Here is a 56,784-nt window from a genome sequence, read left to right on the forward strand (position 1 = left end):
CCGGCGGGTATCCGGTCATCGGAGTGGTGGCCGACGTGACCCCGCTCGCGCAGGCCCGCCCAGGCACTACCGTCAGATTCCATGGACCTCAACGCTGACCTCGGCGAGGGATTCGGCATCTGGCAGCTCGGCGACGACGACGCACTGCTGAGCCTGGTCACCTCGGCGAACGTCGCCTGCGGATTCCACGGCGGCGACCCGCCCACCATGCGCCGGGTCTGCGAACAGGCGGCGCGACGCGGAGTCGCGGTGGGCGCGCAGGTCGGCTACCGGGACCTGGCCGGGTTCGGTCGGCGGCACATCGCGTACGACTTCGCGGAGCTGCGCGACGAGGTCATCTACCAGCTCGGCGCGCTGGACGCGTTCTGCCGGCTGTTCAGGGTCCGGGTGCGCTACCTGAAACCGCACGGGGCGCTCTACCACGCGGCGACGTCCGACGAGAAGGAGGCGGCGGCCCTGGTCGCGGCGGTCAACGAATACGACCACCGGCTGCCGCTGCTCTGCCAGCCCGGGTCGGTGCTCGCCCAACTGGCCGTCGGCGCCGGACTGCGAGTCGTCGCCGAGGGCTTCGCCGACCGCGGTTACCTGCCCAACGGCACGCTGGTACCCCGCAACGCGCCGGGCGCGCTGGTCACCGACCCCGAGCAGGTCGCCGAGCGGGCCGTCCGGATGGCCACCGAACGGACCGTGGTGGCAGTGGACGGCAGCGTCGTGCCGTGCCCGGTCGAATCGATCTGCCTGCACGGCGACAGCCCCGGCGCGGTCGCCTCGGCGGAGATGGTGCGGGCCGCGCTGATCGACGCGGGAGTGCAGCTCAACCCGTTCGCTTGAGCGGAGGGGCCCTCGCCCCGGGGCCCCTCCTCGCGACTCAGGCGTCCATGCCGCGCAGCACCAGCGGCAACCGGGCGGCGCCCCCGTCCACCACCCGGACCGGTACGCCCCAGTCCTGCCGGGTCAGATGGCAGGCCGCGTGCTCGACGTCGACGTCGCAGGTCGCGGCCTGGGCGGTCACCTGGAGCACGCCGCCGGCCACCGCGCTGTTGACCACCAGCCGCCGGGACAGCTCGGTGCTCGTCCCCGCCCCCTCGACGAGAAGCTCGGGCGGGGACGCGGAGACCACCAGCCGGGTGGACGGGCCGAACGTCTCGTCCAGCTTCTGGCCGGGTGCCGGAGTGAAGACGATGTCCAGCGTCAACTCGCCGGCCGTCACGTCCGTCGGCTTGCGCTCGGCGCGGTGCCGGGGACCATCCACCGTGTTCGCACCGGCAGCGGAGAGCGCGCCGGGTGCCAGCCGGGTGAGCCGATGTGCCGCGGACTCCACTACCAGCACCTCGCCCTCCCCGGTGACCACCAGGTCACTCGGCTCGGCCAGGCCGTCGGCGACCGTCGAGACCTGGTCGGTCGCCGGGTCGAACCGGCGGACCGCTCCGTTGTACGTGTCCGCGATCAGCACCGAACCGTCCGGCAGCGCGCACACGCCCAGCGGGTGCTGGAGCAGCGCCGACGCGGCCGGCCCATCGACGTGACCGAAATCGAAGAGCCCCTGCCCGACCGCGGTGCCCATGACACCGTTCTCCACGTACCGGATCGCGCTGGTCTCGCTGTCGGCCACCCAGAGCCGGTTGCCGTCGGTGGAGACGGAGAGGCCGGACGGCTGGGCCATCCACGCCTCGGCCAGCGGGCCGTCGCGCAGCGCCTCGACGGTGGTGCCGGCGTACATGCCGGCGGTCCGCTTGATCGGGTCGAACCACCACAGCTGGTGGATGCCGGCCATCGCGATGATGATCTTGTTGTCGTACCAGGCGAGATCCCAGGGGGAGGAGAGGTCGACCGAGAGCGCGTCGTGGGCGTGGTCGTCGGCCGTCGAGCGCCATTGCCGCCCCGTGCCGGCGATCGTGACGACCTCGCCGGTCGCCAGGCGTACGCCGCGGAGCAGGTGGTTGACGGTGTCCGCGACCACCAGGTCGTAGCCCGCCACCTCGGCCACCTGCTCGGGCAGCACGCAGAGCCCCTGCGGCTCGGAGAACGTGGCTACGTCGGCCGGGCCGTCGGTCCGTCCCCGGCTGCCCGAGCCGATCCGGCGTACCAGCGTCTCGCCGTCCGGCTCCAGCTCCGCCAGCGAGTGCCGGGCCGAGTCGGAGACGAGCAGGTTGCCGCTCTGCAGCAGCACGGCCTTGCCGGGGAAACGCAGCGTGGTCTCCGGCTCGGCGGGCGGGACGTACGGGCCGTCGCCCCGGTGCAGGGTGCCCTTCGCCTCGTGGGTGGCGATCAGTTCGTCGATGAGCCGGGCCAGCCCCTCGGCGTGGCCCTCGCCGGCCATGGTGGCCACCACGTACCCCTCGGGGTCGATCACTGAGAGGGTCGGCCAGGCGCGGGCGGCGTACTGCTGCCACATGTCCATCTCGGGGTCGTCGAGCACCGGGTGGTGCACCCCGTACCGCTCGACCGCCGCCGCGAGGGCGTCGGCGTCCTTCTCGTGTTCGAACTTCGGCGAGTGGACGCCGATCACCACGAGCACGTCGCCGTACTTCTCCTCGAGCGGTCGCAGCTCGTCGAGCACGTGCAGACAGTTGATGCAGCAGAAGGTCCAGAAGTCGGCGATGACGATCTTGCCGCGGAGGTCGGCGAGGGTGAGGTCACGGCCGCCGGTGTTCAGCCAGCCTCGGCCGCGCAGCTCGGGAGCCCGTACTCGTGCGCTCATGCGTCCAGTCTGCCGGACCCGGCCGGTGGTGCCCGGCGGTACCCCGAGCGGGCTCGATCACACCTGCCCGGCCCCGGACACGACGACGGGGGCCACGGACGACCGTGGCCCCCGTCGAGGCGGCTACTTGCCGGCGGCGGCCGGCTTCAGGCAGAGCACCCGGTTGGGACCGTCCCCTTGGAGTACGACGTGCGGCAGAGTCGGGTCGCCGCACTTGTCCTTGTTGTCCACCTTCGAGACCACGGTGAACGCGTTCGCCTCGCCGCAGTCGGCCGGGACGGCGCCCTCGCCGGCCTGCTTCACGCAGGTACCCACCGCCGGGTCGAAGGCCGGCGACTGGTCACCACCGACCTTGCCGAGCAGGAAGAGCAGGCCGAGCGGCACCGCCAGGATCAGCACCGCGGCGGTCAGCACCGCGGCCAGCACCCGACCGTTGCGGACCTTCGGCGGCGGCGCCTCGGTCTTCGGCTCCTCGTCCGGCTTGAACGCGTCGAACCGGTTCTGGTCGGTCTCCGGCGCGCCCTGCCCCCAGCTCGGAGCGGAATGCTGGTCCGGCCCGTTCTGCGCCCAGGTGGGAGCGGACTGCTGCTGGTCGGGTCCGTTCTGCGCCCACGACGGTACGGGCTGCTGTTGTGCGGCCGGCGGGAAGGCGGGCGGGAACGTGCTGGTGGGCGCCGGCTCGCTGTCGGGCAGCGAGGGCGGCCCGTAGCCCGCAGCAGCGGGCATCCCGGGATCGTTGGGCACGGGCGACCCGAACGGGTCGGCCGACCGTTCGCCGGGGTGCGGCCGGTTTCCGTTGACGGGCCGAGTGTTGTTCGGCGCGTCGACGAAGGTCGGTACACCCGGCGGGAACGCCGGCGGGGGCGGCGGCCCGGAACTCGCCGGGGCGGACTCGGCGTAGCCGACCGGCGGCGGGGCAAGGTCGCGGTCGTCGAAGCGGGGACCGGCCTCAGGCCGGGCATCCATGCCGTACCCGTTCGGCTGGACCTGCTCCGGCTCGTCCGCCGGCTCGGGCTGGGCCGGGCGACCGTACACCCGGGGCTGCGGTGCGGACGCGGCGTCGGGCCGCAGGGACTGATCGGCCGGCGGCATCACCCGGCTGGCCAGCGGCACGGCGGCGCTCGCCGTGGTGCGACCGGCCGTACCGGATTCGGGGGAGGTACGTGGCGCGGGGACCACCGGACCGGCCGGTGAGGACGGCTCGTCGTGGTGGGCCTCGCCGCCCCAGGCCGGCTGCTCCGGCTCGTACGCCGGCCCGGTCGCCTCGACGGGCGGCCAGTCGGCGCGTTCGTGCGACGCCGGCTGCCCGAACTGGGCCGGCTGCCCGGCGGCTGCGCCGAACTGAGCCGGCGGGAGCTCGGCGGGGGGTACGTAGTCCGCCGGCGGCGTGGCAGCCAGGCTGGCACCGGGCACCCGTTGCTCCTGCGGAGGCAGCGGTACGACGTTCGCCGGCGAGATCCCCGGCGCGGGGCCGGGCTGGTAGACGGGGGGCTCCTCGGGACGCTCGGCGGAGCGGCTCGCCGAGTCGGCGTCGGTGTTGCCCCACGCCTCCCCGGGTGCCCACGGCTCCACCTCCGACGCCCCTTGCCGCTCGCCGGGCGTGCGCTGCGGCAGGCCGCCGGCGCCGGGCACGCTGGCGCTGGCGCGTGCAGGCGTGCCGTTCGGCTCGGCCGACCAGCCGCCGGAGCGGGCCGGATCGGCGGGGGCCTCGCCCCAGCCACCCGTGGGTGCGCCGTCGGACGAGCGCTCCGAGGTCTGCGGGAGCATCCAGTCGGGCTGCTGCGGCTGGCCCTCCGGGGTCGCTCGCCAAGGCTGCCCGGCCTGGTCCGGCTGGCTGGTGGCACCGGTGCCCCATCCGCCGGAGGTGTCCGGCTGCGCGGGCTGGTCGGCCTGGCCCGGGGTGACCGGAGGCCAGCCGGCGTCCTGCTGCGGGGTCCATCCGGCGGAGCCGGAGTCACCCGCCGTCGGCACCTGTGCGGCGCCGCGCGCGGCCGGTTCGGCCGGCGCCCACGCCGGTGCGTTCTGTTCGGCCTGCGCCCAGGCCGGCTGTTCGGCCTGCCCGCCGTCGTTCCAGCCGTTCCCGGGCGTCTCCGGCTGGGAGCCGCCAGCGGGCCAGCCGCCGTTGGCCGGGCCGGACTGAACTGGAGCGCCCCAGCCGGGCTGGTCGGCCTGCGACGCGTCGCCCGGTTGCTGCGGGGTCCAACCGCCCGAGCGCGTCGGGTCGTCCTGGGGCCACGCCTGCGGAGGCGCTGCGGGCGCGGGAACCTGAGCCGCGCCGCGGGCGGCCGGCTGGGCCTGCGCCCAGGCCGGCTGCTCGGCCGAGCCGGCCCAGCCCTGGCCGGACTGTTCTGGTTGGCCACCCCAGGTCGGCTGAGGGGTGCCGGTCGCGGGCCACGGCGCGGGCTGACCCGCGTCGGCCGGTGGCGGGGTCTGCGCGCCCCACTGGGTGGGCGGCTGGTCGTTCTGAGCCGGCCAGTTGGGCGCGGCCGGATTGTGTCCTGCCGGTGGCGGGGGCGCCCAGCCCAGGTCCGGGCCGGCGCCGTAGCCGTTGGCCGGCTGCGCCGGGCGGTCGCCGTACGGCGCCGGTCCGCCGGCGCCCGGTGGCACCTCGTCCGGCTCCTGGCCGGGGTGGTGCGGGCCCTCGGACGTCATCGGTGCGCCTCCTCATCACATGTCGGCTGCCGGTGCCGATCGGTCTCCTCGGCTTGGCTGCCGGCGTTGCCGGCGTACCGGCCGTGCCGGGCTCCCCGCACCGTATCCGGTGACCGTCCAGGGCATCCGGGGAGCATCGGCCGTCACTCCACGTGGTCGGGTGGTGTCGAGCTGCGCTCAGTCGGCTCGACCTGTCCCGAATCGGTGGCGACGACCGAAGCCCACCGTACCGGGCGCTGCGCCTAGGTGGAATCCCGGTGTCAACGGGTGTGAAACGCCGATGACCCGCCCGGTGCTCCCGGGCGGGTCATCGATCTGGAGGAGGTGAGGAAAGGTCTGGTGCGTCAGCTCATGTGACGCTGGGCGATCACGAGGAGCTCCTCGCGGACGGCCGGCGAGTTGGCGGAGCGCAGCGCGTGCTCGATGGCGCGGGCGCGGCGGTTGGCGTCGCGGCGGGTCTTGATTCGCTCGATCATGCTCATGGTCGGTCTCTCCTCCGGCTATTCGGTTGTCAGCCCCTTGATGTCTCTATTGAACACCAACCAGGCCCAGACTTCCATCGATTATTAGGTGAGCTGCGCCACGAGCCGAACAATCAAAGGTTTCCGGGCTTCCTCGCCTATGTTTCTGTCTCCCAATGGACACGGCCGGTGTGCCGGGCGTTAACCCGTGGCACACCGGCCGTGGCTGGTGGAGGGACCGGTCAGGTCCAGGCGAGCAGCGCCGCCTCCGGATCGGAGAGGAAGTCCCCGACGTCCCGGAGGAACTTCGACCCGAGCTCACCGTCGATGATCCGGTGATCGAACGAGAGACCGAGCGTGGTGACCTGGCGCGGACGCACCTTGCCCTTGTGCACCCAGGGCATCTCCCGGATCGCCCCGAAGGCCAGGATCGCCGACTCGCCCGGGGGCAGGATCGGCGTCCCGGTGTCCACGCCGAACACGCCGACGTTGGTGATGGTCAGGGTGCCGCCGGACATGTCCGCCGGCGTGGTGCGACCGGCCTTGGCCGTCTGCACGAGGTCGGTCAACGCATCGGCCAGCTCGCGGAGCGTGAGCCGTCCGGCGTCCTTGACGTTCGGCACGATCAGCCCGCGGTCGGTGGCTGCGGCGATCCCCAGGTTGACGTACTCCTTGACGACGATCTCGTCGCCGCCCCAGGTGGAGTTGATCATCGGGTGTCGCTTGACCGCGAGCAGCACGGCCTTGGCCACCAGCAGCAGCGGCGAGACCCGGACGTCGCGCCACTCCCGGCGGTTGCGGAGCCGGTCCAGCGCCTTCGTCGCCCGGGTCACGTCGACGGTCAGGAACTCCGTCACGTGCGGCGCGGTGAAGGCCGACCGGGCCATGTTCTCGGCGGTGAGCTTGCGTACCCCCTTGACCGGGATGCGCTGCTCGCGGTCCGCGCCGAAGCTCGCCGCCGTGGTGGCGGTCGTGGCGACCGCCGCCGGCTCGGCCGGGGCGCTCGCCGCCCGCTGAACGTCCTCCCGGGTGATCGAGCCCAGCGGACCGGAGCCGGCCAGCGCACTGAGATCGACGCCGAGATCCTTGGCGAGCTTGCGCACCGGCGGCTTGGCCAGCACGCCGGTCGCCGTGCCGCCGTGTCCGTTTGGGACGGAATCGGCCGGTGCCGGCGCGACCTGCTTCGGCACGACCGGCGCCGCGGTGGCCTGCGCCGGGACCGTCTGCGTCGGCACCGCACCCTTACGCGGCCGGCGCTTCGCGGTGCTGGTACGCGGGCCGTAGCCGACCAGCACCGGCGTCCGGCCACCCGGGGCCGGGCTGCCGATCAGGCCCGGCTCGACCGCGCCCTCGGCCGGTGCCACCTCGACCGCGGCCAGCGAGGCCGCCGACGGGGTGGGCAGGTCGCCGCCGGGCTGGGCGGCGGCCGACGGCGCCTGCGGGGTGTCCAGCGGGCCGGCGTCCGGGTCGGTGTCGATCGAGATGATCGGGGAGCCGACGTCGACGGTGGCGCCCTCCGGGTGGAAGATCGCCTGGACCCGGCCGCCCCACTTCGCGGGGATCTCCACAGCCGCCTTGGCCGTCTCGACCTCGACGATCGGCTGGTTCAGCTCGATGATGTCGCCGACCTTGACCAGCCAGTTGAGGATCTCGCCCTCGGTGAGGCCCTCGCCCAGGTCGGGCAGGTTGAACTCCTTGATCCGGGACATGTCGCTCACCAGCCGAAGGTGCGGTCGACGGCGTCGAGCACCCGGTCGATGTCGGGCAGGTACTCCTCCTCCACCCGGGCGGCCGGGTAGGGGGTGTCGAAACCGGTCACCCGCAGCACCGGAGCCTCCAGCGAGTAGAAGCACTCCTCGGTGATCCGTGCCGCGATCTCCGCGCCGAGGCCGACGTTGGACGGCGCCTCGTGCACCACCACGGCCCGGCCGGTGCGCCGGACCGACTCGTACGCTGCGGTCAGGTCCAGTGGGGAGATCGAGCGCAGGTCGATGACCTCCAGCTCACGACCCTCCTCGGCAGCGGCGGTCGCCGCGTCCAGGCAGGTCCGCACCATCGGGCCGTACGCGAGCAGGGTCCCGTCGGTGCCGGGGCGGGCGACCCGGGCGGCGTGCAGCGGGTACGCGTCGGCCAGCGGCGCGTCCAGGTCGACCGGACCCTTCTCCCAGTACCGCCGCTTCGGCTCCAGGAAGACGATCGGATCGTCCGAGGCGATCGCCTGCTGGATCATCACGTACGCGTCCTGGGGGTTCGCGCAGGAGACCACCTTCAGGCCGGGGGTGTGCGAGAAGTACGCCTCCGGCGACTCGGAGTGGTGCTCGACGGCGCCGATGCCGCCGCCGAACGGAATCCGGATCACCATCGGGATCCGCAGCTTGCCGCCCGAGCGGTAGTGCATCTTCGCCACCTGCGACACGATCTGGTCGTAGGCCGGGTAGACGAAGCCGTCGAACTGGATCTCGCAGACCGGCCGGTAGCCGCGAATGGCGAGGCCGACGGCGGTGCCGATGATTCCCGACTCGGCGAGCGGGGTGTCGATCACCCGTTGGTCGCCGAAGTCCTTCTGGAGCCCGTCGGTGATCCGGAAGACGCCGCCGAGCTTGCCGACGTCCTCACCCATGATCACGACCTTGGGGTCGTTCTCCAGGGCCCGCCGTAGCCCGGTGTTCAGGGCCTTGCCGATGGTGAGCGTCTCCGTGGCCATCAGTGGGCGCTCCCCTCGAACGACTCCATGTAGCGGCTGAACTTCGCGCGCTGCTCGTCCAGCAGCGGGGAACCGTTCGGGTAGACGTGGTCGAACATGGTGACCGGTTCCGGGTTCGGCATGGCCAGCACCCGCTCGCGCAGGTGCAGGGACTCGCGGCGGGCCTGCTCGTCGACCTCGGCGAAGAAGTCCGCGTCGACGATCTGCTGCTTGGTCAGGAAGGCCTTCATCCGGGCGATCGGGTCCTTGGCCTGCCACGCCTCGACCTCGCTGGCGATCCGGTAACGGGTCGGGTCGTCGGAGGTGGTGTGCGCGCCCATCCGGTAGGTGTACGCCTCGATCAGGCTCGGCCCCTGCCCGTGCCGGGCGTTGTCCAGGGCGGTACGGGTCACCGCGTACGAGGCGAGCACGTCGTTGCCGTCGACCCGGACTCCGGGGAAGCCGAAGCCGGCCGCCCGCCGGTAGAGCGGGACGCGGGTCTGCCGCTCCAGCGGCTCCGAGATCGCGTACTGGTTGTTCTGGCAGAAGAAGACGAGGGGAGAGTTGAAGACGCTCGCCCAGACGAAGGCCTCGTTCACGTCGCCCTGGCTGGTGGCGCCGTCGCCGAAGTAGGCGATCACCGCCTCGCCGTCGTCGGTGCCGGTCTTGCCGTCCATGGCGACGCCCATGGCGTATCCGGTGGCGTGCAGGGTCTGCGCCCCGATCACGATCGTGTACATGTTGAACTTGAACTCGTTCGGGTCCCAACCGCCCTGGTCGACACCGCGGAACAGGCCGAGCGGCATGATCGGGTCGATGCCCCGGCAGTAGAGAACGCCGTGCTCCCGGTAGGTCGGGAAGGCCATGTCCTGCGTGCGCAGCGCGCGGCCCGAGCCGACCTGCGCCGCCTCCTGGCCCAGGAGGCTGGCCCAGAGGCCCAGTTCGCCCTGGCGCTGCAGGGCGGTGGCCTCGGCGTCCAGCTTCCGTACGAGCACCAGGTCGCGGTAGAGCCCGCGGTACTCCTCGTCGGTGAAGTCGACGCTGTACACGGTGCCGTCCGGCCCGACGACGCTGTCGATGCGCTCGCCTTCGGGGGTGAGCAACTGCACCAGTTCCGGGTCGCCGCCCGTGCCCTTCCTGGAACGGGGTGCCGCCCGCCTGCTGCGGGTGGTGACCCCGGGGTCGCCCTTTGCCATCCGTCTCTCCCTGTCATGTCTGCGTCGGCACCGGCTGGTCGCCCGGCCGCGCAAATCCTGCGCCGGCCCGGCGGTGCCGGACCGGTCCTGGCGGCCGCGCCTAGCCCAGGTGAGGGTTGCCGCGCGGCGTGAGCCGGATTCAGCTGGCCGAACCCGGATCGGGGAGCGCCGGCGTCCGCCGAGCCTGCCGCGAGGGTGCGCGGAGGCCGCGGCTGCGTTGCCGTCGTGCTCCATATTCGCAGAGGAGGTGAGTGGCCCCACAGTACGCCCGGCCTGCTCGACGAGGCCCGATCGCTTCGCGGCCTTTGTCAACATCGGCACGTGGCACACCCGACGACGATCCGGTGATGGTTCGTCACCGTTCGGGTAGTTGCCCATGTCGACACGCTGTAGGGATCTGGCGAACGGAGCGTCACTGGGTCAGGCTGATTCCCGCAGGATCGCCGTGATCGGACCGGTTTGCCGCACCCGGGCCCGCCCCACCGTGTCGGTCCGTCCACTACCGACACGAGGAGGCGCTTGGTGTCCGAGCCAGCCGATGGACCCGGTACGCCGCTGCTCGGGCGACACCGCGCCATCAACGGTGGTTACCGGCGGGTCGTGGGTGCGCACCGAGCGCCCGGCTCCGCCGGGCCGTCCCGGGGCTACCTCTTCACCGTCGCGCTGCTGGCCGGCACCGCCTCGATGCCGATCCTCGCGGCGATAAGCACAGGTTCCGCCACGGTCGGCAGCACAGCGTTGCCGGACAGCAGCACTCCGTTCATCCCGACGCCCTCCGTGGGGCCGGTGGTCGTCCCGCTACCGACCTCCAGTCAGCCGCCCGCCCGGCCCACGACCAGCCCGTCGGCGGTGAGCGGGTGGTCGCCCGGCCCGGCGCCACGCGGACCCGGCCGGTCGGACCCGGCCCGGAACGGACCGGCCGAGGCCTGGACCGGCTCGGCGCCGACCCGGCGGCCCACGCCACCGACGCCGCGGCCCACGCCACCGGCGCCGCGTCCCACTCCGACCAGCCCGCCGGGGCCTTCGCGCCCACCGTCGCCGAGCCCGTCGCCGAGCCCGAGCACGTCACCGACCGACGGGCCGGACGGGCCGGCCGCCAGTCCGTCGCTCTCACCACCCACCTCGCCGCCCACCGAGCGCCCGGACGACTCGCCGCGCCCGGAGGATTCGCCCGACCCCGCGGACTCACCGACCCTGACCGCCCGCCCCCGGCCGTCCGCCGACACCCACCCGACCGTCGCCCGTCCCAGCCCGGGCAACGGTCCGCCCACCGCCGCTGGCAGCTCGGTGTCGTCGGCCGCCCCCGTCATCCCGTAGTGCCGGGAACCGGCGAACGAATGCCCGCGCCGCTCGCCCTCTATACGGTGATGATCAGGCGCGGCCGGACCGCCCGGATGACGCACTTCGAGGAGACAGCGTGGACGGCGGTGCGGCCCCCGGTCCGGTCCCCACGCCCCGGTCCGGTCCGGCGCTGCGGCTGGCCCGACTGATCACGGAACTGACCGCACCCGCGGTGCTCGTCCCCGTCTTGATGATCACTATCGGCTGGCACAGCACCAAGGGTGGCGTGGCCGGGTTGGGGTGGGCACTGCTCGCCGTCATCTTCGTCAGCGGCATTCCGTTCGCGTACATCGTCGGCGGGGTACGTCGAGGGCGGCTCACCGACCACCACGTCGGGCGGCGCGAACAGCGCCGCGTTCCGCTGCTCGTCGGTCTTTGCTCGGTGGTCGTCGGCCTAGTTCTGCTGGTCGGGCTCGGCGCGCCGCGCCCCGTGGTGGCGCTCGCCGTGGCCGGAGCGGTCGGCCTGGTGGTGGCGGTGACCGTCAGCCACTGGTGGAAGATGTCGATCCACTCGGCCGTCGCCGCCGGCGCCGTGGCGATCCTGGTCCTCACCTTCGGGCCCCTCCTGCTCGTCGCCGCGCCGCTGCTGGCCCTGGTCGGCTGGTCCCGGGTGCGGCTGCGCGACCACACCGTGCCGCAGGTGCTCGCCGGTGCGCTGGTGGGCGGCCTGGTCGCCGGGGTGGTCTTCGCCGCGCTGCGCTGAGCGTCGGCGACCGGACACCCGCCGCGTCGCCGGTGCCCGGCACGTCGGAACTCCCCGGCCCGGCTCGTCGGAGCCCCGGGGCCCGGCTCGCCGGAACATCCCCGCCTGGCACGTCGGATTCCCGGGGCCGGGCACGTCGGAACTTCCCGGCCCGGCTCGTCGGAGCCCCGGGGCCCGGCTCGCCGGAACATCCCCGCCTGGCACGTCGGATTCCCGGGGCCGGGCACGTCGGAACTTTCCGGCCCGGCTCGTCCGGGCCGGCTCAGTCGGGCTCGATCAGGCGGTGGCGGTTCGCCTCGATCCAGGCGTTCAGCGCCTCCGGGTCGTCCGGGTCCACGCCGTCGGCCATCAGCTCGGCCACCGCCGCGGTGGCCGGGCTGCGCCGCTCGCCGGTGCTGTAGAGACGGGCGAACTCGGGCACCATCTCCTCGATCGCCACGTCGGTCTGCGTCGCCGCGAGCGCCGGCAACTCGCGCTGCCGGGCGGCGTACGCGGCCCAGGCGCGCAGCACCCGGGGCAGCATCGCGGCGTCGTCCATGTCCAGCACGGCGCGCCGGTGCACCCAGTCGAGCAGGAACAGCCCTGCGACCGCCGGGCTCCAGCGCAGCGGGTCGGCGTCCGGGAAGCTCGCCGCGTGGTCCAGCAGCAGGCCGAGGCAGAAGTGCAGCGAGGCCAGCTCGGGGCCGTCGATGGCGTCCAGCCCGGCTCGGGTGGCCTCCGGGGAGGCGAGGAAGCGCCGGAGCAGGTCGGCCCGGTCGGCGGCGGAGAGCGGCTCAGGCGCCCAGCGCGCGGGCGTGGGGGCGGTGGGCAGCACCGCGAGCCGCGCGCCGGCCAGCGCCCGGTCGGTGGCGAGAGCGCCCGCGCTCGGCAGTTCGACGAGGTCGTCGGTGATCGCGAGGTGACGGATCACCTCGTCACGCATCCGGGCCGGATCCTCCTCCCGGAACCAGGTCAGCTCGTCGGCCGCGCACATCTGCCGCACCTGCTCGAGGATCCGTCCGGCCGGCCCGCCGACGTAGATGTCCTTGGTGATGCCGATGTTGTGGTCCACCAGCGCCACCAGCGCGTGCTCCTGACCGCCGGCCGTGTCGTCGTACGCGAAGGTGGCCAGGTAGGAGGTCTGGTCCCCGTACACGTCCCCGTACGCCCAGGTGCCGGTGAGGTGTACCCGGCCGAGCTGCCCGGACCAGGCCGGTGCCTGGCTGCCCGGTCGGACCCGCTCGGCACCCTCGGCGTCGGGCACCAGAGCGGCGAAGACGGCCCGGATGGTGGTCGCCGCGGCGGTGCGCCGGCGGGCGGTGGCGGCGAGGAAACCGGTGACGAACTCCCGGACAGCGGTGTTGCGGTCGCTTTCCGCGATGGCGTAGACGCTGCCGAGCAGCGCCGCGCCGAGCATCTCGGCGTCCAAGGCGTTGTCCAGCCGGGTCACGTCACGAGCGGCGTGCAGGACGGTGTCGTACGGGGTCCGGGGAGGGGCCATGCGTCGACCCTACGCCCGTGCGGGGGTAGCGGGCAGCGGGTGGCGATAGGCGCGGATCAGCGCCGGGCGGCGTCCCGGAGGGCGTCCCGCGCCACGGCGTAGTTGCCGAGGACATCCCGGACCGGGGCCAGCACGTACTCGTCGCCCACCGCGGCCACCGCTGCGGTGAGCCGCTGGTCCGCCCGTCGTCGGGCCCGCACGGCCCCCCAACGGACGACAGGTCGGGTCAGCGCCGCGAGCAGCAGACCGGCGAGCAGGCCGCCGAGCAGCAGCAACGTCGGCACCGGCACCACGCCCACCATCGGGTGCTCCGGGTCGGGCAGGCCCAGTGCGCGCAGCACGTAGCCGAGCACCAGCCAACCCAGCCCGCCGAGCGCCGCCAGCGTCACCAGCCACTGCCCGGCCCCGACCAGCCGCCACCAAAGAGGTCGGCGGGCCATGCCGAGATCGGTGGCGGCCACCACCCGGTCCAGCGCGTCCGGCAGGTCGGTGAGGCGGGACCGGGCCGCGTCGGCCACCGCGTCCGGCCAACCGGCGGGCAGCTCGGCCGCCGCACGATCGGCCACCGCCCTGATCGCGAGCCCGAGCGCGGAACGCTGTGCGGCGGTCGGGTCCGGCACCGAGGTCGCGGCCACCAGGCTCTCCGCCGGGTCGGTGGCCTCGCCGGGCGCGCCCGGCAGGTGCAGCCGACGCAGCGGATCGGGTCGCAGCCGCCGCCACCCACGGACCAGCGGCCACCCGGTGCTGGCGGCGGCGCGATGCCGGTACGCCTGCTGCACCGCCTCGGTCACCGCCGGCACCCCGGCGGTGCCCGCCAGCGCCCGGGTCAGCTCGCTGGCTGCGGCCTCGTCCGGGCCGGTCGGCGGGCGGTCGGAGCCGACCAACTCGTCCAGCCCGGCGACCACGGTGTCCACGTCACCGGCGAGGCGGCGCAGCGCCGCCTGGCGGTCGGTGACGGTCCGCTCCAGCGCCGTACGCAGCTCGACGATGCCGCCGGGGTCGGTCGCGGTCGTGGCGAGCACGGGTACGCCCTCCAGCCCGTCCGCGTCCAGCAACCGACGCAGGTCGGCCAGCACCCGGGGAAGCTCGGCCGGGGAGAGCCGATCGGCCTGGTTGAGCACGACCAGCGTGACGTCGCGGTGTCGGTGGAACTCGCCCAGGTAGTTCGTGTGGATCACCCGGTCGGCGTACTTCTGCGGGTCGACCACCCAGACCACGAGGTCGACCAGGCCGAGCAGACGGTCCACCTCCAGCCGGTGGGACCACTGCACCGAGTCGAAGTCGGGCAGGTCCAGCAGAACCAGGCCGTGCAGCGCCGCCTCGTCGTCGGCGTCGAGGGCGCTCTCCCGTACGAACCGGTGCCGGGGCAGTACGCCGATCCAGTCGAGCAGCCGGGCCGCGCCCTCCTGAGCGCCCCAGACGCAGGCGTGGGCGACGCCGGTCGTCGGGCGGCGCACCCCGACCGGAGAGAGATCCAGCCGGGCCAGCCCGTTGAAGAGACTTGACTTGCCGCTGCCCGTCGCGCCGGCCAGAGCGACCACGGTGTGGTCGCGGGAGAGCGCCAGGCGGGTACCGGCCCGCTCGACCAGCGTGTGCGCGGAGACGAGTCGGCTGTCCGGCAGGTGCCCGTCCGCTGCGGCGAGGAAGCGGCGTACCGCGTCCAGGCGGGCGAGCAGCACGTCCGGGTCGACCCGCTGGTCGCCGCGGAACGCGCCGCGCATCCGGCCGACCACGTTGCTCACCGTGCGGACCTCCCGCTCGTGACCGCCGGGTTCGCGGATCTCCTCATCGCGTCGGCAACTCCGTTCGCGGCCGCGGCGCCAGTCCTCGTGCTCACCCGGTCGGCCCTCCGGTGGTCAGTCCGCTGCGGCGTCGTGCGGTCTCCACCCGGTCGGCGGCTGCCCGCAGCGCGCCGACGGTCTCCGCGTCGAGCCGGGCCGTCGCGCTCCGGGTCAGGTAGCGCCCGGCCTCGTCGTCCAGCAGCGTCCGCACCCGCTCCAGCAGGTCGGACCGGGCCTTGGCGGCCAGCGTACGCACCGCCTGGTCGCCGAAGATCGCTTGGAGCACGGCCTGCGCGGCCACCGTGGTGCCGGCGCCGGTGGCGACCTCCAGGCCGGTCGGGATGAACGCGGTCGAGGCGAAGACGGCGATCATCACCGTCAGGCCGGTGGCGTTCACCGCGTAGGCGGCGGTGCGGGCCACGAAGCGCTTGTCGCCGCCCTGCGTCCGGACGAGCTCCAGCACCCCGCGCTGCCAGTCCCGGACCAGCCGTTCGGCCCGGGCGGGCAGATCCTCGCCCGGACGGGCCAGTGCCGGGTCGAGCAGCGCGGCGCCGGCCGGATGCGCCTTCCACCCGGCGTACGCCTGCTCGGCCGCCTCGGCGGCCACCCCGCGCAGCAGCGTGACCAGTTGCGACTCGATCGCGCTACGCAGCCCGGCGGCCGGTGCCGGACGGCCGGTGAGCGCGGCGACCATCCGGTCGCGCAGCTGTCCGATCCGGGCCTCCAGGGTGCGGAAGAACTCGCCGGTGCCGACGAACTCCTGCCATCGGGCGAGCACCTCGCCGCGGAGCAGGCGGCCGTCGCTCAACCCCTGCTCCACGGTGCGGTGCGCTCCTCGGTAAGCGGCCCGTACCCGCTCGTCGAGGGCGTCGGCGGTGGTGAGTTGTTCGTCGGCGGCGTCGGCGAGCCCCTCGACCGACGGGTGCAGAGCGGCCAGCGCTCCGTCCAGGGTCTGTCGGACCACGGCGGCCCGGGCGTTCGTGTCGGCCGCCAGTCGGGTGAACCAGTCGGCCAGTGGGGTGGTGACCCGCTCCGGGAGCAGCCCCTGGCCGTCGACCCGGGTCTCCGGCAGCACGAAGAGCGGCGCCTGGTCGAGCCCCTGCTCGGCGAGCATTTCGGACAGGTGGGCGGAAACCTCGTCGGCCGCCTCCGGGGGTACCCGGTCCAGCACCATGGCGATCACCGTGCCGCGGGCCCGGGCGCTACGCAGCAGCTCCCAGGGCACGGCGTCGGCGTAGCGGGCCGCGGTGGTGACGAAGAGCCAGAGGTCGGCGGCGGCGAGCAGCTGACCGGCGAGTGCCCGGTTGGCGTCGACCACCGAGTCGATGTCCGGCGCGTCGAGGAAGGCGAGCCCGGCCGGGAGCGCCGGAGCGGTGACGATCTGGAGGGTGCGCGGGTCCTCGCTCGGCTCGTTGGTACGGGTGAGGCCGGGCAGCAACTCGCCCTGCCGGAACCAGGAAGTGTCGGGTGGGCTGCACACCAGCACGGGTGACCGGGTGGTCGGGCGGAGCACGCCGGCGGCGCTCACCCGCGCCTTGACCAGGCTGTTGACCAAGGTCGACTTGCCGGCTCCGGTGGAGCCGCCGACGACCACGAGCAGGGGCGCGTCGAGCCGGGAGAGGCGGGGAAGCAGGTAGTCGTCGAGCTGCTGGGTGAGCGCGGCGACCTCCTGCCTGGCCGGTTCGGCCGACGGCAGGGCCAACGGGAACCGGGCCGCCCCGATCGCGACCCGCAGGGCCTCCAGCGCGGCGGGGAGGCTCTCGCCCCCCGGGGTGGCGGGCCGGTCCGCCGGGGCGTCCTGTGGGCCGGTGCGGGCTGCGACGGCGGGCGTGCCGGAGTGGCTGGCGGGGTCGCCGTGCGTCGTCACCGCTAAAGCGTGCCCGACCGACGCAACTCAAGACAACCGATCAGTAGCATCAGGGGTTGCGTCGGGTCGACTCAACGTCGACTTGACGTTCCGCGTGAGCGTGGCACTATTGAGTCAAGTTCACTCAACTTGTGGTGGGTGCGCTGCGGGCGGTGCCCGTCACCTGCTCAAACCTTACGAAGCGAGGAAGCGAAGATGGCACGTGCGGTCGGTATCGACCTCGGCACGACGAACTCCTGCGTCAGCGTTCTCGAGGGCGGTGAGCCCACCGTCATCGCCAACGCTGAGGGCTCGCGGACGACTCCGTCGATCGTCGCGTTCGCCCGCAACGGCGAGGTGCTCGTCGGTGAGGTCGCCAAGCGGCAGGCGGTGACGAACCCGGACCGGACAATCCGGTCGGTCAAGCGGGAGATCGGCACCAACTGGACCGTGGACATCGACGGCAAGAAGTACACCCCCCAGGAGATCTCCGCCCGTACGCTCATGAAGCTCAAGCGGGACGCCGAGGCGTACCTGGGTGAGCAGATCACCGACGCGGTGATCACCGTTCCGGCCTACTTCAACGACGGCCAGCGGCAGGCCACCAAGGAGGCCGGTGAGATCGCCGGCTTCAACGTGCTGCGGATCGTCAACGAGCCGACGGCGGCCGCCCTCGCGTACGGGCTGGACAAGGGCTCCAAGGAGCAGACCGTCCTGGTCTTCGACCTCGGCGGTGGCACCTTCGACGTCTCCCTGCTGGAGCTGGCCGAGGGCGTCATCGAGGTCAAGTCGACCAGCGGTGACAACAACCTCGGTGGCGACGACTGGGACCAGCGGGTCATCGACCACCTGGTGAAGACCTTCCGTGGCGAGCACGGCATCGACCTCTCCCAGGACAAGATGGCCATGCAGCGGCTCAAGGAGGCCGCCGAGAAGGCCAAGATCGAGCTGTCCGCCGCCACCACCACCAACATCAACCTGCCGTACATCACGGCCGGCGCTGCCGGCCCGCTGCACCTCGACGTGACGCTGAGCCGCGCCGAGTTCCAGCGGATGACGCAGGACCTGCTGGACCGCTGCAAGGGCCCGTTCGAGCAGGCCGTGAAGGACGCCGGGATCAAGGTCTCCGACGTCGACCACGTGATCCTGGTCGGCGGTTCGACCCGTATGCCGGCCGTCACCGACCTGGTCAAGCAGCTGACCGGCCGTGACCCGAACAAGGGCGTCAACCCGGACGAGGTCGTCGCCGTCGGCGCCGCGCTGCAGGCCGGTGTGCTCAAGGGCGAGGTCAAGGACGTCCTGCTGCTCGACGTGACCCCGCTGAGCCTGGGCATCGAGACCAAGGGCGGCATCTTCACCAAGCTGATCGAGCGCAACACCACCATCCCGACGAAGCGCTCCGAGGTCTTCACCACGGCGGACGACAACCAGCCGTCGGTGCTGATCCAGGTCTTCCAGGGTGAGCGTGAGATCGCGGCCTACAACAAGAAGCTCGGCACCTTCGAGCTGACCGGCCTCCCGCCGGCGCCGCGTGGCGTGCCGCAGATCGAGGTCACCTTCGACATCGACGCGAACGGCATCGTGAACGTCCACGCGAAGGACCTCGGCACCGGCAAGGAGCAGAAGATGACGATCACCGGCGGCTCCTCGCTGCCGAAGGACGACATCGAGCGGATGCGCCGGGACGCCGAGGAGCACGCGGACGAGGACAAGCGTCGCCGCGACGAGGCCGAGACCCGCAACGTGGCCGAGGCGCTCCAGTGGCAGACCGAGAAGTTCCTCGCCGAGAGCGGCGACAAGCTGCCCGCGGAGAACCGCGACCAGCTCAACGAGGCGCTCGGTGAGCTGCGTAGCGCCCTCGGCGGCCAGGACATCGAGAAGATCAAGTCGGCGCACGAGCGGCTGGCGCAGATCTCCCAGCAGGCCGGTTCGCTGCTCTACTCGCAGCAGCAGGCCGAGCAGGGGCAGGCGGGCGGCCAGGCCGGACCGGGCACCGGCGCGACCGGCGCGACCGGCGCGACCGGCGGCGCGCAGGCCGGTGGGGCCGACGACGTCGTCGACGCCGAGATCGTGGACGAGGACAAGAAGTGACGTTCCGCTCGCGACACGGACGCACGGCGAAGGTGAGGTAGCCGCATGACGGAGAAGTCACGAGCCGCCGACCAGGGTGACACCGGGTCGACGACGGGTGGCTCCGCGCCCGCCGAGCCGGCAACCGGCGACGCGCCGCGGGTCGTCATCCGCAACAACCGGAAGATCAGCCAGCCGGCCGAGCCGGAGGGAACCGCTGCCGACGCCGGGACGGACGTCCCGGCCGAGGGGCTGATCGAGGACACCGAGATCGTCGTCGACGAGATCGAGGTCGACGCCGGCACGGTCGACGGGGCCACACCCGACGGCCCGCCGGTGGTCGACGCGCCGGCCGAGCCGGTGGATGCCGCGACCAGTTCGACTCTCGGCGCCGAACTGGAGGCGCTCCGGGCCGACCTCGACGAGCGGACCCGGGACCTGCAGCGGGTGACGGCGGAGTACGCCAACTACCGCAAGCGGGTGGAGCGGGACCGGGCCACCGTCGCCGAGCAGGCGACCGGCTCCGTGCTCGCCGCCCTGCTGCCGATCCTCGACGACCTGGACCGGGCCCGGGAACACGGCGACCTGGTCGGGCCGTTCGGATCAGTGGCGGACCAGCTCACCACGGTGGTGGGGAAGCTCGGGTTGACCCCGTTCGGCGAACAGGGTGACCCGTTCGACCCGACTCGGCACGAAGCGGTGGCCCATCAGACCTCCGACGAGGTGACCGAGCCGACCTGCGTGCAGATCATGCGGCGCGGCTACCAGCTCGGTGAGCGGCTGCTGCGGCCGGCATTGGTAGCGGTCGCGGACCCGGAATAGTGCGAAGAAGTGACCCGAGCGTCCCGCCCGCCGCCGCACGGCGGCGGGCGGGACGGACCGGTGGGGAGGGGGTGGACCGGTGAGTTCCAAGGACTGGATCGAGAAGGACTTCTACGCCGTGCTCGGCGTGGACAAGGCCGCCTCCGAGGACGAGATCAAGAAGGCGTACCGCAAGCTGGCCCGGGAGTCGCACCCGGACCACAACCCGGGTGATCCGTCGGCCGAGGAGCGGTTCAAGGCCGTGTCCGAGGCGTACAACGTGCTGTCGGATTCCGGCCGCCGCCGGGAGTACGACGAGATGCGCTCGCTCTTCGGTTCGGGCGCGTTCCGGCGTAACGCCCAGGGCGCCGGCCAGCCCGGCGGTATGCCGTTCGACGTCTCCGACCTCTTCGGGGGCGCCGGCGGAGAGCGCCGCTTCGGTGGTGGCGGCGCCGGCTTCTCCGATCTGTTCAGCTCGATCTTCTCGGGCGGGCCCGCCGGCCCGACCGCTCCGCGCGGCCCGGCCCCGGGGCGGGACGTGGAGACCGAGGTGGCGCTGGATTTCGGTGACGCGGTGCGAGGCGTGACCCTACCGCTCACCCTGCGCGCCCCCGGTGTCTGCGACACCTGCCACGGCAACGGGGCGAAGCCCGGCACCCAGCCGCGCACCTGCCCGGTCTGCCACGGCGCCGGGGTGACGACCCGCAACCAGGGGTCGTTCAGCTTCTCCGAGCCGTGCCGCAACTGCCAGGGCGTCGGCACCGTCGTCGAGGAGAAGTGCCCGGAGTGCCACGGGACCGGCGGCGTGACCAAGACCCGGACGATGAACGTCCGCTTCCCGGCCGGCGTGGCCGACGGTCAGCGGATCCGGTTGGCCGGGCGAGGCGAGCCGGGTGAGCGCGGTGGCCAGCCCGGCGACCTGTACGTGCACGTGAAGGTGCGGCCTGACGAGATCTTCGGCCGCAGCGGCGACGACCTCACGCTCACCGTGCCGATCACGTTCGCGGAGGCAGTGCTCGGCACCGACCTGCGGGTGCCCACGCTCGACGGTGCGGTGACCCTGAGAGTCCCGCCAGGTACGCCCAGCGGGCGGATCCTGCGTGCTCGCGGCAAGGGCGTGGTCCGCCGCGACGGGCAAGCGGGTGACCTATTGGTGACACTGGATGTGGTGGTGCCCGCGCGGCTGTCGGACGAGGCGCGGGCGGCGCTGGAGACGTTCGCCGAGCAGACCCCGCCGGCGAGCCGGGAACATCTCGACGCGCGGGTGCGTCGAGTCAGTTGACGCGGACGCGGAGGTGAGCAGGATGTCGGGCGAGTACGCCGCTTCGTCGAGTGACCCTGCCTACGAGGCCAAGGTGCTGATGATTTCGGTCGCGGCGCGGATGGCGGGTATGCACCCGCAGACCCTGCGCCAGTACGACCGGCTCGGCCTGGTGCAGGCCGGTCGGGCGGCGGGGGGCGGCCGGCGGTACAGCGTCCGGGACGTGGTGCTGCTGCGCGAGGTGCAGCGGCTCAGCCAGGACGATGGCATCAACCTGGCCGGGGTCAAGCGCATCATCGGACTCGAGCGGCTGCTCGAAGAGGCCCAGCAGCGGGTGGCCCGGCTCGAGGCGGAGCTGGACGCCGCGTACCACCGCATCGCCGAACTGGAGGCGTTGGCCCGCTTCCCGGGCCGCGACCTGGTGCCGACCAACCGCACCTCCACGGCGTTGGTGGTCTGGCGTCCCCGGCGGGGGCCCGACCGCTGATCCGCCCGTTCTCCGGAGCCCTGACGGCCCGGTCCGCTCACCGGTTTTCCGGCGCGGGCCGGGCCGTTCCCGTTAGCCTGCAAATGAGGTCCTTTCCGCGCAAATCTGGACCTACCGGCATGGCAGGGGGGGCGATGACGGAGGCGGCGAAGCAGGTTGCGCAGCGAACGGAGGACCGGCTCGACAAGGTCGTCGAGACGGTCCGGGAGCAGTTCGAGGGAATCACCAAGAGGCGTTTCGCCGACCTGGCGAACCAGGGGCTCTTCGACGACCGGATCGACCAGGGGGCGGATCGGGAAAGAGCGGAGAGCCGACAGGGAAAGCCGGACGGGCCGGGCTGAGAACCGGACGCCGACGTGCGGGCCGGGAACCACGGGGGGTCCCGGCCCGTTCGCCGACCGCAGGCGGGCCGGGAAGCTGGTGACCTCGCCGGGGGTGCTGGCTCGTTCGTCGACTGCAGGCGGGCCGGGAAGCTGGTGACCTCGCCGGGGGACCGTGGTCAGCCCGTGCTGGGCGGCTCAGGCGAGGCGGCGGTTCTCCCGGACCAGGCCGCCCTCGCACCAGTCGCGGTACACGAAGAGTTCCGGCCGAGCCAGGAGTACGCGGCTGTTGTGCGCCCAGACCCGCATCAGTTCGTCGCCGTTCTTCTCGGCCTGCTCCACCAGCTTCCGGAAACGGCGCTTGGGGTGCGCCCGGAATTTCGTCCGGATGCCGTCGGCCGCGTAGATGTAGAGGCAGTGCAGGGCGAACCGGCGGGCCGGGCACGACGGGTCCATGGCCAGGTCGAACAGCGTCGCCACCAGCCTGTCGCCGGAGACCAGCAGGTCCCAGTCGGGCGGCATGGAGGCCAACGGCACGGAGTCGGGGCGGTAGGCCCACGCGCGCAACTCCGCTGGTGATGGGTCGACAGGGTTGGCGAAACCGTGGAACGTCGACTCCTGCACGCTCACCGGCCAACCTCCGATCTTGCCCACAGTTGGCACGGCCGCCCGCGGACCTGGCTGCTGGGGCGACACGGTAACGCGGTACCGGTCAGTAGCGGTAGGCCCTCCAGGGAGCATTTGGTCAACCGTTGGCCGAGCCGGGCCGACCGTACGGCCGACCCGGCTCGGAGAGGCGTTGACCAGCGTCAGTCCGCGACCCGTGCCAGCTCCCGTCGCTGCGCGGTCGCCGCGCGGTGGCGCAGCCAGCGCTTGAACCACGGGAAGTCCGGCAGCCGGGCCAGCAGCGGGCCGGTCACCACGGTGACCAGCACATATGCCGTGGCGAGCGCGGCCAACCGCGGCTCGACGCTGCCGGCCGAGACCGCGAGCCCGGCGATGACGATGGAGAACTCACCACGGGGTACCAGCGCGAGACCGGCCCGCCAACGGCCGGGCTCGGCGATGCCGACCCGGCGCGCGGCCAGGTAACCGGTGAGTGTCTTCGTCGCCATCGTGACGATCGCCAGACCGAGTGCCGGCAGCAGTACGGGTGGGATCTCCCGCGGGTCGGTCGTCAGCCCGAAGAAGACGAAGAACACCGCTGCGAAGAGGTCCCGCAGTGGGGTCAGCAGTTCGGTGGCGTGGTGGGCCACCGGCCCGGAGAGCGCGATGCCGACCAGGAACGCGCCGACGGCCGCCGACACCTGGAGTTCGGCGGCGAAACCGGCCACCAGGAGCGTCAGTCCGAGCACTCCGAGCAGCAGGGCCTCGGCATCCTTCGCGGACATGAGGGTGGAGATCACCCCGCCGAAGCGGATGGCGACCACCAGCACCACGAGGACGGTGGCGACCGCGATGGTGAGCGCGATGCCGCCACCCATCAGGCCGGCGCCCAACAGCACGGCGGTGACCAGCGGCAGGTAGAGCGCCATGGCCAGGTCCTCGATCACCAGGACCGAGAGGATCACCGGGGTTTCCCGGTTACCGAGTCGGCCCAGGTCGCCGAGGACCTTGGCGATCACTCCGGAGGAGGAGACCCAGGTGATGCCCGCCAGGACCAGGGCGGCCACCCAGTCCCAGCCGAGCAGTAGCGCGAACGCCGCCCCGGGCAGCGCGTTGAGCGCCGCGTCGATCAGCCCGGCGGGGGCTGCCGAGCGGAGGTTGCCGACGAGCTCGTTGGCCGAGTACTCGAGGCCGAGCATCACCAGTAGCAGGATCACGCCGATCTCGGCGCCGACGGCGAAGAACTCCTCGCTGGCGTTGAGCGGCAGCAACCCACCGTGCCCGAAAGCGAGCCCGGCGAGGAGGTAGAGGGGGATGGGAGAGAGGCCGATCCGGCGACTCAACCGACCGAGCAGACCCAGCAGGAAGAGTAGTGCGCCGACCTCGATGAGCAGGGTGTTGGTCTCGTGCATACGCGCCTCAGCCGTCCGGGTCGCTGTCGGCGAGGATGGCGGTCACTCCGTCGAGACCCTGGCGGGTCCCGACGACGACCACCACGTCACCGGCGGCGAAACGGAAGGCCGGGTCCGGCGAGACGTTCACCTCACCCTGGCGGAGGACCGCCACGATCGAGGCTCCAGTCCGGGTGCGAGCCTTGGTGTCGCCGAGTTTCCGGTTGACGTACGGAGAGCCGGCCGGAATGAGGATCTGCTCGGTGAGCAGCCCGGCCGCCTGTTCGCGTAGTCCGGAGAGCTGACCGAGCATCAGCGACGCGCCGAGGATGTCGGCCAACGCCTCCGCCTCGTCGTCGGTCAGCGGGATGTCGGCCTGACACGAATCAGGATCATCCGGGTCATAAAGGACAAGGTCACGACGACCGTTGCGGTGGGAGACCACGCCTACGCGGCGTCCGGATTCCGTCACGAGGTCATGACGTACGCCGATACCCGGCAGCGCGGTCTGTTCGACACGTACTCGCACCCGGCCAACGGTACCGTGTGCAGGGCTGTCGATTCCCGTGGCGTTAACGTCGGCCGATGTCCGCACCTGACCGGCACCCCTGACCGGCCGCCCGGGATCGCCCGCCCGGAGCGGTCACCGGCCGGCGGTGCGGTAGCGCTGGTATCGGTGCATGCTGAGCCCGCGGATGCCGGGCAGGCCGTCGAAGATCCCGCGCCGGCCGCCGAACCTGGACCCGGCGATCGCCTCCTGGTGTGCCTCTTCGCTGGTCCACTCCGCGTAGAGGGTCACCCGTGCGCCGTCGAGGCTGAACAGTAGGTGCCCGCCGATGGCGCCTGGGTGCGCGTCTGCCCGGAATGCGGCTATTTTCTCCGCGGCCTGTCGTTGGAGTTCGGGGCCTTCGGTCGCGATGCTGATCAGCGCGACGCAGCCGGGGTGGGGCGCGTCGCCGGACGGGCTGCCCGGCGAGGTGGCGAGCCTGGAGACGATGGCGTCGAGATGTGTGACGCCGGAGTCGTGATCGCCGACCCGGTCCGCGGTGTCCCCTCCGGCGACGTCGGCGACATGCCGCCGGTAGTCCGGTTCACTCGCCCATCGGCTGTAGAACATGACGAGGTGGCCGTCGGTGCTCAGCAGGCAGGTCACCGAGAGGCATCCCTCGGGCCAGGGCAGGCGCCGCCATCGAGCCATTGCGCTGTCGGCGGTGGCGCGCTGGTCGTGGCGATCCGCGACCTGCCAGCGGCTGGTGACCACCACGCCCGGGCCGGAGGGGGCGGTGTCCGTGGATGCGGGAGCGAGCGGTTCCATGTGATCTCCTCTGAACGGTCCGGCTGGAATCGGGGGTTGATCAGCCCAGGTACGGGGCGGTCGCCTTCGCGTCCCGCAGGGCATGGGCCCACCAGGTGAGCTGGTCGAGCAGGCTGTCGGCGGCCCGGTTGCACCCGTCCGGGCTCAGTGGTGACCCGTCGGCGTCGAACTGGCGCCAGGCGTCGTGGAAGCTGACCGTTTCGCGAACGGTCACGGCGTGGAGTTCGGCGAACACGAGGCGAAGGGCCTCGACCGCCCGCAGCCCGCCGCTGATCCCGCCGTAGGAGACGAACCCGACCGGCTTGGCGTGCCACTGCTGGTGATGCCAGTCGATGACGTTCTTTAACGCTGCGGGAAAGCTGTGGTTGTACTCCGGTGTGACCACGACGAAAGCGTCGGCGGCGGAGAGCCGTGGGGTCAGGTTCCGCAGCGCGAGGACCGCTTCCGGTACGGGCGGCGCGCCGAACGCCGGCAGCGTCATCGGCAGGGCGACCGTGGCCAGGTCGATGACGTCGACGGTCAGGTCGTCGCGATCATCGGCCCGACGTGCGAACCAGTTCGCCACGGTCGGGCCGAAGCGGCCCTGGCGAACGCTGCCGATTATGACCGCGAGCTGAAGAGGTTGACGGGTCATGGCGACTCCGGGATCTGTCGGTGAGCGGGTCACGGCTGTGGCCCGGCCAACGCCAAGGCTGGTACCTACACAAATGTGTAGGTCAAGCTACGGTGCTCGGCGTGACGGATTCGGTGCCGACGAGCGCGCAGTTGCTGACCATCGGAGAGCTGTCCAGGCGCAGCGGCGTACCGCACACGGCCTTGCGGTTCTACGAACGGCAGGGACTCATCCACAGTCGGCGGACCGCCGGGAACCAGCGCCGTTACCACCGCGCCACCCTGCGCCGGATCGCGTTCATCCGGGCCTCCCAGCACACCGGTGTGCCGCTGGCGGTCATCGGCGAGGTGCTCGCCCTGCTGCCGGCCGACGCCCCACCGACGAAGGAGTTCTGGGAGCGGGCCTCGGAGTGCTGGAGCAGGGAGATCAACGAACGCATCGCGAGGCTGGAACGGATGCGTGACCGCTTCACCCGGTGCATCGGCTGCGGTTGCCTGTCGTTCGACGAGTGTGCCCTGGTCAATCCCGGTGATGCGCTCGCCGGACGGGGCCCGGGCCCGCATCGTCTGCTCAGGTCCTGAGCCCGACGGGCTCCGCTGCGTGGCGCCGCCCGTGGGCCGACCCACCATCCTGAGTGACGGGAGTCACACCGCCAGGGTTGAGCGGAATAGGCTCAACTCTGGTTGTGTCCTTCCTAGCGGACCTGTCGATCCGGGGGAGTCATGAACACGGAACGTCTCACCACCAAGAGCCGCGAAACCATCACCGGTGCCGTCGCGCTGGCGAATCAGCGCGGTCACGCCACCGTGGAGCCCTGGCACCTGCTGTTGTCGCTGCTGGACACCGAGGGCTCGACCGCTGCCGGCCTGCTGCGCGCCGTCGGGGCCGACCCTGCCGAGCTGCGCTGGACGGCCCAGCGCGCAGTCGACGCCCTGCCGGCCGCGCGCGGTTCCAGCATCGCCGAGCCGACGCTGGCTCGCGAGTTCGTCAACGCCATCGGCGCCGCCGAGCAGATCGCCCGGCCGCTGGGCGACGAGTACACCTCCACCGAGCACCTCCTGGCCGGCCTGGCCCGGGTCGGTGGCGCGGTCGCGAACGCGCTGAAGGCCGTCGGCGCCACCGAGGAGAACCTCGTCGCCGCCTTCCCGACCGTACGGGGCGGGGACCGACGAGTCACCACCGCCGACCCGGAGCAGACCTACCAGGCACTGGCCAAGTACGGCGTCGACCTGACCGCGAGCGCCCGCGAGGGGAAGATCGACCCGGTGATCGGCCGGGACTCCGAGATCCGGCGCGTCATCCAGGTGCTCTCCCGGCGTACGAAGAACAACCCGGTCCTGATCGGCGAGCCCGGCGTGGGTAAGACCGCGATCGTCGAGGGGCTGGCACAGCGGATCGTCGCCGGTGACGTGCCGGAGTCGCTGCGGGACAAGAAGCTCGTCTCGCTCGACCTCGGCGCGATGGTCGCCGGCGCGCAGTACCGCGGGCAGTTCGAGGAGCGGCTGAAGTCGGTGCTCGAGGAGATCAAGAACTCCGACGGGCAGGTCATCACGTTCCTCGACGAGCTGCACACCGTCGTCGGCGCCGGCAAGGGCGAGGGCTCGATGGACGCCGGCAACATGCTCAAGCCGATGCTGGCCCGTGGTGAGCTGCGCATGGTCGGCGCGACCACGCTGGACGAGTACCGCGAGCACATCGAGAAGGACCCGGCGCTGGAGCGGCGGTTCCAGCCGGTGCTGGTCGGTGAGCCGACCATCGAGGACACCATCGGCATCCTGCGCGGGCTCAAGGAGCGCTACGAGGTGCACCACGGCGTACGGATCACCGATGCCGCGCTGGTCGCCGCCGCGACCCTCTCCGACCGCTACATCACCGACCGGTTCCTGCCGGACAAGGCGATCGACCTGGTCGACGAGTCGGCGTCGCGGCTCCGGATGGAGATCGACTCCCGCCCGGTCGAGGTGGACGAGATCGAGCGGGCGGTCCGGCGGCTGGAGATCGAGGAGATGGCGCTGGCCAAGGAGCCGGACGACGCCTCCGCCGAGCGGCTGGAGCGGTTGCGCCGCGAGCTGGCCGACAAGCGCGAACAGCTGACCGCGCTCTCCGACCGCTGGAAGCTGGAGAAGGGCCACATCACCAAGCTGTCGACCGCCAAGGAAGAGCTGGAGCGGCTGGGCGGCGAGGCCGAGCGGGCCGAGCGCGACGGCGAGCTGGAGCGCGCTGCCGAGCTGCGGTACGGCCGGATTCCGGCGCTGCGGGCCGAGCTGAAGCAGGCCGAGGAGGAGCTGGCTCGACTCCAGGCGGACGGCGCGATGCTCAAGGAGGAGGTCGGCGCGGACGACATCGCGGCCGTGGTCGCCTCCTGGACGGGCATCCCGGCCGGCCGGCTGCTGGAGGGCGAGACGGCCAAGCTGCTGCGGATGGAGGACTCGCTCGGCGCGCGGGTGGTCGGCCAGCGTGAGGCGGTCGGTGCGGTCTCCGACGCGGTACGCCGGGCGCGGGCCGGCGTCGCCGACCCGGACCGGCCCACCGGTAGCTTCCTCTTCCTCGGGCCGACCGGTGTCGGCAAGACCGAGCTGGCCAAGGCGCTCGCCGAGTTCCTCTTCGACGACGAGCGGGCCATGGTTCGCATCGACATGAGCGAGTACGGCGAGAAGCACTCCGTCGCCCGCCTGGTCGGTGCCCCGCCCGGGTACGTCGGTTACGAGGAGGGCGGCCAGCTCACCGAGGCGGTGCGCCGCCGGCCGTACTCGGTGATCCTGCTCGACGAGGTGGAGAAGGCACACCCGGACGTCTTCGACATCCTGCTCCAGGTGCTCGACGACGGCCGGCTCACCGACGGCCAGGGCCGTACGGTCGACTTCCGCAACACGATCCTGATCCTCACGTCCAACCTCGGGTCGTCGGTGGTCAGCGATCTGACGCTCGTGGAGGAGCAGCGTCGGGAAGGCGTCCTGGCGGTGGTGCGCTCACACTTCAAGCCGGAGTTCCTCAACCGGCTCGACGACGTGGTGGTCTTCGCCGCGCTGCGCGGGGAGGATCTGCGATCCATCGTGGACATCCAGCTGGTCCGGCTGCGGAACCGTCTCGCCGACCGCCGGTTGGCGCTGGACATCACCGACGACGCTCGCGGCTGGCTGGCCGAGCACGGCTACGACCCGATCTACGGGGCCCGCCCGCTGCGTCGCCTGGTCCAGACGGCGATCGGTGACCAACTCGCCAAGGCCCTGCTGGCCGGTCAGATCCGCGACGGCCAGACGGTCAAGGTCGACCTGACCCCCACCGAGGACGCGCTGACCGTGACCCCGGCCTAACGCCCACCGCGCACCCTGATCCCGATGAGTCGATCATGAGGTTGACGGCGGCTTCGATCTTCTGGAGCCTCGTCAACCTCATGATCGTCGGCGGGGGGCGAGCCTTCGGGGTGGGTGAGCGGGCGCGGGTGGGGTAAGGGTGAGGGTGTGGATGAAGTGGAGGGTGGCGACGCGATCGGGGATGCCGTCGAGGAATTGGCACGGGCGGACACGCTCGCCTTCGGCGGGGTCGGGTTCGCGGGGACGTTGCTGCCGGTGACCGAGGCGTACGGGAGGGTCGAGAGCGCCCTGGTCGAGCAGACCGAGACCGTACGCGAGCAGCTCGATCGGCTGCTGACGTACGGCTCGCCGGCCGGCCGGGCCTACGCGGCGACGTTGCTGGAGCGGGTCGACCCGCCGGCCGCGCGGGCGGCGTGGACCGCGATGCGTGACGATCCGGGCGAGTTCAACACGTTCAGCGGCTGTGTCATGGGCCGCTCCTCGCTGGGCGAGTACGCCGCGAGCCGCCTCGCCGAGGCGTGAACCTCCGAGACCGGAGGGTGCCCGGCGGACATCGAGTGACTGGGTGCTCACTCGACCTGCATCACGTTCAGTTCGGTGCACGGGGTTGTTACCGTTCGCGCCGACGTACCGGGGAGGGTGGTCGGTGAACGGGTCCGTGGCGTGGCTGGTGACGGCGGTGGGCTGCTTGATCGGGGCGGCCGGAGTGGTGATCGCCGTCGTGGCGCTGCGTCGGTCCCGGAGCCGGCCACCCGAAGCCGTACCGACCGATCCGCTCCGGGATCACGACGCCGATGTGCTGCGCGGTGACCCCCGCCGGTTGCGCCCCGGCGACATCGTCGAGATCCGTCAGGTTTCCTACCTGGTGCGGGGCACGATCCGTCTCGTCGAGGGCGGCTGGAGCTGGGTCGAGCACCTGCTCGACGACGCGCAGGGCGTACGGCGCTGGCTCTCCGTCGAGGAGGATCCGGAGCTGGAACTGGTGCTCTGGACCGCCGAGATCGGCGCCACCGTCACCCCCGGCGCACCGATCATCGACTTCGCCGGAGGGCGGTACAGCTGGAAAGAGTCCGGGCAGGCCCGGTTCACGGCCACCGGCACCACCGGCCTCGACCCCGCCGGCAGCATGCGGTACCACGACTACCAGGCGCCGGGCGGGGCACGGCTCTCCTTCGAGGCCTACGGGGAAGCGGGCTGGGAGGTGGCGCGCGGCGAACTCCTGCACCGTACCGAGGTGATGATCTATCCGCAGGCCGGCGAGGACCGGAGCGGGGAGCACTGAGTGCTGGTCACCCTGGACGCCCCGTACGTCGACACCAGCGCGGCCGACCTCAGCCTGGCCCGCGACGACGTGGAGCGGCCCGCGCTGCACGTACTCGACCTCGTCCTGCCCGGGCCGATCCGACTCGAGCTGCGGCTGCTCGGAGCCTCGCACCAGGTGGTGCTGCGTTCGGGCGACAGCAGGCTGACCGAGACGGTGGCCTGCCTGCCCGGGCGACCACCCGAACTGCCGGCCACGGTGCTCGACGAGGCGACCGGCTACCGGTTCGTCGCGACGGTGCTCCGGCCGCCCGGCTCCGGTCTTCGTGACCGGGTCGCCGCGCTCCGCGCGGAGTTGGCCGCCGACACACTCGCCCTGGTCGGTGTCTTTCCCGGTGACCCGGACGCGGTGACCGCCCTCGCGGTCCGGTCCGGGTTGCCCGACGGCACGGTGGCGTGGCGGACCTGGCACGCCTATCCACAGACCAACGAACTGGTTCTGACCGAGACGGTGGTGGCGCTGCGATGACGTACCGACGGTGGTTCGTGGTGGGTGTGGCCTTCGCGGTCATCGGCGCGCTCGTCGCCGCCTTCGCCATCTTCTACGGCAGCTTCTCCCCACGCGGCTACGTGGAGGACCACTACAAGCGCGACGCCGGCCGGGACATCGGTCGGGAGGCGGTCGCCTACACCTCGGCCGGTACGCCCAGCCGGGTGGCGAAGGAGATCACCGACGCGTGGCAGCCGGCTGATCAGTACGTCGACGGCAGCGGGGTCTACCTGCGCTACGACGACGACTCGGTGGTGATCCTGCCGGCCGCCACCGGCTCGGTGATCATGTTGGAGAACCTCCGGACCGCCTACCCGCGCTACCACTCCACGGTCGGCTCGTACTGGGGCTGGGGGCGTGGCAGCACGGTCCGGGGCGGCGGCCCCGGCGCCGGGAAGTAGCGGTCGACCCAGTCCCCTCACCCCTGGAGCCCCCGTGCAGACCCTCGTCACCGATCTCCTGGTCACCCTCGCCTACGGGGTGGTCGGGGTGCTGTTGATGGGCATCGGCTATGCCCTGGTCGACATCGCGACCCCCGGTCGGCTCAAGGAGCTGATCTGGGTCGACCGCAACCGCAACGCCGCCCTGCTGCTCGCCTCGAACCTGGTCGGGGTCGGCATCATCGTGGTCGCCGCGATCGCCGCCAGCGAGGACGACTTCGCGCTCGGGATCATCGGCACGGCCGCGTACGGAATCCTGGGGCTGGTCATCATGGCGGCCGCGTTCCTGCTGCTCGACGCCCTCACGCCGGGCCGACTCGGGCAGATCCTGGTCGAGCCCGAGCCACACCCGGCGGTCTGGGTCTCCGCGGTCGTCCACCTGGCCACCGGCGCGGTCATCGCTGCCGCGATCAGCTGATGACGGGCGGACGACCGGCCTCGCAGCCGCACAAGGGAGGGGCGGCGAAGAAGACCGGGTGGAAGATCGCCGCGGGGTTCGGTGTCGTGGTCGTGCTGGCGGGCAGTTGCGTCGCCGGTGTGCTGAGCGGGGACGACGGGCTCGCCGTCTCCCCGCCGACCGCCACCGAGCGGACCGACACCGTGCCGATTCTCCAGCAGGCCGCCGCCGCGCAGGGGATCTGCTACGGCTGGACGCTTCAGACCGGCAGCGAGGTGGTCAGCGCCGGCTCCAACCTCGGCGAAGGGGTGGCCGTCGAGGGCGACCCACGGTGTCCGCGCTGGGTCCGGGTCGTCGCGGACGTCACCTACGTGTCGGAGAGCAGCGAGTCGAACGACTACGCGTACGTGACGGTCGAGGGCTCGACCGACCTGGACCAGAGCCACCTGCTGGCCGTCGACGCCGGGCTCGAACGGTTCGGGCTCACCGAGGACGCGTTCCTCGACGAGCCGGGCTGGGCGGTGACCCGGGCCGCCGTCAGCCTTCCGCTGCTGCTCGCCGAGGCGGGCGGAGCCGTTCCGGTGCCGGCTGCCACGACCACTCCGGCCGGGCCGCCACCACCGTTGCCCGCCGCGGGCAACGACCTGTGGCGGGACCGCTGGGGCTACCTGCTCGCCGCCGCCGGGATGCTGCTGCTGACCGTACTGCTGGTCACCGTCGGTCTGGTGCAGCGGCGTCGCGAGCGCCGGGAGGCGGCACCGCCGGCCACCGCGGGCGCGGCGTCCGGACGTACGACGGGGGATCGGTGAGCACCGGCGCGGCGCAGCCTCCCCGGCGGCGGGTGGCCCGCGCGGCGGTGCTCGCCGCGGTCTTCGTCTGTGCCGCCTGCGGCCTGGTGTACGAGCTGGCGCTGGTGGCGCTCGGCAGTTACCTGATCGGGGACAGCGTCGGCCAGGCATCGATCGTGCTCGGCGTGATGGTCTTCGCGATGGGGGTCGGCGCGCTCGCCGCCAAGCCGTTGCAGCCCCGGGCCGCTGCGGCGTTCGCCGCGATCGAGCTGGCCCTCGCGTTGCTCGGCGGCCTATCCGTCCTCGGCCTGTACGCGGCGTTCGCCTGGCTGGACCTCTACGGGCCGGCGCTCGTCGGCACCGCGTTCCTGCTCGGCCTCCTGATCGGCGCGGAGATCCCGCTGCTCATGGTGCTGCTGCAACGGATCAGGAAGCAGGCCGCAGGCAGCGCGGTGGCCGACCTGTTCGCCGCCGACTACGTAGGCGCGCTGCTCGGCGGGCTCGCCTTCCCGTTCCTGCTGCTGCCGGTCTTCGGCCAGCTCAAGGGGGCGATCGTGGTCGGAGCGGTCAACGCGGTGGCCGGGCTCGTCCTGGTCGGCACGGTCTTCCGCGGCGAACTGACCCCCCGGTCGCGGGTCGCGCTCGGAGCCGGCGCCACGGTGGTCGCCCTCTGCCTCGGGTACGCCTGGGTGACCGCGCACGACTTCGAGGTGACCGCGCGCCAGCAGCTCTACCGCGATCCCGTGGTGCACGCCGAGCGCAGCCGCTACCAGGAGATCGTGCTGACCCGGTCCGTACGAGAGGTCGGCCACGCCGACAGCGACCTGCGGTTGTACCTCAACGGAGACCTCCAGTTCAGCTCGGTGGACGAGTACCGGTACCACGAGGCGCTCGTGCATCCGGTGCTGAACGGCCCACGCGCGGAGGTGTTGGTGCTCGGGGCCGGCGACGGCCTCGCCGTACGGGAGTTGCTGCGCTACCCCGACGTCCGGCGCATCACGGTCGTCGACCTCGACCCGGCGGTGGTGGCGCTGGCGCGTACCGAGCCGCAACTGCGGCGGCTGAACGGGGACGCGTTCGACGATCCGCGGGTCCACGTGGTGAACGCGGACGCCTTCGGGTGGCTGCGGGGCAATCGTCAACGGTTCGACGCCGTGGTCGCGGATCTGCCCGACCCGGACGAGACCGCCACCGCGAAGCTCTACACCGTCGAGTTCTACGCGCTGATCCGTGCCGTGCTCGCCGAACACGGCAGGCTGGTGGTGCAGGCCGGGTCTCCGTACTTCGCGCCCCGGTCGTACTGGTCGATCGAGGCGTCGGTACGGGAGGCCGGCTTCGCCACCGTGCCGTACCACGTGGACGTGCCTTCCTTCGGCGACTGGGGTTTCCTGCTGGCCGCGCCCGGTGCCGTGCCGCCCGCGCTGGCGTTGCCCGCCGACGTGCCGAACCTGCGTTTCCTGAACTCGGCGACCCTGGCGGCGGCGGCCACCTTCCCTGCCGATCGCGGTCGCATCGTGGTGCCGGCGTCGACCCTGCTGCAACCCCGGGTCCTCGAGTACGCCCGGACGGAGTGGCGCGGCTACTGATCCGCGCATTCCCGCAGTGCCACCTCGGGCGCCTCGCCGCGGGCGTCGCGGCCTGCCGGGCTGGCCGATTGCCGATACGGTGTGGGCGCGATCTAGGGAAGGAGCATCGTGGTCGATTCCCCCAGCACGCCGGCCCGGTCACGGCCGGGTGTGGTGACGATTTCCAGCTATCTGCTGATCCTCTTCGCCGTCCTCCAGCTCGTCGGTCTCATCATCACGCTGTCCACCATCGGCACCATCCGGGACGTGATGCGGGACGCGTACGCCAGCACCGACCCCGACATGGCCGACGCGGTCAGTGGCATCACCTACGCGGTCGGCATCGGCGGCGCGATCTTCGCCCTGCTCCTCGCGGCCGGCCTGGTCGTGCTGGCGTTGCTCAACAACCGGGGCAAGAACGGTTCCCGGATCACCACCTGGGTTCTCGGCGGCATCATGGTCTGCTGCACCGGTGGCAACCTTGCCGGCGGTGCCGCGGGCGGCTTCACCGGTGGTGCCACCAGTGGCGCCAGTGGCAACGCACCGAGCCCGGACGAGATCCAACGGCAGGTCGACGCGGCGCTGCCCGGCTGGTTCGCTCCGCTGAGCACCGCTATCTCGTTGATCGCTGTGCTCGCGCTGCTCGCCGCGCTGATCCTGCTCGCGCTGCCCAAGGCGAACGAGTTCTTCCGCAAGCCGCAGCCCGCCTGGGAGCCGCCGACGCCCGGCGCCGCCTACCCGGGTTATCCGCAGGGTCCGGGCCAGCCGGGTTATCCGCAGGTTCCGGGTTACCCGGGCTACCCGCAGGGTCCGGGCCAGCCGGGTTACCCGTCCTCCGGCGACCCCTCCTACCCGCCGATTCCGGGTCAGCCGCCGGCCGGTCAGCCGCCGACGTTCGGCCAGCCCGGGGACCAGCCGCCCTCGTCGGACCGGCCCGGCCCGACCCCACCGCCGATGAGTTGACGATCGGAGAACGGCCACGCTGACGGATCCCTCCGATAGGTTGCAGTCGACGTCTATCGGAGGGATCAGTCGTGTCGTACCCGTATCCGGTGCCGACCCGCCGTCCCGCCGCGGTCACGCTGGCGATGGCTGCGTTGCTGCTGATGGCGGTCGTCGCCCTCGCGTACGCCGTGGCCGGGCTGCTGGTGATCGGCGGCACCGTCGACCGGTTCCGCTCCGCCGCGAGCGGCGCCCCCGCCGACCAGATCGACGGCACGGTCGCGCTGTTGCACGCCTCCGCCGTGGTCTCCGCCGTGGTCAGCCTGCTGGCCGGCGTGCTTCTCGCCGGTCTGGCGGTCGGTGTGGCTGGTGGACGCGCCGGCGCCCGGGTGACGGTCTGGGTCGTCAGCGGGATCGGTGCGCTCTGCGGCTGTTGTGGCCTCGCGCTGTTCGTCGGCCAGCGGTCGGTGCCGTTGCAGTTGGACGCTCAGGATCAGACGAACGCCGATCTGTTCGGTCTGATCGCCGATGCCTACCCGTCATGGTGGATCCCTCTGGGCGAAGGGCTTTCGGTCGGCCAAACACTCGGTTACCTTGTGGTAGCCGTGCTGCTGGCCCTGCCGGCGGCGAACGCGTGGTTCCGGCGTCGATCCGCGCCGGCCGCACCACCCGGGCCCCCACCCGCCCCGCACCAGCCAGCATCGATCCTGCCGCCGTACAGCTGAGGACCCCCCCGTGACGTCCCACTCTGCGCATACCGAGCAGCGGGCCCTGGTGACCGGTGCGACGGCCGGCATCGGTGCGGCGTTCGCCCGCCGGCTGGCGGCCGAGGGTTGGCATCTGGTGCTGGTCGCCCGCGACGTCGACCGCCTCGCCGACGTGGCCGCCGAACTGAGGGAGCGCCACGGGCGCGACGTCGAGATCATCTCGACCGATCTGTCCACGGACGACGGTTGTGCCGTCGTTGAGGGGCGGCTCGCCGCCGACGCCCCGATCGATCTGCTGGTCAACAATGCCGGGATCAGCCTCAACAAGCCTTTCCTGCGTTCCTCGGCGGAGGACGAGGCCCGGTTGCTGCGCCTCAACGTGCACGCGGTGATGCGCCTGACCCTCGCCGCGTTGCGACCGATGACCGAGCGGCGGCGCGGGGCAGTGATAAATGTCTCTTCGGTTGCAGGTTTCGGCGCTGTCATGCCCGGTTCGACGTACTCGGCCAGCAAGGCGTGGGTCACCAACTTCAGCGAGTCCGTCGGACAGTCGGCGCGGCCGTTCGGCGTACGCGTGATGGCGCTCTGCCCCGGCTACACGCGTACCGAGTTCCATCAGCGGGCCGGCATCAACATGTCCAAGACGCCGGACTGGATGTGGCTGCAAGCCGACGACGTGGTCGACGAAGCCTTGCGTGACCTGCGGAAAGGCAAGCTGGTCAGCGTTCCGGCGTGGAGATACAAGCTCGCCGTCGCCGGTCTTCGGCACGCGCCGCGGCGCTTGCTGCACGCGGTCTCCCGGGACACCCGGGGCCGGCTCGGCCGCGACGTGAGCTGATCCGTCGCGCGGGACCGGCACCGCCCGGATCTCGTTCGGTAGGTGGCGATCGGATCGCGCTTCGTCGCGCAGAGTAGTCGTATATCGCCATGCATCGGTCGCCCGAGCGATGGATACCGGTGGACCCCAGACGCGGCTCACAGACTTGAGCAGTACCCTCTATCGCCATGGGGGACCACGACGACCTGCGTAAATTCATCACCGATCTGGCCGTGGTGCACGGCAAGGTGGTGCTCTCCTCCGGCATCGAGGCGGACTGGTACGTCGATCTGCGACGTGTCACGCTCCATAACCAGGCGGCACCTTTGGTCGGTCGAGTGATGCTCGACCTCACCGCCGACTGGGAGTACGACGCGGTCGGCGGCCTGACCCTGGGTGCCGATCCGATCGCCGTCTCGATGCTGCACGCCTCTGCTCCGACCGATCGGCCTCTGGACGCCTTCGTGGTGCGTAAGGCCGGCAAGGCGCACGGGCTGCAGCGACGGATCGAGGGACCGGATGTCGCCGGTCGTCGAGTACTCGCGGTCGAGGACACATCGACGACGGGGTCGAGTGTGCTGACCGCGGTGGAAGCGCTACGCGAGGCCGGGGCCGAGGTCATCGGTGTGGCGGTTATTGTTGATCGAGGTGCCGGCGACGCGGTGCGAGCCGCCGGACTGCCTTATCGGGCGGCCTATACGTTGGCTGACCTCGGCCTTGTGGCGTAAAAGTCTGCCGATTCGGATCTGCTGATATGCAGGCGGATCGATGCTGCTGGTGGAAGGATGGAAAACGTGGGAACTGCGTTGGCTGAAATGACTATGCCTCAGATCTCGCCGCTCGCCGGCGAGCCGATCGAACGTGCCGATGCCGAGCGTCTCGCCGGGGTCCTCAAGGCCCTCGCCGACCCTGCCCGGCTGCGGCTGCTGAGCCTGATCCAGTCGGCTCCTGAGGGCGAGGCGTGCGTCTGTGACCTGACCGCGCCGCTCGGCCTCTCGCAGCCGACGGTCAGCCACCACCTGCGCATCCTCACCGAGGCCGGCTTGCTGGAGCGGGAGAAGCGCGGTGTGTGGGCCTACTACCGGCTGGTGCCGTCGGCGATCGCCACGATCGCCGATCTGCTGACCCCGCCGCGCAAGCGGGCCACCAAGAAGGCCCGCTGACCCGTACCGATCGTCCGGTGCCCTCCCCGAACAGGGACGGCGCCGGACGGCCGGACGGTCAGTGCTTGCCGTAGTGCTGCCGGGTCTCCCGAATCGCCTCCTCAGCGGCGGCCCGTTCCGCAGCGCTGGCACCCCGCTTGGCCGCGATCCGTGCCCGGAGCAATTCGATGGCGATCGGAATCACCGAGATCGCGACGATCGCGATCAGGATGAGTTCGATGTTCTCCTTCACGAACGGGATCTGGCCGAGGAAGTAGCCGAGCACCGTCACACCGCTGCCCCAGAGCACCCCGCCGATCACGTTGTAGGTCACGAACGTGCGGTAGTTCATCCCACTGACACCGGCCACGATCGGCGTGAACGTCCGCACGATCGGCACGAAGCGGGCCAGCACGATGGAGCGGGCACCGTACTTCTCGAAGAACTCGTGCGCCTTCAGCACGTTCTCCTGCTTGAACAACCGGGAGTTGGGCCGCCGGAAGAGCGATGGCCCCACCTTCCGGCCGAACGCGTACCCCACCTGGTCACCGGCGATCGCCGCGATCGTGACCAGTAGGCAGACCAGCCACAGCGGGTAGGTGATGTATTGCCCGTCCGCCGTCAGCAGGCCCGCCGTGAAGAGCAGCGAGTCGCCCGGCAGGAAGAAGCCGATCAGCAGACCCGACTCGGCGAAGACGATGGCCAGGATGCCGAGCAGCCCGAACGTCGAGATCAACCACTCCGGGTCGAGCCAGTCAGGGCCCAGGGCCAGGGTGGTGGTGGGCGTCGGCACGAGCGACCTCCGATCCAACGGTGGGGGCGTTCAGTCGCCGGCGGCGACGGCACGTCCGTAGTCTAGGTGGCCGTCCGAGACGCCCGGTGCTCGACGTCACACCTGTGTCGCCTGTCGCAGCCCGCCGTCCGGGTCCGTCGCGTGCCGCTCGGAACCGTTCGCCCGGCCAGCGCCGGCATCCGTCCGGGCCACCTCCAGCACCCGCCCGGCCGGCGGAGGCACCGGCCGGGCCGAGACCTACAGCCGTGGGTCGACCGGCTCGGACTCGCAGGCGAGGATCGCGAACACCAGCGCGTGCCGACGCCACAGCGGCACGCCGTCGGCAAGCCCGTCCAGCGCCGCCAGGCCCAGGCCGTGCTCGCGCAGCGCCAACCCGCGCTTGCGGCCGAGGGAGCGCTGGCGCAGGACCCTCAGCTGCTCCGGCTCGTCGTAGCCCGGACCGTAGACGATCCGGAGATACTCCCGCCCCCGGCACTTGATCCCAGGCTGGAGCAGCGATCCCCGCTCACTGCGGGCGGCCGGACCCGCGTACGGCTTGACGACCATCCCCTCGCCACCCGCCGCGGTGAGCGCCAGCCACCAGTCCGTGGCGGCGGCGACCGACGCCTCGTCGGCGAGGTGGACCACCTGTCGCCGCGTCGGCGTGAAGAACTCCGGATCGGCGGCGCAGAGCCGGTCGGCCAGGTCGAGGTGCCAACCGTGATCCCGGTCGGCGTAACTGGTCCCGGAGCCGGCGAGCACGGCGAACGGTGCCAGGGTCACCCCGCGCAGCCCCTCGGTCGGCCGGACGTACGCCCGGTAGGCGGCGCTGTAGGCGCGTACCTCGTCGTGCCGGCGGGCCATCCGGTCGCGCAGCTCGCCGACCGGCAGCCCCCGGGCGGCGGCGGAGTCGAGCGCCTCCCGCACCGCCGGCAGGGCCGCGCGGCCGGCGGCGCCGACCCCGGCGTACTGCTCACGGATCAGGCCGCCCGCCTTGGCCGACCACGGCAGCAGCTCGGTGTCGAGCAGCAGCCAGTCGGTCTCCAGCTCATCCCAGAGCCCGGCCGCGCCGATCGCCCGCCGCACCCGGTCGAGCAGCTCGGTGTCGAGGGGCTCACCGAAGAACGGCCGGCCGGTACGCGTGTGCACCACGCCGCCGCCCGCGCCGAACGGGCCAACCTCCCGATCCCGGCAGACCAGCACCACGGCCCGCGAGCCCATGTGCTTCTCCTCGCAGACCACCCGGTCCACCCCGGCCGCGCGGTAGTCGGCGAACGCTTCCGCCGGGTGCTCGAGGAACCCCTCCTGACGGGACGTCGAGCAGGGCGCCATCGTCGGCGGTAGCCAGGTCAGCCAGCGCGGGTCGACCGCGAACCGGCTCATCACCTCCAGCGCGGCGGCGGCGTTTTCAGCGGGTACGGTCAGCGAACCGTAGCCGTGCTCGATGTGCCGGCGGCCCGCCACGTCGCCCAGCTCCAGCACCTCGTCCGGGCGGGCCGGCGCGGCGGTCAGCGGCCGGGCGGGGGCGTACCACTCCCGCTCGGCGGCGACGGAGACCAGCTCCCGCTCCGGGTAGCGCAGGGCGGTGAGCCGGCCGCCGAAGACGCAGCCGGTGTCGATGCAGATGGTGTTGTTGACCCACTCCGGCTCGGGCGTGGGCGTGTGCCCGTAGACCACCATCGCCGAACCCCGGTAGTCGCGCGCCCACGGGTAGCGGACCGGGAGGCCGTACTCGTCGGTCTCGCCGGTGGTCTCCCCGAACAGGGCGAACGCGCGCACCCGCCCGGACGCCCGGCCCTGGTACTCCTCCTTGAGCCCGGCATGGGCGACCACGAGCCGGCCGCTGTCGAGCACGAAGTGGCTGACCAGCCCGTCGACGAAGCTCGCCACCGCCGACACGAACTCGGGTGACTCCGCCTCCAGCTGGGCCATCGTCTCGGCCAGACCGTGGGTGAGCCGGACGTCGCGGCCGCGCAGCCGGCGCAGCAGCTTCTGCTCGTGGTTGCCGGGTACGCAGATCGCGTGCCCGGCGGCGACCATGCCCATCACCAGACGGAGCACGCCGGGAGAGTCCGGGCCGCGGTCCACCAGGTCGCCGACGAAGACAGCGGTACGCCCCGCCGGGTGCGTGGCGTCGACCGGCCGGCCCTGCTCGTCGCGGTGCAGCCTCCAGCCGAGCCGGACCAGCAGCGACTCCAGTTCGGTGCGGCAGCCGTGCACGTCGCCGACGATGTCGAACGGCCCCGTCAGCTCGCGCCGGTCGTTGAACAGCTTCTCGTACCGGACCTCGGCGGCCTCGATCTCCTCGGGGCCGCGCAGCACGTGCACCTTCCGGAAGCCCTCCCGGGCCAGTTGCCCGTACGTCCGGCGCAGATCCCGCTGCATCCGGGTGAGCACCTGCCGGCCGAGGGTTCGGTCGGCGCGCGCCTCCGTACGCGCCCAGGCCAGCCCCTCGGGCACGTCGAGCACGATCGCGACCGGCAGCACGTCGTGCTCCCGGGCCACCCGGACCAGCCCGGCCCGGGCGTGCGGCTGGAGGTTGGTCGCGTCGACGACGGTGAGCCGGCCGGCGCGCAGCCGCTTGCCGGCGACGTAGTGCAGGGCGTCGAACGCGTCGGCGGAGGCGGACTGGTCGTTCTCGTCGTCCGCCACCATCGCCCGGAACGCGTCCGAGGAGAGCACCTGGCTCGGAAGGAAGTGCCGGCGAGCGAAGGTCGACTTGCCGGAACCGGACACGCCGACGAGAGCCACCAGGGCGAGTTCGGGGATGTCCAGGACAGTCACGACTGTTCCTCCTTCCGGGGCGGGAGTTGCGGCTCCCGGTGGCCCGGGTCCGGCACGTCGATGGTCAGTACGGCCAGCTGGGTGGGGCTGCCCACCTCCGGGTCCTCGTCGCCGACGCCGGCGAGCCGTAGGCGGTAACCGTAGGTGCCGGCCACCCGCTCGGCCCACGCGGTGAACTCGGCGCGGGTCCACTCGAAGCGGTGATCGGCGTGCCGGAACCGGCCCGCCGGCAGCCCGTCGTAGCGGACGTTGTACTCGGCGTTCGGGGTGGTAACCACGACCGTGCCCGGCCGGGCGTGCCCGAACACCACGTCCTCCAGGGCCGGCAGCCGTGGCGGGTCCAGATGCTCGATCACCTCCATGAGCACCGCCGCGTCGTAGCCGCGCAGCCGGTCGTCGCGGTAGGTGAGGGCGGACTGCCACAGGTTGATCCGATTGCGCTGCCGCTCCGGCAGCCGGTCCAACCGCAGCCGTCGGGCGGCCAGCGTCAGCGCGTGACTGGAGACGTCGGTGCCGACGATCTCGGTGTACCGGCGGTCACCGACGAGCGCGGCGAGCAGCGCGCCGGATCCGCAGCCCAGGTCGAGCACCCGGCTCGCACCACTGTCGGTGAGGGCGGCGAGCACGGCCGCACGCCGGTTGGCCGCCAGCGACGGTCGCCCCTGCGCTGCGGTGTCGGGCTCGTCGTCCACGGTGTCGGCGAGCACCGGCTCGTCGGTGAGCCGCTCTTCGGCCAGCTGGGCCAGCGCCTGCCCGGCCAGGGCACGCTGGTGCGCCAGGTAGCGCCGGGTGATCAGCCCCCGTTCCGGGTGGCCGGCCAGCCAGCCGGCGCCGGCGCGGAGCAGCTTCTCCACCTCGTCCGGCGCCACCCAGTAGTGCTTGGCGTCGTCGAGGACGGGGAGCAGCACGTACAGGTGGTTGAGCGCGTCGGCGACCCGCTGGATCCCGCTCAGCCGCAGGTCGACGTACCGGCTGTCACCCCATTCGGGGTACGCCTCGTCGAGCGGGATCGGGGTGGCCTCGACCGTCCAGCCGAGCGGGGCGAAGACCCGGACGGCCACCTCGGCGCCGCCCCGGCACCGCAGCACCGGCACCCGCAGCTCCAAGGGGATCGGGGTCGCCGCCAGCTCCGCGCGTTCCCGGGACTCGCCGCGCAGGGCCGAGCGGAACACCTTCGCCATGGCGGAGGCGAGCAGGCTGGAGGCGGCGTACGGCCGGTCGTTGACGTACTGCCCGAGGTTGAACGTCTCCGGGATGGCCGATGGACCGCCGGGTCCGCGCCGACGGGCTCCCGCCAGCCGCAGCGGATCCACGTCCAGCAGCAGGGCGGCGGTGCAGCGCTGCTCGTCCGCCTCCGGGTAGAACACGTGCGCCGTGCCCACCGGTACGTCGAAGGACTGCGCCCGGTCGGGATGCTTGACCAGCAGGTGCCCGAGGTCGGTCGCCGGCCGGTGCGTGGTGGTCAGGGTGAGCAGCACGCCGACCATGGTGGCAGTCGGATCGATCTTGCGTCGCCCGGTTTTCGCCTGCCCTCCGGTCGCTACCGTCCGCCGTGGCCGCGGGCGGGAACGGCGGTGCCCCGCCGACCGGACGGTCGGCGGGGCACCGGTGGTGTTACGGATCAGGCCACGAAGCGGGTCTTGCGGCGGCGCGCCACCACGAAGCCACCGACACCGGCGGCGAGCAGCAGGGCGCCGATGCCGGCGATCAGTGCGGTGGAATCGCCGGTGATCGGCAGCGAACCGCCGTCACCATCGCCGCCACCCTGGCCGCCGGTCGCGTTCAACAGGATCGTCGCGGTGTCGTTGGCCGGCTTCAGGTCCCGGTAGAAGCCGCCGTCGCACGTGCACGGCACGTTGATCTTCACGGCTCCGGTCGCGTTGGCGATGACCTCGTTGATCCGCAGCGAGAAGTCCAGAGTGGCGGTGTCGCCGGCCTTCAGGAACGACTCGAAGTAGCAGCGGTAGTGGCTCGCCCCTGGCTTGCCCGGCTCGCCGTGCTCGTCACCGTTCATGGGAAGGCAGCTCTGCGGCACGCTGACGGCCTTGGTGCCCTTGGGCACATCGAGGGTCAGGTAGGTGATGGAGCTGCCACCTCGGGTGTAGTCGAGGGTCGCCGGACCGTTGTTGCGTACCCCAACGGTCGCCTTCACCGTGTCGCCGGCTTTCCCGTCGACCTCGGAGCCGAGGGCCTCGAGATCGGTGCTGTTGGTGCCGGTGACCTTCACGCTGAGGCTGGAGTGGTTGTTCTCCGGGTCGGTGTCGGCCTGGAAGCTTCGGCTGGCGGCCTTGTCGTCGGCGATCTCGGTCAACGTCAGTTCGCCGTCGGTGCCGGGTTTGCCGATGGTCGCGCCCTCGTTGTCCAGGTAGGCCTGATAGTCCTCGAACTCGGCCGGGGTCATCCAGACGATCTCGCCGTACTTCAGGCCGGGCGCGAAGGTGTCCTTACCGAGGGTGTAGGGAAGTGACGCGCTGAAGCTTGTAGCCGCAGGCAGCTCGCTGTCGAACTGGCAGGAGCGCATCTGGTCGCCGACATACGTGCAGTTGCTGTAGTGCTTCGCGGCGTTCAGGCCGTAGTCGTTGAAGAAGATGACCACGGCACCCTTGACGGTCGTCTCGCCTCTGTTGGTGACCTTCAACGGGGCGGTGAAGTTCTTGCCAGGGGCCAAGGAGAAGTTGGCTTCCGGGCCAGCGGCGAGGTCGACCCCCTCGCCGATCCGGACGGTCGACTCGTGAGTGACCGCGTCGATGCCGGCCGCGCTGACCGTCGTCTTGAGCTTTCCGCTGTCACCGTCCTTCGCCTCGTCGGTGGGCTTGATCTGAACAGGAAAGATCCCGGCCAGACCCCACTCGTCGACGTTCTCCTCCCACATCGCGGTGCAGAGCAGGACCCCGTCCGAAGGGCTCTTGCATTCGTCGAAGGTGTCTTTGTGCGCGGTGAGATCGATCGTGCCGACAAGGTCGGTGAAGTCGTAACGAACGGTCAGGTCGTGCAGTACCACGGGAGCCGAAGCGGAGATGATGCCTTCTTCGACCTTGCCCGCGGTGCCGGAGGCGACAGTGCTGTCGTTGAAGTACCAGCCGAGCTTGACGTCGGGCTTCTCGGCGGCGACGGCCGGGGTGGCGGAGGCGGCGACGAACGCGCCTGCGACGCCCAACGCGGCCAGCCGGCGCCGGGTGAAGTGGTTGAACATGTTCGGGGTTCCCTCGTTCCGGGGGCTGAAGATGCAGCCAGCGCATCTTAAGGAATCGTTAAGGTTCTGCGCTGCCCCAGGTCAGCCGCCGCCCATGAACATCAGCCGAACGGCCGGTCTAGATCACCCCAATGTTCCGTCCGCCCGTAACCCGCGATCGGGAGCAGGAGCCCGTGTGCGACCCGCCCGAACGGTGCCTACATCGGAGGCCCAAGGCGCAGCTGCTGACCGTGGAGGAGCGGGTCGCCGGGCGGTCGACGACCGGCCTCGGCCGGTGTGAACTCATCCCGGCGTCAGCGGTAGTCGTCCTCGTCGCCGACGACCACCCGCGCCTGCTCCATCGCGTCCCAGTCGCCGACCTCGAGCCCGCGGTGCGGTTCGGCGCCGCCTTCGGCCGGGTCGACCGTCACGGCCTGCTCGACCGCGTCGGCCGGCTCCGCTTCCAGGTCGCGCTTCTCCGGGTCGAGGTGGTCGCTGGGTGCGAAGTCCTCGGCGGGCTGACCCATCGCCCCTCCCTGATCTCGGCGGACGGTTCCTCATCACCGTACGGGCTGTGACCGCGCCTCGCTCGGGCACAGCGGCGAAGCGAGTCGGCGGAATCGGCCCACCGGGGCGTACCGTCGATGCCAGGATTGGGCTGTGGGCTTCCTGATCCGGTGGGCGATCACTGCGGTGGCGCTGTGGATCACCACGCTGATCGTGCCCGGGGTCGACGTCGGCGGCCGGTCGGGTGCCAACACGGTGCTCACCCTGGTCGTGGTGGCGCTGATCTTCGGCCTTGTGAACGCGGTCCTGAAACCGGTGATCAAGGTTGTCGGTTGCATCTTCTACCTGCTGACTCTGGGCCTGTTCGCGCTGGTGGTCAACGCGCTGCTGTTCCTGCTGACCGACCGGATCGCGCACGCGCTCGACCTCCCGTTCCAGATCGACGGTTTCTGGGCCGCGTTCTGGGGCGCCATCGTGATGACCGTGGTCACCTGGCTGATCAGTGTGGCGCTGCCGGACCGGCTGGACCGCCGGTGAGCACCGACGCCGGCGGTCACCGGTCGGTGGACCCGCGCAGGGTCGGTGGCGGCCGGTCGGCCGCACTGCGGGATACTGCCCGACGGAGGACAGTGCGGTCCGGCGCACCAATGGACAACAGCGGCCAGCACGGCCGAGAGCGGTAAGAAGGAGCGTTCGACATGCCCATCGCTTCCCCCGAGGCATACGCGGAGATGCTGGACCGCGCCAAGGCCGGCCGGTTCGCGTACCCCGCGATCAACGTGACCTCCTCGCAGACGCTGAACGCGGCGCTCAAGGGCTTCGCCGACGCGGAGAGCGACGGCATCATCCAGGTCTCCACCGGTGGCGCCGAGTACCTCTCCGGCCCGTCGATCAAGGACATGGTCAGCGGTGCGGTGGCGCTCGCCAACTACGCGCACGAGGTGGCGAAGAACTACCCGGTCAACGTCGCCCTGCACACCGACCACTGCCCGAAGGACAAGCTGGACAAGTTCGTCCGTCCGCTCATGGGTATCTCGCAGGAGCGGGTGAAGCGGGGCGAGGAGCCGCTGTTCCAGTCGCACATGTGGGACGGCTCCGCAGTGCCGGTGGCGGAGAACCTGGAGATCGCCGAGCAGCTCCTCACCGAGGCCGCCAAGGGCAAGATCGTCCTCGAGATCGAGGTCGGCGTCGTCGGTGGCGAAGAGGACGGCGTCGAGAACGCGATCAACGAGAAGCTCTACACCACCGTCGAGGACGGCCTCGCCATGGTCGACGCGCTCGGCCTGGGCGAGAAGGGCCGCTACATGGCGGCGCTGACCTTCGGCAACGTGCACGGCGTGTACAAGCCGGGCAACGTCAAGCTGCGCCCGGAGGTGCTCAACCACATCCAGATGGCGGTCGGTGCCAAGTACAACAAGGAGAAGCCGCTCAGCCTGGTCTTCCACGGCGGCTCCGGCTCGCTGCTGTCCGAGATCCGTGAGGCGCTCGACTACGGCGTGGTGAAGATGAACATCGACACCGACACCCAGTACGCCTTCACCCGCCCGGCCGCGGACCACATGTTCCGCAACTACGACGGTGTGCTGAAGGTCGACGGCGAGGTCGGCAACAAGAAGATGTACGACCCGCGGGTCTGGGGCAAGGCCGCCGAGGCCGGCATGGCCGCTCGGGTCGTCGAGGCCTGCGAGGCGCTCCGGTCGACCGGCACCAAGATGAGCAAGTAGGACGATCATCCCGACGGCCGGCCCCTCGGGCCGGCCGTCGGCGTTCCCGGGCCACGCACCAGCCGCCGCGCGGATCGTCGGGCGCCTCGTCGCCCGGTGTCGTCGCCGCCGCCTACCCAGCCGTCAGTACCCGGACCGCCTCGTGGACGTCGTCGGTGAGGTGGATGCTCGGCGACAGGTCGCCGAGCGGGGAGCCGGCCAGCAGCGGCCGCAGCAGCGACTCGACGGGCAGCTCCGTGGTCCAGAAGGTGCGGTCGAGGAAGACGTACGCGCCGCTGGAACCGTCGGTGCCGTAGAACGTCTTCGTCGCCGCCTGGAACACCTCCTGCACCGTGCCGGCGCGGCCCGGTGCGAACACGATCCCGCCCCGGGCGAGCCGGAGGATCGTGTCCTCCCGGATCGCGTTCGAGAAGTACTTGGCGATCCGGCCGGCGAAGAGGTTCGCCGGTTCGTGCCCGTACAGCCAGGTGGGGATGGCGAGCCCGCCGGCCCGCGCCCACGCCAGGTCGTCCGCGCCGCGCTGCCGCGGCACCGGCGGGGAGTGCCGTTCGCGTACCCGCAACGCCACCGCCGTGTACCGGTCGTGGTCGGTGAAGTCGGGTGCCGTCGCCAGCAGGTCGATCGCCTCGGTCAACCGCTCCGCCGGGTGAGCGGCGAGGTACGCGCCGAGGTTCGCGGCCTCCATCACGCCCGGCCCGCCGCCGGTGACCACGAGCCGGTCGGCCCGGGCCAGCTCCCAGCCGAGTACGGCGGCCATCCGGTACGGCACGCTCCCGCGCGGCACCGCGTGCCCACCCATGATGCCGATCACCGACTGCGGCCCGTACGCGGCCAGCCAGGCGCGGGTCGCGTCGGCGAGCGCGTTGTCGACCCCGTGGTCGTGCAGCCGCTGGCCGAGCGCCTCCTTGACGTCCGGCAGCGCGCCGCCGTGTGCCCGGAAGTGCGCGTACACCCGGGTGTCGTACATCCCGGCGAACCCCGCCTCGGCGAACCCGGCGGCCAGGTCCTCCGGCGTGTAGAGGTGGCTCGGCTGGGTCGGGTACGGCAGCCCGGAGAAGGGCGGAACCACGTTGGCGCCGCGCCGGACCAGGTCGGCACCGACCTCGCGGGAGGCGAAGCGGCAGCCGACGAAGAGCGTCCCGGCCACCGTGACCCGGCTCAGGTCGGGCACCGGGTCCAGGTCGAGCCGGAGGCCCTGCACGGTCAGGCCGGTCAGGTCGCCGCCGGCCAGCCGCCTGTCGAACTCGACGCGGGTTTCGATCTCGTTCGTGGCGTGCGGTTCGATGACGTCCGCGGGTGGTGGGGTGGGCACCCGGCCATCCTGCCCCGGCCGGTCCAATCCGACGAACGGCGGCCGGGCGACCCGGGCCGGATGGGGCCACCCTCCGGCGCGCCTACGCGGCGAAAGGTCTCCGCAGTTCACACGTTTTCCGGCGGACGCGACAGAAGCCCGGCGGCGGTAGCCACCGGGCTCCTGCGTAACCGGGTCCTGGGGAGGCTCCGGACCAATAGTTGTAACGGAAAACACCTTCCTCCGGCATAGGCCGCAGGCGTGACCAACTCCTCAGCCGTTCAGCCAGCGAGCTGGGCCGACCCGCTCGCGTGTCGCAGGGCGAAGCGGGTTGAATGGGGCGATGCAGAACCTCATGCCGGAGCCACCGGCCACCCTCCTCCCCGCGCACGACGAGGCGAACGCCGCGTTGGCCGCCGCCGAGACCGACGGCGGTGACGAGGCGTTCGCCGAGGTGGCGGCGCGGTATCCGACGTACAGCGCGGCGTGGGGCGCACTCGCCGCCCGGGCGCTCGCGGCGGGCCAGGCCGTCCAGGCGTACGCCTACGCACGCACCGGCTACCACCGGGGCCTCGATCAACTACGGCGCAGCGGCTGGAAGGGACACGGCCCGGTGCCCTGGTCGCACGAGCCGAACCAGGGCTTCCTCCGCTGCCTCTACGTGCTCTCCCGCGCAGCCGACGAGATCGGCGAGGCGGACGAGGCGGCGCGCTGCGCCCAGTTCCTCCGCGACTGCGACCCGGCTGCCGCGGACGCACTGTCCAGCAACTGAACCGCAGCGGTCGGTGGCCGGCCCGGTGCTCGCCGCGCCGGCCACCGAGCGCCGCACGCCCGTCCGGTGCCTACAGCCCCTCGGCCACCGCGGCGGCGATCTTCAGCCAGGCGTCGCGGGTGGCCGCGGAGAGTGCGGCGTACCGGATCGGCTCGCCGCTGTCGATGAGCCGCTCGTACGGTGCGAGCAGCACCGCCCGGGTACGGGCGGCGAAGTGCTCCTGGATCGCGGGCAGGTCGATGTCCTTGCGGGACGGGGGCATCGACACCACGGTGACGGCCTGGCGGACCAGCCGCTGCCGGCCGCTCTGCTCCAGGTGGTCGAGCATCCGGGCGGCCGTCTCCGCCGAGTCGTTACGGGCGGACATCGTGACCACGAGCTGATCGGTGGCGTCCATCGAGGCCTGCCAGTTCTGCGCCCGGACGTTGTTGCCGGTGTCCACGAAGATCAACTTGTAGAACCGGCTGACCACCTCGCGGAGCTCGGCGAACGCTGCCGCCGTGAGCATCTCGCCGCCGGTCGCCGACTCGTCCGACGCGAGCACGTCGAACATCCCCTCGCCCTGCGAACGGACGTACTGCGACAGGTCGCCGACCCTCCCGTGCGCGCCGTGGAACTGGCCGAGGTCACGAAGCAGGTCCCGCACCGTGCGGGAGTGGAAGTCCTGCTGGGCCCGCATCCCGAGAGTGCCCTGGGTCTCGTTGTTGTCCCAGGCCAGCACATAGCCACCGCGCTTCTGGCCGAACGTCATCGCGAGCAGCAGGATCGCGACCGTCTTGCCGGCGCCGCCCTTCGGGTTGACCACCGTCACCTGCCGCAGCCCGCCGAAGTTCCGGCGCACCATCTCGATGTCCCGCTTGAGCTCCTGCTCGTGCCGCCCGGGAGCGAGTCGCAGCAGCCCCATCTTGTTGACGACCGCGCGGACCCCCATGGTGGCCACCGGGTCGGCCGGCCGGACCTGCCGACGCCGGGCGAAGTCCTCGGCCGTCGGCGCCTCGGTGGTCTCCGGAACCCAGGTGGCGTCCGCATAGCCGCTGGGCGGCACCCGGGTCACCCCCGCGGCCTCCTGATATTGCTGAGTCGGCACCGGGGGGACCGCGGGCGTGCCCTGCTGCCAGGGCGGCGGGTACCAGCCCGGTGACGGCACGAACGGCCCCGGGGGCGGGGCCACCGGCGCTCCCTGTTGCGGCACCGGGTTGCCCTGCGGCGGGCCGCCGACCTGCGGCAGGTCCGGCGGGGGCGGGAGCGGTGCCGAGCCGGCCTGGCCGGCGTTCCCCGAGGCGTACGTCTGACCGGCGTACGTCTGGCCGGAGCCGGGGTGCGGGGTGGGCGGAGCCGGGATCGGCGGCGTCGCGGAAGCCGCCTCGTCGTGGGCCGTCCCGGATGTGCCGGTCGGTCGCTGCGGCGGGTAGGCCCAGGGCGATTCGGTGGTCGGCCGCGCCTTCGCCACCGCCGGTCCGTCGTCTCGCGGGCCGGTCCCGCCGTCCGGTGTGGGCGCCGGCACGGCCGCCGAGGGATCGGCGCTCGCCGGATCGGCGGACGGCTGGCGGGCAACGGGAGCGGCGCCCGCCGCCGGGTCCAGGGAGAACGGCTGGTCCAGGTCGACGCGGCCCGGCACGGTCGGCGGGGCGGGGATGGCGGTGGTGCCGGTGTCGCTCGCAGGATCCCCGGTGGGCGCCGGCTCTGGAGCGGTGGGCGGCGGGTCGGCCGGTGGCCCCCAGTTCGGCTGCGGCGGGGTCCAACCCGACACGGCGCCGGTCTGGCCGGTGGCTCCCCAACCGCCCGGAACCGGCATCGGATTGTTCAGCGACGGATAGTCGGCCGGCGACGGCGGGGACACAGCCGGAGCCCCGGGTTGCCAGGGGACCGGCGGTACGACGCCACCCGCGCCGGGATCGGCTGGATCCGGTGGCCAGAGTGGTTCGATGTCCCGCTCCGGCTCCGGCTGCTGGCCGGGCACCTGCGCCCGGTCGGCGTTCTTGTCCATTACCGCCCTCCCCAGTCCTCTTGCGAGGATAGGCCCACCAGACGACGAAGGTCGGCCGGCGGAGCCAGGGTCAGATCGACCAAACCGCCCAGACGCCCGGCTCGATCCACCAGGACCGCTTCCGGGTCAGCTCGCTCTCGACACCGTCGTCGAGGTAGGGCACCTTTCCCTCTCTGGGCACCACCGACACGGCCCGGCCGCGGGCCCGCCGCACCTCCAGGCGTACCCGCTTGCGGCCCAACGCCGAGCGGACGACCACCGGAACGGCCACCGCGACCTCGACCTGCCCGTCGGTCGGGTCCGGCGCGGCGAGCAGGGTCACGTCGTCGAGCGCCGCGTACCCGCCGGCGTTGCCGACCGCGCATGCCAGCAGCGGTTCGTCACCGTTGGTGAGGACCGCGTCGTCCACCTCGACCCGGGCTCGCCAGTGCAGCGGCCGACCGGCGTCGTCGGCGGCGCCGAGCAGGGCACCGTCCAGGGTCACCGAGCCGCCGTCGTTGCGCAGCAGATCCAACCGGCGTGGCGTGCCGTCGAGCACCGCGGCGGCCACCGTCGCCGGGTCCCGGGGCAACCCGAGCTGCGCGGCGAGGTCCCGTTGGGCGCCGCCGCGCACCGGGTCGAGCGGGAGGACCGCCACCGGTGGCAGGTCGGGCAGGGTCTGGTCGTCGGGCAGGTCCGCCGGGCGGCGGCTCGGCGGTGGCGCGTACCGCCGGACCAGCCGGCGCAGCACGGCGCGCAACTGCCCGTCGCTGGCCGTGGCGACCACCAGGCGGGTCTTTCCGTCCGGGTCCGGCCAGGTGAGGCCGTCCGGGCGGGGCGGCCCGTCGAAGCGGGCCAACACCTCGTCGATCTCCGCGTCCGAGCGGGCGGTGATCATCTCCACCCGGGCACCCCGGGCGGTCAGCGCGTCAGCGCAGGCCAGCACCGGTACGCGAGGACGCTCGGTGGTGCATCGGTCGGTGTCACCCTGCGTGTTTCCGGCGGAGGCGGTGTCCCCGGTCGTGCCGGTGCGGGCCCCGTCGGCCTCGGCCGCCCGGTCGGTGTCGGTCGCGCCGCCGCAGCAGGCTCCGCCGCTGCCGCAGCCCCCGGGAGCGTCCCGCTCCGAACCGAGGGTGAGCAGCACCACGTCGTACACGGAAGGAGCCTCCTGCCTCTCGACGCGACCCCTGCCGGTCGCGCCGTAACCTCTTGTTAGCCTGACACCCCGGGCTCGCCAACCGGTCGCCACCTGGCACCCGAGCCTTCTGGAGGCGGACAAGATGCCAGCGATCGTGCTCATCGGCGCTCAGTGGGGCGACGAGGGCAAGGGCAAGGTTACCGACCTGCTGGGTGAGCGGGTCGACTACGTGGTGCGTTACTCCGGCGGCAACAACGCCGGCCACACGGTGATCACGCCGGACGGCCAGAAGTACGCGCTGCACCTGATGCCCTCGGGTGCGTTGTCACCGAGCGCGAAGATCGTCATCGGCAACGGTGTGGTGGTCGACCCCAAGGTCCTGCTCACCGAGATCGACGGCCTCGCGGAGCGGGGTGTGGACGTCTCCCGCCTGCGCATCTCCGGCGACGCGCACCTGATCATGCCGCACCACCGGGCGCTGGACCGGGTGGTCGAGCGCTACCTCGGCTCGTCCCGGATCGGCACGACCGGCCGGGGCATCGGCCCGGCGTACGGCGACAAGGTCGCCCGGATGGGCATCCGGGTGCAGGACCTGCTCGACCCGGGCATCCTGCGCAAGAAGCTGGAACTCGCGTTGCGCGAGAAGAACCAGATCCTGTTCAAGGTCTACAACCGCAAGGCGATCGACGTCGAGGCGACCGTCGAGGAGTACCTGGAGTACGCCGAGCGGCTGAAGCCGTACATCACGGAAACCCGCGGCCTGCTCTGGGACGCGTTGGACCAGGGCGACACGGTCCTGCTGGAGGGCGCCCAGGCCACCATGCTCGACATGGACCACGGCACGTACCCGTTCGTGACCTCGTCCAACCCGACCGCCGGCGGCGCCTGCGTCGGTGCGGGGATCCCGCCGACCGCCATCACGAAGGTGATCGCGGTCAGCAAGGCGTACACCACGCGGGTCGGCTCGGGACCGTTCCCCACCGAGCTCTTCGACGACAACGGCGCGCACCTGCGCAAGATCGGTCACGAGTACGGCACCACCACCGGTCGGGAGCGCCGCTGCGGCTGGTTCGACGCGGTGGTCGCCCGGTACGCCTGCCGCCTGAACGGCGTCACCGACCTGGTGATCACCAAGCTGGACGTGCTCACCGGCCTGGCCAAGGTGCCGATCTGCGTCGGGTACGAGATCAACGGCGAGCGGGTCGACGACATGCCGATGACCCAGACCGACTTCCACCACGCCACCCCCGTCTACGAGGAGATGGACGGCTGGTGGGAGGACATCACCAAGGCGCGGAGCGTCGACGACCTGCCGGAGAACGCCCGCCGCTACATCGCCCGCATCGAGGAGCTCTGCCGCACCAAGGTGAGCGTCATCGGCGTCGGCCCCGGCCGCGAAGAAAACGTAGTCCAACACCCCCTAATCCCCTGATCCCCACCCCCCACCCCCTCAGGGCCCCCTCAGGTTCGCCCCGTTGATCAAGAGGTTTGCGTCGGGATTGCCTCCCAACTTGACGTAAACCTCTTGATCAACCGCGCTGGTTGAGGCGTTATCCACAGGGGGTGACGCGGTTATCCACAGGGGTGTCGGCGGCTGTGGGTAACTGGGCACCGTGGGGTGGTGACACCACACGACGTTCTTGGACAGGTGGCCGCGAGGCAGGACGGGATGGTCACCCTCGGGCAGGCGCTGCGGGTGGGCCTGAGCAGGGACCAGGTCCGGCAGATGTGCAGATCCGGCCGATGGGAACGGCTGCTGCGTGGGTACTTCTTTCTCGGCGGAGAGCCGCACGATCTGCGGCGCGCGCGGATCCGGGCCGCCGTTGCGAGCCTCGGCCCGGCTGCCTTCGCCGTGCTCGACACGGCACTGGAACTGCACCGCGTCGCGGGTCTACGCCGCACGTCCCAGGTCCACGTGTCGGTGCCGGTGGACCGGCCTCGGCCGCAGCGCGGTCCGGTGTCGTGGCTGGTCGTACATTCACTGACCGTCAGGCCCCGTGATCTGACCATGGTCGCCGGCATTCCGGTCACCACCGCCGTGCGTACGGTCTCCGACATCATCCTCAGAACCGATCGCTACGCCGCGGTATCGGTCGTCGACTCAGCGCTCTGTCTTGGTGAGCTCGCCGCGGATGAATTGCATGTGATCTCGGCCCTGATCAGAGGGCGGCGGGGAGCGGTGGCAGCGCGCGGCCATCTCGCCGAGGCGGACGGACGTGCGCAGTCGCCGCTGGAGACTCGTACCCGGCTGCGGTGCGTCGACGGCAAGGTGCCGCCGGACACACTCCAACTAGAGGTACGCGATGACGACGGCTACCTGCTCGGGATCGGCGACCTCGGCTGGCGTGGGCCGAAGGTGATCGCCGAAGCCGACGGTCAAGGGCCGCACGGCAACCCGGCGGCAGTTTTCGCCGACCGCCGCCGCCAGAACCGCCTGGTGAACGCGGGTTGGACCGTGCTCCGCTTCACCTGGGCCGACACACTTCGACCCGACTACATCCCCTGGACCGTCCGCCAAGCAATCAACGCCCACCCCCACCCCCGCTGGTGATCAAGAGATTTGCGTCAGCAGGCGGGCCATTGCTGACGCAAATCTCTTGATCACGCAATGAAGGGGTGGGGGAAGGGGTGGGGGAAGGGAGGAGGGGGTGGGGGTGGGGTGGGGGTGCGTAGGATCTGGGGTCGTGCGGGTTCTTCTGGTTGGTGGTGGGGGGCGTGAGCATGCGCTCGCGCTCGGGTTGGCTTCCGATCCGGCGGTCACGCAGCTGATCGCGGCGCCGGGCAATCCGGGCATCGCCGAGGTGGCCGAGCTGCGCGCGGTGGACGCGAACGACCCGGCGGCAGTGGCCGCGCTCGCGGTGGAGACCGGTGTCGACCTCGTGGTGATCGGGCCGGAGGCGCCGCTGGTCGCCGGTGTCGCCGACGCCGTCCGCGCCAAGGGCATTCCGGTGTTCGGCCCGTCCGCGGCGGCGGCCCAGCTGGAGGGGTCGAAGGCGTTCGCCAAGGACGTCATGGTCAGCGCCGGTGTGCCGACCGCCCGTGCCTACACCTGCACCGACGCGGAGAGCGTCGGCCGCGCCCTGGACGAGTTCGGCGCGCCGTACGTGGTGAAGAACGACGGGCTCGCCGCCGGCAAGGGCGTGGTGGTCACCGACGATCGGACCCGCGCCGAGGAGCACGCACGCGAGTGCGGCCGGGTGGTGATCGAGGAGTACCTCGCCGGTCCCGAGGTCTCGCTCTTCGTGGTCACCGACGGCGAGGCCGCGGTCCCGCTGCTGCCCGCACAGGACTTCAAGCGCGCCGGTGACGGCGACACCGGCCCGAACACCGGTGGCATGGGGGCGTACGCGCCGCTGCCGTGGATCTCGCCCGGCCTGGTCGACGAGGTCATGCGGGACGTGGTCCACCCGACCCTGGCCGAGCTGCGGCACCGGGGCACTCCCTTCACCGGCCTGCTCTACGTCGGGCTCGCGATCACCGCGAACGGCCCCCGGGTGATCGAGTTCAACGCCCGCTTCGGCGACCCGGAGACCCAGGTGGTGCTCGCGTTGCTGGAGACGCCGCTGGCCGGGCTGCTGCACGCGTCGGCCACCGGCACGCTGGCCGAGCACCCGCCGCTGCGCTGGCGGGACGGGGCCGCGGTGACCGTCGTGGTCGCGTCCGAGGGTTACCCGGCCACGCCGCGTACCGGTGATGTGATCACTGGCGCGGACCGCCGCGGCATCATCCACGCCGGCACCGCCCGCCGGGCCGACGACGGCGCGTTGCTCTCCGCCGGTGGGCGGGTCCTCTGCGCCACGGCCACCGGACCCGACCTGACCGCCGCCCGGGACGCCGCCTACGAGTTGGTACGCGGCATCGGTCTGGCCGGCTCGCAGCACCGCACCGACATCGCCGCCGCCGCTGCCGAGGGGCGGATCGAAACTCACCGGTGATCGCGGGCGACCTCACCGCGACCACGCCCGACCCGACGCGCCGTCCCTGACCTGGGACGGCGCCCGGGTCAGCCGTAGTAGCGGAGCAACTCCCGGGCGAGCACCTTCCCAGTGGCGTTGCGGGGCAGGTACTTCACGAAGACCACGTCCCGCGGTACGGCGAAGCGGGCGAGGTAGTGCCGGACGTACTCGCGTACCGCCTCCGGGTCGAGCGTCTCCCCGGCGTGCAGGGCGAGGAACGCGGCGAGGCGCTGGCCGTACTCCGGATCGGGCACGCCGATGACGGCGACCTCGCGTACCTGGGGCAGTTGCGCTAGCAGGTTCTCCACTTCGGACGGGAAGACGTTCTCGCCACCCGAGACGATCATGTCGTCGGCCCGGCCGTCGACGAAGAGCAGTCCGTCGGGGGTGAGCCGGCCGAGGTCGCCGGTGTCGAGGAGTCCGTCGCGGCTCTCCCGGCTCGCCCCGGACGTGTAGCCCTCGAACAGCATCTCGTTGCCGACGAAGATCCGGCCGACCTGCCCGTCCGGCACCTGCCGGCCGGCGGCGTCGAGGATCCGGAGCAGGGTGCCGTGCGGTGGTCGGCCGGCGGTGGTGGGTGCCGCCCGCAGCTCGCCCGGACCGGCGATGGACGCCCAGGACACCTCGGTCGAGCCGTACAGGTTGTACAGGACGTCGCCGTAGAGGTCCATGAACCGCGTCGCGAGCCCGCCGGGCAACGCCGAGCCGCTCACCGCCACGACCTTGAGTTGGGGGCGCGGCTCGGGCGGGGCCACCTCCATCAGCCGCTGCACCATCACCGGTACGGCGAAGAGCGCGTCACACCGGTGTGCCACGAGCGCGGCCAACGTGGCGGCCGGGTCGAAGCGGCGGTGCAGCACGATGGTGGCCCGCAGCGCAAAGCACACCTGGAGGGCGGCGAATCCCCAGGTGTGGAAGATCGGCGCGGCGATCATCACCCGGTCCCGGGTGTGCAGCGGGATCCGGTCGATGATGGACACCAGCGGGCCGAAGCCGCTCGGGGTGGGGCGGCGGGCACCCTTCGGCGCACCGGTGGTGCCGGAGGTGAGGACGATGATCCGCCCGTCCCGCT

At 71.9% G+C, this 56,784-nt stretch carries 52 protein-coding genes (2 of these 52 only partly in view); 28 read left to right on the forward strand and 24 right to left on the reverse strand.

The window, feature by feature from the left end; translation table 11 throughout:
- Positions 1 to 98, forward strand: the final stretch of a protein-coding gene (locus AB0F98_RS10135; RefSeq protein ID WP_357731696.1) for a biotin-dependent carboxyltransferase family protein. 760 nt of this gene lie to the left of the window's left edge; only the last 98 of its 858 coding nucleotides appear in the window; the start codon falls outside the window, past its left edge; the stop codon is at positions 96 to 98.
- Entirely contained in the window at positions 82 to 831 is a 750-nt protein-coding gene (locus AB0F98_RS10140) for a 5-oxoprolinase subunit PxpA (RefSeq protein ID WP_357731700.1), read from the forward strand. Before AB0F98_RS10135 ends, AB0F98_RS10140 begins: the two co-directional genes overlap by 17 nt.
- A gap of 37 nt (positions 832 to 868) precedes the next feature.
- Here the strand turns inward: AB0F98_RS10140 and AB0F98_RS10145 are convergent, their stop codons facing one another.
- The 7 genes from AB0F98_RS10145 to AB0F98_RS10175 all read right to left on the reverse strand — a co-directional run bounded on the left by AB0F98_RS10145 (position 869) and on the right by AB0F98_RS10175 (position 11,003).
- Positions 869 to 2,701, reverse strand: a complete 1,833-nt coding sequence (locus tag AB0F98_RS10145) for an NHL domain-containing thioredoxin family protein (RefSeq protein ID WP_357731704.1) — start codon at positions 2,699 to 2,701, stop codon at positions 869 to 871.
- A 123-nt stretch (positions 2,702 to 2,824) separates the two neighbouring features.
- Positions 2,825 to 5,353, reverse strand: a complete 2,529-nt coding sequence (locus AB0F98_RS10150) for a hypothetical protein (protein WP_357731707.1) — start codon at positions 5,351 to 5,353, stop codon at positions 2,825 to 2,827.
- A gap of 344 nt (positions 5,354 to 5,697) precedes the next feature.
- Complete coding sequence (locus AB0F98_RS10155) at positions 5,698 to 5,835, reverse strand: hypothetical protein (RefSeq protein ID WP_175649134.1); 138 nt, start codon at positions 5,833 to 5,835, stop codon at positions 5,698 to 5,700.
- Between the two features lie 221 nt (positions 5,836 to 6,056).
- The gene (locus AB0F98_RS10160; RefSeq protein WP_357732454.1) at positions 6,057 to 7,523 is read right to left on the reverse strand and encodes a dihydrolipoamide acetyltransferase family protein; all 1,467 of its coding nucleotides are present in this window, start codon (positions 7,521 to 7,523) and stop codon (positions 6,057 to 6,059) included.
- A 5-nt stretch (positions 7,524 to 7,528) separates the two neighbouring features.
- Entirely contained in the window at positions 7,529 to 8,518 is a 990-nt protein-coding gene (locus AB0F98_RS10165; RefSeq protein ID WP_357731711.1) for an alpha-ketoacid dehydrogenase subunit beta, read from the reverse strand.
- Positions 8,518 to 9,693, reverse strand: coding sequence for a pyruvate dehydrogenase (acetyl-transferring) E1 component subunit alpha (pdhA, locus tag AB0F98_RS10170; RefSeq protein WP_357731714.1), 1,176 nt, complete (start codon positions 9,691 to 9,693; stop codon positions 8,518 to 8,520). The genes AB0F98_RS10165 and pdhA overlap by 1 nt, the downstream gene beginning before the upstream one ends.
- Before the next feature lie 812 nt (positions 9,694 to 10,505).
- Positions 10,506 to 11,003: a hypothetical protein gene (locus AB0F98_RS10175; RefSeq protein ID WP_357731717.1), complete on the reverse strand. Its 498-nt coding sequence runs from the start codon at positions 11,001 to 11,003 to the stop codon at positions 10,506 to 10,508.
- Between the two features lie 107 nt (positions 11,004 to 11,110).
- Here AB0F98_RS10175 and AB0F98_RS10180 point away from each other — a divergent pair, with 107 nt between their 5' ends.
- Positions 11,111 to 11,737: a phosphatase PAP2 family protein gene (locus AB0F98_RS10180; protein WP_357731720.1), complete on the forward strand. Its 627-nt coding sequence runs from the start codon at positions 11,111 to 11,113 to the stop codon at positions 11,735 to 11,737.
- A 262-nt stretch (positions 11,738 to 11,999) separates the two neighbouring features.
- On the opposite strand, the gene AB0F98_RS10185 is transcribed toward AB0F98_RS10180, so the two are convergent.
- The 3 genes from AB0F98_RS10185 to AB0F98_RS10195 all read right to left on the reverse strand — a co-directional run bounded on the left by AB0F98_RS10185 (position 12,000) and on the right by AB0F98_RS10195 (position 16,865).
- Positions 12,000 to 13,217 (reverse strand): hypothetical protein, encoded by a 1,218-nt coding sequence (locus AB0F98_RS10185; RefSeq protein ID WP_357731723.1) that lies wholly within the window; start codon positions 13,215 to 13,217, stop codon positions 12,000 to 12,002.
- A 56-nt stretch (positions 13,218 to 13,273) separates the two neighbouring features.
- On the reverse strand, positions 13,274 to 14,938 hold the full coding sequence (locus AB0F98_RS10190; protein ID WP_357732457.1) for a GTPase: 1,665 nt from the start codon (positions 14,936 to 14,938) through the stop codon (positions 13,274 to 13,276).
- A 112-nt stretch (positions 14,939 to 15,050) separates the two neighbouring features.
- Positions 15,051 to 16,865: an ABC transporter gene (locus AB0F98_RS10195; protein WP_357731726.1), complete on the reverse strand. Its 1,815-nt coding sequence runs from the start codon at positions 16,863 to 16,865 to the stop codon at positions 15,051 to 15,053.
- A gap of 195 nt (positions 16,866 to 17,060) precedes the next feature.
- Here AB0F98_RS10195 and dnaK point away from each other — a divergent pair, with 195 nt between their 5' ends.
- The 5 genes from dnaK to AB0F98_RS10220 all read left to right on the forward strand — a co-directional run bounded on the left by dnaK (position 17,061) and on the right by AB0F98_RS10220 (position 21,804).
- A complete protein-coding gene (gene dnaK / locus AB0F98_RS10200) occupies positions 17,061 to 18,935 on the forward strand; it encodes a molecular chaperone DnaK (RefSeq protein WP_357731729.1) in 1,875 nt (624 codons plus the stop codon).
- A gap of 45 nt (positions 18,936 to 18,980) precedes the next feature.
- The gene (gene grpE, locus AB0F98_RS10205) at positions 18,981 to 19,736 is read left to right on the forward strand and encodes a nucleotide exchange factor GrpE (RefSeq protein WP_357731732.1); all 756 of its coding nucleotides are present in this window, start codon (positions 18,981 to 18,983) and stop codon (positions 19,734 to 19,736) included.
- A 79-nt stretch (positions 19,737 to 19,815) separates the two neighbouring features.
- Complete coding sequence (gene dnaJ / locus AB0F98_RS10210) at positions 19,816 to 20,997, forward strand: molecular chaperone DnaJ (protein WP_357731736.1); 1,182 nt, start codon at positions 19,816 to 19,818, stop codon at positions 20,995 to 20,997.
- Positions 20,998 to 21,019: 22 nt separating this feature from the next.
- Complete coding sequence (locus AB0F98_RS10215) at positions 21,020 to 21,463, forward strand: MerR family transcriptional regulator (protein ID WP_355141447.1); 444 nt, start codon at positions 21,020 to 21,022, stop codon at positions 21,461 to 21,463.
- A gap of 134 nt (positions 21,464 to 21,597) precedes the next feature.
- Complete coding sequence (locus AB0F98_RS10220; protein WP_357731741.1) at positions 21,598 to 21,804, forward strand: hypothetical protein; 207 nt, start codon at positions 21,598 to 21,600, stop codon at positions 21,802 to 21,804.
- A gap of 177 nt (positions 21,805 to 21,981) precedes the next feature.
- On the opposite strand, the gene AB0F98_RS10225 is transcribed toward AB0F98_RS10220, so the two are convergent.
- The 5 genes from AB0F98_RS10225 to AB0F98_RS10245 all read right to left on the reverse strand — a co-directional run bounded on the left by AB0F98_RS10225 (position 21,982) and on the right by AB0F98_RS10245 (position 25,729).
- Entirely contained in the window at positions 21,982 to 22,413 is a 432-nt protein-coding gene (locus AB0F98_RS10225; RefSeq protein ID WP_076468700.1) for a hypothetical protein, read from the reverse strand.
- A gap of 179 nt (positions 22,414 to 22,592) precedes the next feature.
- On the reverse strand, positions 22,593 to 23,801 hold the full coding sequence (locus tag AB0F98_RS10230; RefSeq protein WP_357731746.1) for a cation:proton antiporter: 1,209 nt from the start codon (positions 23,799 to 23,801) through the stop codon (positions 22,593 to 22,595).
- Between the two features lie 7 nt (positions 23,802 to 23,808).
- Positions 23,809 to 24,309 carry a cation:proton antiporter regulatory subunit gene (locus AB0F98_RS10235; RefSeq protein ID WP_357731750.1) on the reverse strand — a complete coding sequence of 167 codons (501 nt, stop codon included), beginning with the start codon at positions 24,307 to 24,309 and terminating at the stop codon, positions 23,809 to 23,811.
- Positions 24,310 to 24,423: 114 nt separating this feature from the next.
- Positions 24,424 to 25,095, reverse strand: coding sequence for a hypothetical protein (locus AB0F98_RS10240; RefSeq protein ID WP_357731753.1), 672 nt, complete (start codon positions 25,093 to 25,095; stop codon positions 24,424 to 24,426).
- Positions 25,096 to 25,135: 40 nt separating this feature from the next.
- On the reverse strand, positions 25,136 to 25,729 hold the full coding sequence (locus AB0F98_RS10245) for an NAD(P)H-dependent oxidoreductase (RefSeq protein ID WP_357731756.1): 594 nt from the start codon (positions 25,727 to 25,729) through the stop codon (positions 25,136 to 25,138).
- A gap of 101 nt (positions 25,730 to 25,830) precedes the next feature.
- Here AB0F98_RS10245 and soxR point away from each other — a divergent pair, with 101 nt between their 5' ends.
- The 14 genes from soxR (at position 25,831) to AB0F98_RS10315 (ending at position 37,651) form a co-directional block, all read left to right on the forward strand.
- The gene (gene soxR, locus AB0F98_RS10250) at positions 25,831 to 26,289 is read left to right on the forward strand and encodes a redox-sensitive transcriptional activator SoxR (protein WP_357731759.1); all 459 of its coding nucleotides are present in this window, start codon (positions 25,831 to 25,833) and stop codon (positions 26,287 to 26,289) included.
- Between the two features lie 141 nt (positions 26,290 to 26,430).
- Positions 26,431 to 29,022, forward strand: coding sequence for an ATP-dependent chaperone ClpB (gene clpB / locus AB0F98_RS10255; RefSeq protein ID WP_357731763.1), 2,592 nt, complete (start codon positions 26,431 to 26,433; stop codon positions 29,020 to 29,022).
- A 147-nt stretch (positions 29,023 to 29,169) separates the two neighbouring features.
- Positions 29,170 to 29,544 carry a hypothetical protein gene (locus AB0F98_RS10260; RefSeq protein WP_357731767.1) on the forward strand — a complete coding sequence of 125 codons (375 nt, stop codon included), beginning with the start codon at positions 29,170 to 29,172 and terminating at the stop codon, positions 29,542 to 29,544.
- Between the two features lie 124 nt (positions 29,545 to 29,668).
- On the forward strand, positions 29,669 to 30,304 hold the full coding sequence (locus AB0F98_RS10265; protein WP_357731771.1) for a DUF4178 domain-containing protein: 636 nt from the start codon (positions 29,669 to 29,671) through the stop codon (positions 30,302 to 30,304).
- Positions 30,305 to 30,811 carry a DUF2617 family protein gene (locus AB0F98_RS10270; protein ID WP_357731774.1) on the forward strand — a complete coding sequence of 169 codons (507 nt, stop codon included), beginning with the start codon at positions 30,305 to 30,307 and terminating at the stop codon, positions 30,809 to 30,811.
- Positions 30,808 to 31,233 (forward strand): DUF4247 domain-containing protein, encoded by a 426-nt coding sequence (locus tag AB0F98_RS10275; protein WP_357731777.1) that lies wholly within the window; start codon positions 30,808 to 30,810, stop codon positions 31,231 to 31,233. The genes AB0F98_RS10270 and AB0F98_RS10275 overlap by 4 nt, the downstream gene beginning before the upstream one ends.
- Positions 31,234 to 31,267: 34 nt before the next feature.
- Positions 31,268 to 31,690 (forward strand): DUF350 domain-containing protein, encoded by a 423-nt coding sequence (locus AB0F98_RS10280; RefSeq protein WP_357731780.1) that lies wholly within the window; start codon positions 31,268 to 31,270, stop codon positions 31,688 to 31,690.
- A complete protein-coding gene (locus AB0F98_RS10285) occupies positions 31,690 to 32,478 on the forward strand; it encodes a hypothetical protein (RefSeq protein ID WP_357731783.1) in 789 nt (262 codons plus the stop codon). Before AB0F98_RS10280 ends, AB0F98_RS10285 begins: the two co-directional genes overlap by 1 nt.
- Positions 32,475 to 34,043: a polyamine aminopropyltransferase gene (locus AB0F98_RS10290; RefSeq protein ID WP_357731786.1), complete on the forward strand. Its 1,569-nt coding sequence runs from the start codon at positions 32,475 to 32,477 to the stop codon at positions 34,041 to 34,043. Before AB0F98_RS10285 ends, AB0F98_RS10290 begins: the two co-directional genes overlap by 4 nt.
- Before the next feature lie 108 nt (positions 34,044 to 34,151).
- Positions 34,152 to 34,985, forward strand: a complete 834-nt coding sequence (locus AB0F98_RS10295; RefSeq protein WP_357731788.1) for a hypothetical protein — start codon at positions 34,152 to 34,154, stop codon at positions 34,983 to 34,985.
- A gap of 125 nt (positions 34,986 to 35,110) precedes the next feature.
- Positions 35,111 to 35,689, forward strand: a complete 579-nt coding sequence (locus tag AB0F98_RS10300; RefSeq protein WP_357732460.1) for a hypothetical protein — start codon at positions 35,111 to 35,113, stop codon at positions 35,687 to 35,689.
- Positions 35,690 to 35,699: 10 nt separating this feature from the next.
- A complete protein-coding gene (locus tag AB0F98_RS10305) occupies positions 35,700 to 36,509 on the forward strand; it encodes an SDR family oxidoreductase (protein WP_357731791.1) in 810 nt (269 codons plus the stop codon).
- Between the two features lie 167 nt (positions 36,510 to 36,676).
- Complete coding sequence (gene pyrE / locus AB0F98_RS10310; protein WP_076468716.1) at positions 36,677 to 37,216, forward strand: orotate phosphoribosyltransferase; 540 nt, start codon at positions 36,677 to 36,679, stop codon at positions 37,214 to 37,216.
- 57 nt (positions 37,217 to 37,273) lie between these two features.
- Positions 37,274 to 37,651: a metalloregulator ArsR/SmtB family transcription factor gene (locus AB0F98_RS10315; protein ID WP_091081602.1), complete on the forward strand. Its 378-nt coding sequence runs from the start codon at positions 37,274 to 37,276 to the stop codon at positions 37,649 to 37,651.
- Positions 37,652 to 37,709: 58 nt separating this feature from the next.
- Here the strand turns inward: AB0F98_RS10315 and AB0F98_RS10320 are convergent, their stop codons facing one another.
- From AB0F98_RS10320 to AB0F98_RS10340, 5 genes are all read right to left on the reverse strand, one after another.
- Complete coding sequence (locus tag AB0F98_RS10320; RefSeq protein WP_357731796.1) at positions 37,710 to 38,423, reverse strand: VTT domain-containing protein; 714 nt, start codon at positions 38,421 to 38,423, stop codon at positions 37,710 to 37,712.
- Between the two features lie 237 nt (positions 38,424 to 38,660).
- A complete protein-coding gene (locus AB0F98_RS10325) occupies positions 38,661 to 41,186 on the reverse strand; it encodes a polynucleotide kinase-phosphatase (protein ID WP_357731799.1) in 2,526 nt (841 codons plus the stop codon).
- Positions 41,183 to 42,664: a 3' terminal RNA ribose 2'-O-methyltransferase Hen1 gene (locus AB0F98_RS10330; protein WP_357731802.1), complete on the reverse strand. Its 1,482-nt coding sequence runs from the start codon at positions 42,662 to 42,664 to the stop codon at positions 41,183 to 41,185. The genes AB0F98_RS10325 and AB0F98_RS10330 overlap by 4 nt, the downstream gene beginning before the upstream one ends.
- Before the next feature lie 143 nt (positions 42,665 to 42,807).
- Positions 42,808 to 44,379, reverse strand: coding sequence for an LPXTG cell wall anchor domain-containing protein (locus AB0F98_RS10335; RefSeq protein ID WP_357731805.1), 1,572 nt, complete (start codon positions 44,377 to 44,379; stop codon positions 42,808 to 42,810).
- 293 nt (positions 44,380 to 44,672) lie between these two features.
- A complete protein-coding gene (locus tag AB0F98_RS10340; RefSeq protein WP_357731809.1) occupies positions 44,673 to 44,885 on the reverse strand; it encodes a hypothetical protein in 213 nt (70 codons plus the stop codon).
- Positions 44,886 to 45,018: 133 nt separating this feature from the next.
- Between AB0F98_RS10340 and AB0F98_RS10345 the strand changes: the two genes are divergently transcribed.
- Entirely contained in the window at positions 45,019 to 45,402 is a 384-nt protein-coding gene (locus tag AB0F98_RS10345; protein ID WP_357731812.1) for a phage holin family protein, read from the forward strand.
- 161 nt (positions 45,403 to 45,563) lie between these two features.
- Positions 45,564 to 46,589 carry a class II fructose-bisphosphate aldolase gene (gene fbaA / locus AB0F98_RS10350; RefSeq protein WP_357731816.1) on the forward strand — a complete coding sequence of 342 codons (1,026 nt, stop codon included), beginning with the start codon at positions 45,564 to 45,566 and terminating at the stop codon, positions 46,587 to 46,589.
- Between the two features lie 112 nt (positions 46,590 to 46,701).
- Here the strand turns inward: fbaA and AB0F98_RS10355 are convergent, their stop codons facing one another.
- Entirely contained in the window at positions 46,702 to 47,901 is a 1,200-nt protein-coding gene (locus AB0F98_RS10355; protein ID WP_357731819.1) for a hypothetical protein, read from the reverse strand.
- Between the two features lie 322 nt (positions 47,902 to 48,223).
- Here AB0F98_RS10355 and AB0F98_RS10360 point away from each other — a divergent pair, with 322 nt between their 5' ends.
- The gene (locus AB0F98_RS10360) at positions 48,224 to 48,652 is read left to right on the forward strand and encodes a DUF3151 domain-containing protein (RefSeq protein WP_357731822.1); all 429 of its coding nucleotides are present in this window, start codon (positions 48,224 to 48,226) and stop codon (positions 48,650 to 48,652) included.
- A 70-nt stretch (positions 48,653 to 48,722) separates the two neighbouring features.
- On the opposite strand, the gene AB0F98_RS10365 is transcribed toward AB0F98_RS10360, so the two are convergent.
- Positions 48,723 to 50,639 carry a chromosome partitioning protein gene (locus AB0F98_RS10365; protein WP_357731825.1) on the reverse strand — a complete coding sequence of 639 codons (1,917 nt, stop codon included), beginning with the start codon at positions 50,637 to 50,639 and terminating at the stop codon, positions 48,723 to 48,725.
- A 70-nt stretch (positions 50,640 to 50,709) separates the two neighbouring features.
- On the reverse strand, positions 50,710 to 51,774 hold the full coding sequence (locus AB0F98_RS10370) for a hypothetical protein (RefSeq protein ID WP_357731828.1): 1,065 nt from the start codon (positions 51,772 to 51,774) through the stop codon (positions 50,710 to 50,712).
- 124 nt (positions 51,775 to 51,898) lie between these two features.
- Between AB0F98_RS10370 and AB0F98_RS10375 the strand changes: the two genes are divergently transcribed.
- The 3 genes from AB0F98_RS10375 (at position 51,899) to purD (ending at position 55,691) form a co-directional block, all read left to right on the forward strand.
- The gene (locus AB0F98_RS10375) at positions 51,899 to 53,188 is read left to right on the forward strand and encodes an adenylosuccinate synthase (protein WP_357731831.1); all 1,290 of its coding nucleotides are present in this window, start codon (positions 51,899 to 51,901) and stop codon (positions 53,186 to 53,188) included.
- A 189-nt stretch (positions 53,189 to 53,377) separates the two neighbouring features.
- The gene (locus AB0F98_RS10380; RefSeq protein ID WP_357731834.1) at positions 53,378 to 54,307 is read left to right on the forward strand and encodes a type IV toxin-antitoxin system AbiEi family antitoxin domain-containing protein; all 930 of its coding nucleotides are present in this window, start codon (positions 53,378 to 53,380) and stop codon (positions 54,305 to 54,307) included.
- Positions 54,308 to 54,440: 133 nt separating this feature from the next.
- The gene (gene purD / locus AB0F98_RS10385; protein WP_357731837.1) at positions 54,441 to 55,691 is read left to right on the forward strand and encodes a phosphoribosylamine--glycine ligase; all 1,251 of its coding nucleotides are present in this window, start codon (positions 54,441 to 54,443) and stop codon (positions 55,689 to 55,691) included.
- Between the two features lie 68 nt (positions 55,692 to 55,759).
- Here purD and AB0F98_RS10390 read toward each other — a convergent pair whose 3' ends face one another.
- Positions 55,760 to 56,784, reverse strand: partial view of an AMP-binding protein gene (locus AB0F98_RS10390; RefSeq protein WP_357731840.1) — the 3' portion only. Its footprint extends 538 nt past the window's final position; the window shows 1,025 of its 1,563 coding nt (coding positions 539–1,563); its start codon lies off the right edge, out of view; it ends in the stop codon at positions 55,760 to 55,762.

The sequence above is a fragment of the Micromonospora sp. NPDC023737 genome, from assembly GCF_040639715.1.
Lineage (GTDB): Bacteria > Actinomycetota > Actinomycetes > Mycobacteriales > Micromonosporaceae > Micromonospora.

What these genes read in the sequence shown, in the direction of transcription:
- AB0F98_RS10365 (WP_357731825.1), bottom strand. Translation starts at nt 50,639, where the DNA reads ATGGACAAGAACGCCGACCGGGCGCAGGTGCCCGGCCAGCAGCCGGAG.
- AB0F98_RS10300 (WP_357732460.1), top strand. Translation starts at nt 35,111, where the DNA reads ATGGCTGCGTTGCTGCTGATGGCGGTCGTCGCCCTCGCGTACGCCGTG.
- pyrE (WP_076468716.1), top strand. Translation starts at nt 36,677, where the DNA reads ATGGGGGACCACGACGACCTGCGTAAATTCATCACCGATCTGGCCGTG.
- AB0F98_RS10360 (WP_357731822.1), top strand. Translation starts at nt 48,224, where the DNA reads ATGCAGAACCTCATGCCGGAGCCACCGGCCACCCTCCTCCCCGCGCAC.
- AB0F98_RS10155 (WP_175649134.1), bottom strand. Translation starts at nt 5,835, where the DNA reads ATGAGCATGATCGAGCGAATCAAGACCCGCCGCGACGCCAACCGCCGC.
- fbaA (WP_357731816.1), top strand. Translation starts at nt 45,564, where the DNA reads ATGCCCATCGCTTCCCCCGAGGCATACGCGGAGATGCTGGACCGCGCC.
- AB0F98_RS10340 (WP_357731809.1), bottom strand. Translation starts at nt 44,885, where the DNA reads ATGGGTCAGCCCGCCGAGGACTTCGCACCCAGCGACCACCTCGACCCG.
- clpB (WP_357731763.1), top strand. Translation starts at nt 26,431, where the DNA reads ATGAACACGGAACGTCTCACCACCAAGAGCCGCGAAACCATCACCGGT.
- AB0F98_RS10145 (WP_357731704.1), bottom strand. Translation starts at nt 2,701, where the DNA reads ATGAGCGCACGAGTACGGGCTCCCGAGCTGCGCGGCCGAGGCTGGCTG.
- grpE (WP_357731732.1), top strand. Translation starts at nt 18,981, where the DNA reads ATGACGGAGAAGTCACGAGCCGCCGACCAGGGTGACACCGGGTCGACG.
- AB0F98_RS10275 (WP_357731777.1), top strand. Translation starts at nt 30,808, where the DNA reads ATGACGTACCGACGGTGGTTCGTGGTGGGTGTGGCCTTCGCGGTCATC.
- AB0F98_RS10175 (WP_357731717.1), bottom strand. Translation starts at nt 11,003, where the DNA reads ATGACGGGGGCGGCCGACGACACCGAGCTGCCAGCGGCGGTGGGCGGA.
- AB0F98_RS10220 (WP_357731741.1), top strand. Translation starts at nt 21,598, where the DNA reads ATGACGGAGGCGGCGAAGCAGGTTGCGCAGCGAACGGAGGACCGGCTC.
- AB0F98_RS10240 (WP_357731753.1), bottom strand. Translation starts at nt 25,095, where the DNA reads ATGGAACCGCTCGCTCCCGCATCCACGGACACCGCCCCCTCCGGCCCG.
- AB0F98_RS10335 (WP_357731805.1), bottom strand. Translation starts at nt 44,379, where the DNA reads ATGTTCAACCACTTCACCCGGCGCCGGCTGGCCGCGTTGGGCGTCGCA.
- pdhA (WP_357731714.1), bottom strand. Translation starts at nt 9,693, where the DNA reads ATGGCAAAGGGCGACCCCGGGGTCACCACCCGCAGCAGGCGGGCGGCA.
- dnaK (WP_357731729.1), top strand. Translation starts at nt 17,061, where the DNA reads ATGGCACGTGCGGTCGGTATCGACCTCGGCACGACGAACTCCTGCGTC.
- AB0F98_RS10185 (WP_357731723.1), bottom strand. Translation starts at nt 13,217, where the DNA reads ATGGCCCCTCCCCGGACCCCGTACGACACCGTCCTGCACGCCGCTCGT.
- AB0F98_RS10230 (WP_357731746.1), bottom strand. Translation starts at nt 23,801, where the DNA reads ATGCACGAGACCAACACCCTGCTCATCGAGGTCGGCGCACTACTCTTC.
- AB0F98_RS10150 (WP_357731707.1), bottom strand. Translation starts at nt 5,353, where the DNA reads ATGACGTCCGAGGGCCCGCACCACCCCGGCCAGGAGCCGGACGAGGTG.
- AB0F98_RS10140 (WP_357731700.1), top strand. Translation starts at nt 82, where the DNA reads ATGGACCTCAACGCTGACCTCGGCGAGGGATTCGGCATCTGGCAGCTC.
- AB0F98_RS10215 (WP_355141447.1), top strand. Translation starts at nt 21,020, where the DNA reads ATGTCGGGCGAGTACGCCGCTTCGTCGAGTGACCCTGCCTACGAGGCC.
- AB0F98_RS10190 (WP_357732457.1), bottom strand. Translation starts at nt 14,938, where the DNA reads ATGCGCGGCGCGTTCCGCGGCGACCAGCGGGTCGACCCGGACGTGCTG.
- AB0F98_RS10375 (WP_357731831.1), top strand. Translation starts at nt 51,899, where the DNA reads ATGCCAGCGATCGTGCTCATCGGCGCTCAGTGGGGCGACGAGGGCAAG.
- AB0F98_RS10160 (WP_357732454.1), bottom strand. Translation starts at nt 7,523, where the DNA reads ATGTCCCGGATCAAGGAGTTCAACCTGCCCGACCTGGGCGAGGGCCTC.
- AB0F98_RS10285 (WP_357731783.1), top strand. Translation starts at nt 31,690, where the DNA reads ATGACGGGCGGACGACCGGCCTCGCAGCCGCACAAGGGAGGGGCGGCG.
- AB0F98_RS10165 (WP_357731711.1), bottom strand. Translation starts at nt 8,518, where the DNA reads ATGGCCACGGAGACGCTCACCATCGGCAAGGCCCTGAACACCGGGCTA.
- AB0F98_RS10315 (WP_091081602.1), top strand. Translation starts at nt 37,274, where the DNA reads ATGGAAAACGTGGGAACTGCGTTGGCTGAAATGACTATGCCTCAGATC.
- AB0F98_RS10245 (WP_357731756.1), bottom strand. Translation starts at nt 25,729, where the DNA reads ATGACCCGTCAACCTCTTCAGCTCGCGGTCATAATCGGCAGCGTTCGC.